This window comes from Candidatus Harpocratesius sp., assembly GCF_054039255.1.
Genome location: NZ_JBPLBG010000069.1, coordinates 1 through 57,671, shown reverse-complemented (window position 1 = coordinate 57,671; position 57,671 = coordinate 1). Strand labels below are relative to the sequence as shown.

Genomic DNA, 57,671 nt, shown 5'->3' with positions numbered 1-57,671 from the left:
GAGCCCTCATTTGTTCCATGTAATCATTCCACGTTTTTAGTGCGGCGGGGTTGAAACTTTCATAATATTTCTGAAAATAATTATGTGAATTCTTATAGGAAAATTTTAAAATCAGAATCTGTAATATTTACTATATTAAGATTCTGAAGATATTGAAGAAATTCTTTAGCTGCTTTTGTAGGGATTTTCTTTAATTCATCCTCTAAATCTCCTCGTATCTTTGAAAGATATGGAAAGGTTCTGTCGATTGCTGTAGCAGGTTTATTTGCAACCATTTGTTCGAGGAATTTCTTTTTCGTCCATGCTTTGTATTGCTCTTGTGCAAATTTTTCTATATTTATGTCAACGTAATTGTCCCATAATTGTTTTTCTAAATCATCGATATTTTTAATGGATTGATTGTTGTTAACACTACTATTTTTATTATTTCGTTTGTCTAGAAAAGCTTCAACAATTCTGTCTTCCATATATCCATCATCAATATCATCAATCAATCTTAATTTAGGATTACAGATCAATATTTCTGGAAAACGACTCAAATGCTTTGGTTCTATTTGTAAATATTTCAATTTTTGCAGTTGTAGTAATTCTAAAGGAATTTCAGTAATTTGATTTTTATCTACGTTAATAAATTCAAGATCTGAAAACTTATGGATCAATTGAGGAAATTCGGTCAATCCCAAATCACAGAGTGATAATCGGATAATATGATAGTTTTTCACCTCGAAATTGAAATGCGTATTGTAATTTTTAAAGAATTTGGCTTTTTCGGGATTATTCTGCTTAATTTCGGTTACAATAGTTTGAAGATTTTCTCGCTCATCCAGAAATTGCTTTATTAATGATTCATTAGGGTGTTTTTCTTCTTTGAGAATTTTTTCTATATTTTTACGATATTTTAGTAAATCAGGATGAATTAGATCTGTTTCATTAAATTCTTCTTTTTTCTTCAAGCGTTTATAAAAATCTTCAACTTTCCAAGTTTTAATTAGGAATTTCTTATGCATTTTTTTTTGGAAAAAATCAAAATTACGGTAATCATAATCTTCGAGTTCATCTAGAGGATCTTGTTCATATAATTCTAAACTATTTTCATCGAGTGATAATTCTCCCAATACTGCTGGAACTTCTTCATAAGGGTTATATTCAAACCATAATGATTCAAGGTTTTTTAAATCTTTAAGTTCAAAAGGTAAATCTACAAGATTATTACATTGTACACGTAATTCAACTAATTCTGTCAAATTACCAATTGATTTGGGTAATTTATTTAGATTCAATCGATCTAATTTTAGCTCCACAATACGATAATCACCTAGCAAGACATAACGATCTTGTTCATCAGGTTGTAATTTAGGCGGATCCATTCTAAAATACCAATAAAAATCTAAATTGAGTATTTCGATAGAATTTGATGCTTCTTTCAGTATTTCTTTTAAAAAAATGTAATCTTTTTTAACGATATATTCGTTATTAATTATTCCACAGTCCAACAATTCCAATATTGTCTCTGATAAAGAATTCGAGTAATTGCAACATAATTTCCTTACCTGTTCTCTTTTTGCTTGAAATAATAAAGGGGCAAAAAGTGTAATTGTATGTTCATCGATATCTAAATCAGGAAGTTTTTGTTCTTCGCCAAATTCATCATAATCTTGAAAATATTCTCGATTTTCATCCACATCACAATTTTCTGATTCATTTTCTGATTCATTTTCTAATTTATTTTCAGAGTCTTTTTTTTCTTCTTTGGCTGCTCTCTCTGCTTCTTCCAAAATATCTTTCAAATCTTTTAAAGTTAATTTATTCAATCTTTTTACTAAATTGACATATTGAATTGATTCACGTTTTCGGGCTCCATAATATTCTGCGAAATATTTTAAATATTTGAATTCATTTATTTGATTGCCCATTAAATCTAAATCATCTAAATATTGAAACTTTTCTAAGGTTTTGGGCATTATTTTCAACCCCAAACTTCTTAAAACTATTTTTTTTATATGTTCTTCCGCTACTGCATAACAATTTCTATCTTCATTTTGTATTCTGCAACCTGGAAAATTATTTGGAGGTATATAGACAGGAATAAATCGCCCTATCTCATTGGATAATTCCGCCATCAATAGTTTTTCATCACCAGAGACAGGAAATCCATCATAATCATCTATTGTCCAATGAGTTTTACTCTTTTGCTTATTTGCATAAAAACCATAAATTCTATTACTTCCATCTCTCCCCCAATTTTCAACACGGTGTGTTATTCCTTCAAAATGGGATTTATTCTTGTCAAAATTATTGGAATAATAAATGTTGTTTAATATTCCGCACCATGTTTCAAAATCATCAAATTTAAGCAATTCTTCGATCCACGATTCAATATCTTTAAAGGGATCATCTGAATAAGAAAAAGTAAGTTCAAGATCTTGATACATTGAATCAAACCCGAAAGATTCCATATCTGAAAAGCAATATTGATAATGACTGAACAAGAATGCAATGTGTGCTTTCATTCCTTCTGCACCCCAGTGAGATTGGACGCCATCATAATCTAAATAATAACCTTCTTTTTCAGGGTTCCAGTTTTCAGGTATTATTACTCTTTTCATGGAAGTTTCAATAACCTTAGCTAATTGTGCTTTATACTTCTTTGAATGTTCCCATTTTTTTGCTCTTTCATCAAATTTGTCGTTATCCTCAAAATATGTCCAAAAAAATATACTTATTGCATACATAAATTCCTTTACTTCATCATCTAGATGTTCTATTGCTTCTTCTAAATTCTTATATTTCCAGCCGATTATCCCATAATAAAGCAAAACTTCAATAGAATTACTAGTTTGAAGAACTTCACGAATGAAACGCGCTAATGGAACGGTTTTCTTTACAAAATATGCTTTTTTCATTTACTTGTTTCACCTTTTCTTATTTTTCTTATAAAATATTGGTGTTCTATTTTTTAACTTTTATCTTTTTCTATTATTCCTTCCTTTGATAATTGTTATTTCTTGGTTTTTTTACATGAATTCATGTTTTTTAGTAATTTAAATCACGAAAAATGATCATTTATTTCTCATTATCTTTTATTCTATCTATGAGATATTTTGGACTAAAGATTATACTAAATTATTTCTTTGTTTTTTCTCTAAAAATCGTTGATTTTCTCCAAAGATCTATACCAAGTCTTTTTTTTTCCATCTAAATCATAAATACAATTTAAACTTATTCGCACAAAAGCCTCTTAAATCTGCGAAGGTTATAAAATAACCTGAAATCTAAGAGGCAATTATAATAAAAGAAGAAGAGCTAATATTTGCAAGATTAATAAACCATGAAGAGAAAATACCCTAAGTGATAAGAATAGAGAAATATCATTTATCTTATGAATTATTTGATTCATGGGTGTTTCCTTCATAAATAAATATAATTTAATTTACTAAATGCAAATTTAAATTCTACAATTTTTACTAAATTATAAATCTTATCTACAAAGTTAACTGGTTATAAAAATAGTCTGAAAATTAAAATTGAAATCGTTAATTTCGACTTAAAAAAAGACCCTTCTAATTTTTTCATTGCTTTCTGTTTTCACTGCGAATAAGTTTTATACTTTTAAAATTCAGTGCTGGTACAATTGTGATAAAAAAAATAATTGATATTTGTGAGATTTGTGTTGAATAAATGAAGGTCGTATTTTCTTTAACTATATTTGATCAAAGCAGAAAAAAAGGATCAAAGACAATCGAGTATGAACATTATTGAAATGCTTCTTTCAATCGATTTTTATAAAAAAATATTAAAAAGAAATCAAAAAGATGAAACGTTTATAGGTTTGAACAACTATTAATTGAACTTGATAAAAATGAAATTTCTTTGTTTTAAAAAAAAAATTATTATTGGAATTCTGACTTTTTCGATGATTTTAATTTCAACTCATAATGTAATTGCAAATTATAATATCCCTAATGGTCAAGTGTTAATTTGGCGTTTTACTCCTGAAGAAGGAAATGAATTTTATTTGAAGGTTATTGTGAATTCAAATACATATCCGTTAAATCTTTCAGCATATATATATGATCCTTATGCAGATACATTAACTTTAAGTAATGATTTTTCTATCACTGCAATAAATTATATTTATAATGAAAGCACTTTAAACGCTTTAGATTCAATATATACAACTGAAATAGTCAATAGGGTTTATGCAAACCAATCTGTTGAATGTAAAAAAGTTACAGTGGATTCTGACAATATTTTATATGTTGATACTTCAACAGGAGTAGTTTGTGAAGCATCATTAAATTTAGGTGATGTATCTTATGATTTAAAATTAGTTTCATGGAAAAATGAGGATTTGTCTGCTTTATATTCGAAAAAAACAACAATTGGGACCATTGGTATGGTAATTCCTGTGTTTTTGGCTTTTTCAATCATATTTGCAAGATTAAATCAAAAACTGAACAAAAAAAAATGAAAATCTAGTAAAAATAGAAATTCTCAGATAATATATTATTAAATTAGGTACGAATAAGTTTAAATTAGTTTTCTTCGTAAATTTTTTTATTTCTATTACATAATGCCGCAAAAATAACAGAAATTGCACCAATTGTCGAAAATACAAAAACATCTAAATTAAATCCAGGAATACTGAGATTTGACCAGTCAAAATCTGCAAAGGCATTATTTAAAGAATTTGATTTACTCGAATTGTCAGAATCATCTGAATTAGGATTATCAATGACTGTTATTTCTATGCTATATGATCCAGAATCACCATCACTATCTTCAACTAGCAAAAACACAGAATAAGTGCCTGCTTCCATATATATATGTGAGGGATTTTGTTCGTTTGAAAATGAACCATCTCCAAAATTCCAATAATAATCTAATGGTGGATTGCCACTGATAGTTTTATCTATAAAGTAAACAGTTGTTCCAACAATTACAATAGAAGGTGAGTAATCGAATTCAACAATTGGCTGTAAATTTTCATAAATTGTAATTAAGATGGAATTTATTGATGAATCTCCATCATTATCAGTTACTGTAAATTGAACTGTATAAATTCCAGAATATGAATATGAATGCTTTGGATTTTGTTCACTTGATGTTATACCATCACCAAAATCCCAATGAATGGTAAGTGGAGGATCACCTCCTCCGAAATCACTCCAAAACCAAATTACTTCAGAAGGAATTGCATACGTTTTAGACGCACCGATTGAAGCATATGGTTCGCTATTGTTTTCATTTTGTATAACAGTTATCAAAGTAGATGCATTTGAAGAATCACCATCATAATCATAAACAAGATGGAACACACTATATTCACCAGAAACGGAATAAGAATGATTTACGTTTTGCTCTGTGGAAGTAGTGCCATCACCAAAATCCCAAAAATAAGAGTAAGGAGGGTTTCCACCAGAAGTTATATCAGCAAAGTGAATAATTTCACCCACAGCAACTGTAGTTGCTGAATAAGAAAAAGAAGCCATTGGTAATAAATCAGAATCTATAGTAATAGAAATAGAATTACTACAAGAAAAGCCTTCAGAATCAATAATAGTAAAAATCACAGTATAGATTCCAGAATCAGCATAAGAGTGAAGAGGATTTTGATCATTTGAGGTATATCCATCCCCAAATTCCCAGTGATATACATAGGGAGGAATACCGCCATAACAATTGCCATAAAACAGAATATTATAACCAGTAATTAATGAATATGGAGAAAATGAAATATTGGCACAAAGAGCATCAACAATGTAATTATTTTCGAGAGTATTATTTATTCCTATATTAAAAATTGAACCAATTGAGTTTCTAATTATGTAATTTTCTTTTATCAAGTTAAAACTTGATTCAAAAGCTAATTTCACGGCATATTTTTGATTATAAGAAATATTATTTCTTAATAATACGATGTTAATTGCGCCTTCGTTTAATTTTACCCCATTATTTGAGTTATTTAGAATGATATTACTCTCAAAAATGCAACCATTTGAATTATTGATATAAATTCCATCAGAAGTGTGAATTATAGAATTATTTGCAAAAATTGAATTATTGGTTGAAAGAATAAAAATCCCATTTCCTATCGTGTTAGAAATTTCATTCATATTTACTGTACAATTAATGGATGAATTGATAGAAATAACATCAGTTGATGTTGAATGATTTATAAAAATGTTATTTGAAATTGCACAATTTATCGATTTTTCAAGATACAAATCTACTTTTGAATTATTATTTACTTCATTATTAGAAATTGAACAGTTAATAGAATATTGTATCCATATACCTTTTTCAAGATTACTTAGAATCCTATTATCTTCTAAGACAGAATCAGATGAATTTGATAAGATAATTCCATATGCATTTCCATCTGTAATATTATTACCGAGAATAATACAATCTGAACAATAATTTGCCCATATTCCAGTATATTCATTATTGTTTATTGTGTTATTATCAATTGTGCAATTCAATGAGTTTTGCATGTATATAGCAGAATTACTGCAATTACTAATTATTGTATATTGAATTAGACAATTAGAAGTATTATAGAGAGAAATACCATTATAAGCATTCACTATAATACAATTTATTATTTTTGCGCTCACATTTGAATTTTGGATCAATATTCCTGTGGATCCTGTAGCATCTATAGTAATATTAGAAATAACAAAAGGGTCATTGGAAGTTCCAGAGCCTGAGACAACATCACAATTTAACCAATCAGAATTATTTAAAATTTGAATAGGAGAATGAACTCCGCTACTATTAGGAAAAAGAAATAATACCTTTTCATTTGAAGTTTCTATTCTATCGTTGTTTTTTTTACTGTTGTTTATTCTATTATCAAATGTTAATGCAATAATGAATGAAAATGAAAAGAAGCTCAATAAGCACAAAACAATAGCCTTAATTTTAATAGATTTAGATTTATGTGTTAATAATTTTCCAATAATCATCCTTTATACACTAATTTGTTTGATAGTTACATTTTTATAAATTTTAGATATAAAAATTTTTCTTTAAAAGTGATATTATTTACGAAAAGAATTCATATTTTATATACAAATGATAGTGCGAAAAAGAAAATATCAGTTTAAAGCTGATCTAAAGATATTATTCTCAATAACTTTCATTATCCTATTCTTTTGGTATAGTATTGTTGAAAATAATCCAATTAATGGTGAAAAAGAAGGCTTTTCTAAGGAAACATCAAATATTTTTGCAAACAATACATATAAAATTAATAATATAAATCATTGTTCATCAAATACTAATCTTTTAAACCAATCACACTATTTATTCTCAAATTTTTCAAATGAAACACAGCACATAGATTCATTTTTTTTTCAAAATACCTTTCCAAAAACGTCTCAAAATTCTGATAATTTCGCTTCTTCATATACATCTCAATATTTTTCACAATATTTTTCACAAATAATCCCAGATCTGATGGATAAGCAAAAAATTCCAGGAGGAATTGTTTCAATAGTCAATCAATCAGACACAATTTACAGAAATGGGTGGGGATTTGCAGATGTTTACCATAATAAAAGTATGTCTCCGGAAAATATTGAATTTTCGATGGGCGAACTTTCTGCTATTGTTTCTTGGATTTTATTCATGCAATTTTGGGAGCAAGGAAAAATTAATTTATCCGCTCGAGTTAATACATACTTAAAAAAAGGGGAATTCTCGATTCCAGAGATATTTCCAACTCCAATATTGGTTACTCATTTAATTAGTCATACAGCAGGGTTTGAAGATACAATAATAGGGACCGAAGCTAAAGATATAAACAGCACAATTTCATTAAATACATATATTAAGGAGTACATGCCTTTACGAGTTAGAAAACCAGGGCATCTATCGGTTTATTCCAATTATGATGTAGCTTTAGGTGCGTATCTTTTAGAATTACTGTCAGGACAAGCTTTTCTCACACTTTTCCAAAATCAAATCGCTATTCCATTAGAACTAAATGATACAGATTTTACTAAATCAATTATCTCAGATATTTCTTCATCAACATCTTCATCTTCAGCTGGATCTTCAGCCTTACCTAATTCAACTTATTGCATAGGTTATCAATATAAAGAACGATTAAAACAATTTACTGAAATACCCCAAACTATTGTTAATGATGTCCCTGCACGAGGGATGAAATCAACAACGTATGATTTTGAAAAGATATTACAAATGCTTTTAAATAACGGAACTTATCGTGATAAACAAATTCTTGACTCAAATACTGTTCAATTTATGCAAACACCACTTTTTAAAATAGATTCCAGATTACCAGGAGTTTGTATAGGATTTCAAGAACAAAATTATAATGGAATACGTTTATTAAGTCAATATAGTGAATTTAATGGCATCAGTAGCGCGGCAATTTTAATTCCTGAAAAGAATTTAGGAATATTTTTAGTATTCAATGCTGTCACTGGAATGGAGGCTATTAAAAACCTAATTAAAGATTTCTGTATTTCTGCACTAAATGGAAGTGAAGAAGTTAATCTCAATATTACAGAAGATTTCAATAAACGAGCAAATCAATATATTGGAGCATTTCGAACAGTTGAGCGCCCATATACAACCGTCAAAAAAATTTATGGTTTGCTTACAGAAGAAATAATCATTACAAATCCTGGAGGTAATACTTTACGGATGAATTCCAAGCAAATACTAATAGAAATAGGAAAAGATTTATTTTTAAACAACCAAACTAAAGAAAAAGTCTTTTTTTTAAGAGATGAATCAGGTGAAATTCATTATCTTATATTTGAAAATTCTCCAATGACAGCTTTTGAAAAATCTAGTGTGCTTGATATTCCAATCATTCATAAAATAATCCCAATTACAGCATTAACCACTTTTTTATCTACGATTATTTTAGGTTTTATATTGTTTATTCATAATATGAGAAAGAAATATAAATCAAAATTCAACCAAAAGCAAGAATTATTGATGGCATATCAGCATTATTTCGGAAGAAAAGAGCGAAAATCTTCAAAACATCTAAAAGCCAAAGAACATGCCAATAATCAAGAAAAAAAAAATAACCTAAAGGAAAAATTTAAGAAAGAATTGAATCAAAAAGTAAAGAAAGATGTAGAGCCCCCTTTTAATAATTCTAAAAATGAAATTGAAGAAAAATCAAAAGAACAACATCAACTTACAAATTTAGAAGCATTTCAAATAATTTATAACAGAAGAATGCAAAAACTCGCAATTATTTCCTTAATAACAATGTCATCATTTTACTTACTTTTCGCTGGTATTTATTATTGGTATGATACCACAGTGCCTTGGTTTCAAACCGGATACAGCCAAACACCTATGATCTTAATATTTATTCTTCCATTAGTTGCAAGGTTAATAAATTTATCAACTTTAGTATTTTGGCTTAATGTATGGCGCGATAAATATTGGACACGTTGGCGTCGAATTCATTACGGTTTTGTATGTACGATAGGTTTACTCTCTATTTGGTGGTTATATTATTGGAATTACTTTGGCTTTAATTTTTGAACGAAAATTTAAAGAAATCTGCACCATTACAAGCCATAAGGAGTTTTAAAAATTATGGCTGAAAAGTTGGATGATGCTGCAACAAAAATTCTAATGTTGATGTCACATCGGGGATTTATATGGGGACCTTCTCCAGAAATCTATAACCCAGTCAAAGGATCATATGAATTTGGTCCTTTAGGGAAATTAATGAAAAATAATCTAGAAAATTATATGCGTAAAAAATTCCGAAAATATCAATTTTGGGAAGTTCAATGCCCGTTAATTGGTTCTGATATGATTTGGAAAGCTTCAGGACATGCAGAACGGTTTTTTGATTTTATTGTTCAATGTACTAATCCTAAGTGCCAACGCGTTCATCGAGCTGATACACTTTTAGAATCATTGGGGTATAATTTAACATCTTTCAATGCAGATGATTTTCAAAGAATTATTTCAGAAGATAAAATTCTTTGTCCTGATTGTCAAGGAGAATTAGGCAGTGTAACGACACAGAATTTAATGGTAACCTCACAATTGGGATTTCCAGCAAGTGAATATATCTTACGGCCTGAAACTGCCACTACAACATATTTGCTTTTTCCCCGTTTAATTCAATTTTTCCGTACAAAAATCCCGATTTTTGTGTTTCAGATGGGTTATGCATTCAGAAATGAAATATCACCCCGTAAAATGCTCTTGAGAACTCGAGAATTTGAACAATGTGAAGGACAAATATTCATTACACCAGAACAAGAAATGAAATTTGAATTATTCAGCCAAGCTGCACAAGAAAAATTACCTCTTTGGTCCGCCAAACAACAAATTGCTGGAGAAAAAGATATTCAATTCATTTCTTTACAAGATGCTCTGGATCAAAAAGTATTACAGAAACCAGCATATGCATGGCTGTTATTTTTAGCATATGATATAGTAAAAGGATTAGACATACCCCTTGAAAATATACGATTACGCCAGCATAAAGATGATGAAAAAGCCCATTATGCACATGATGCTTGGGATTTGGAGATTAATTCTAAAATTTATGGATGGACTGAAGTATGTGGAATTCACGACAGGGGAGATTATGATTTAGCTCGTCATTATAAATTTTCAAAAAAGAAGCGACTCCAAGTTCCAGGTCAAAATAAGGGTGAAAAAATAATCCCACATATTTTAGAGATTGCATTTGGATTAGGAAGATTATTTTTCTTCTGCTTGGAACAAGCTTTTAATTTTGAAGAAGAACGAAACGTATTGGATCTTCCAATCCAAATTACTCCGATTCCATTTGCAGTATTTCCTTTAATGAAAAAACCTGAAGAATTGAGTAAAATTGCTATGGAAATATATCAACAATTAATAGATAACGATTTGGGAGCAATTTATGATGAAACAGGATCAATCGGCAAAAGATACCGAAGAACTGAAGAAGTTGGTGTCCGTTATGCCTTTACAATTGATCATCAGACTTTAGAAGATGATACATTAACAATAAGAAATATTGAAGATATGTCTCAAAAACGCATTCAGCAATCAAATATTATTCCAATTGCGACAAAATTATTGCGCGGATCTATTACTTACGCAGAAATCGAAGATCTTTCGTTAAAAGATTAAAGAAAATAAAAAAGATTAGTTATTGATTTTCTTGTTTTTTTTCTTTTTGTCGGAATGCTAAAGATATTAATACTGCGGAAGAACTCCAAATTGCATGCCCTAAAAACAAGAAAATTAAAATTAATGTATTTGATGCTTCCATTCCAGAAAAAATAACTCCTGTAATACCCCAGTAATATAACCCAGATGTAAAAGAAATAATTCCCCATCCTAAAAATCGGGCTCTTCGTTTGTAGTCTTCCTCCATGGGTCGAGTTCTTAGAAAATTTAATTGCTGAACCATCAAAATTGTTGCAAATGTAAAGAAAAGGACCAATGAGAGTGAATTGACAATACCCCACTTTGATGTTACATGTACTTCTCCCAATTCTATTACATGTACTTCAATTTGATCCAGATAGATAATTAGTATAATAAAAAGTACTGCTAATATGGGGTATACTTGTTTTTTTTGAATTTTAATTTTATAATGAGGAGGAAATATAGGATCTTCTGAAAATAAAAAATCTTCATTAAGATTTATACCTCTACTAATTTGCACTGCTGCGGCACAATAATTCCATGCCATAAATAATGCTCCAGGGATTGCACAGTCCCTCAGAATATTTGCCCATAATAAGGAAGGAAATTCAACCATATATCCATAATAAACTGTATTTACTGGTGTTGAACTCGGAATAGATAATGGAGCAATAACATATATAATTGAATCAAAGAACATATATACTATCCAACCGCCTAATCCTGTGATAAAGAATCGATGAAGAGAAGGCCGGTCAGAAAATTTCACACCGATGTACTTCTTATTAAGTGCATATACTGCATAACTGTATAAAGCTAACTCGATAATCTTTGCAATTAGCAAATAAACTTGGTTTGTTTCTATCATAGTTCCTCATCTTGGAAAGAATATTGAGGTAATAAATATTTATATCATTCTTGAACTTCAAAAACTTTTTGCTATATTTGAGAGTAATAAGAAAAATGTATCCAATTTTAAGTTAAAAGATAAATCTGTGATTTTGAAAATAAATTTATCTTGATTATTCTGCATTTTTAACTTTATTTTACTAATGCATTTATTTCTAAAAAGCCAATTTTTGAAAGGATATTCTAAAATTGATTAAAAAAACTTATTCGCACTGAAATGCAATATAATTTACTTGATATAAATTCTCAAAAGCATCCAAATATCATTATATTTCTGTATTTTCAATCACTACTTTATCAATTTGCATGCAATTATTGTCAATTGCTCTAATGATCAAGCGATTTTCTTCAACCTTGATATGAAGATAATTGAATGTTGTGATGTGTAATTTTAATCCAGTAGGAGTGAAATGTTTATCAGTTAGGTGGGCACCTCCACCTGCTGATACTAAATAAGTTATTCCATCTATGTATAATCGCTCATAACTATGAAAATGAGAACCAATGGATAGTTGAACACCATACTTTTTAAATAGAGGAATCAGTTGATCGATTAATTTAATTCTTACACCACCAACAGCACCGCTATAAAGAGGTTTATGAAGAATTACGATTTTCCACTTGATATTTTTTATACTATTCGCTTTTTCTAATGTTTGTTTAATATATTCAACTTGACTTTTTTTAAGATGATTTGCGTTATCATCAATAAAAATTATCAACACATCATCATATATAAGAGAGTAATCAAGCGATTCCATGTTAAATAGGCGTTTAAAGTACAAAGGATTATCATGATTCCCCCTAACAGGAAAAAGCCGTGTATTTAATCCTACAATGCGAAGATCTTTAAAAAAAGAGGGCCAACCAAAATCCCAAAAAACAAAATCTCCTACATGGATAATAAAATCTTTATTTTCTTTCTTTATTAATTTGAGAATCTGCCGATGTATTTGATTAGTCTTAAATCCAAAGTTTCTGTTATCACTATAAACGATAAATTCCTTATTTTTAGGATTTGATGGATTTAAGAAATTTTCTTTTAATATTTTTGGTGCTAAATATCTTTTAATATGTTTTTTAATTTTCTTCTTTTGAGTATCATTTTCTCTATTTTCTTTATTTTCTTTATTGTGCATCAGAGTCATCAATAGATCATCAGAATATTATAGTTTATTTACATTATCATCATGATCTGGTCTTATCTTTCTCAATTCCTAAATTCTCGAAATATTTTTTAAAGATTTTTTCTTTAAATTCAGTTGTTTTCTGATAATTAAAAAAAATTAGAGAATTTTATTTTTCTGTGAACCTTTTATCCAATTCTCAATATTTGAAATTACAATATCAGCCCTTTTTGAAAATGCTTCAAACGTTGCGAAAGCAATATGTGGAAGTGCAATAACATTTTTAGCATTCAATATTGATAACGAAGGATCTAAAGGTGGCTCAGATTCATAAACATCCACAGCCGCTCCTGCAATTTGATTAGCATTCAGTAGTTGTGCTAAAAAATCATAGTCAACGATAGGCCCCCTGGCACAATTTACTAAATATGCAGATCGTTTCATTAGTCTTAGAAGATTATCATCAATTAAATTGCGAGTCTCTTCAGTTAATGGAAGATGAATGGAAATAATATCAGATTTTTTCATTAAACTTTGTAAATCGGTATAATTTCCACCCAGTTTTTTAAATTCTGATTTTTCACTACGATTATAACCAAGAATTGTGCACTGAAAAGGTTGAAGCAATTCTGTTACTCGAATTCCAATGGCTCCAGTTCCGATTATTCCAATAGTTTTCTGGCTTAGTTCATTGCCTATTAAACCAACTCGTGTTTTTTCTTCGCGCGTTGCTTTATCACATGAAATTATTTTACGATTGCATGTAATCATTAAACCTACGGTTAATTCTGCCACAGACTGAGTAGAATATCCAGCAGCATTAGAAACAGCGATATTTTTTTCTCTACAAGTATCAAGATCAATATGGTCTATCCCTGTAAATGCCACTGAAATAAATTTTAATTTTGAAAGTTTTTCAATAACGGATCTAGGAAATTTAGTATTAGTAATAACAATAATTTCGGCATCTTTACAACGGTTAACAAGCTCGTCATCAGATTGCACTCTATTTTCATAAATAATGATATCATGACCTTGATTTCGAAGCGTTGATAATTTTGAATACAGTAACTCGTTAGAAATTCCTAATGGATCTGAAATTACAATTTTCAATTTACTCGAGTATGTAAATTTGAAAATGCAAATAAACTTATTCGCACTATTCCAAACATAGTTAATTTTGAGAACTGGGATTATTTTCAACAATTTTCTACTGATTGTTTACCTTGGATAATTTGTAAAATAAAATGAGAGAAAAAATAAAGTAAAAATTATCAAAGTAAAACATTTTTGATGGTTTAAGGATAAATTCCACGCATTTCAATCGCTTTAGCAACTCGATGAACAGCAACAAAATATGCAGCAATACGGTAGGTAACGTTTTTCTCTTTGACTAATTCATGAACACTGTCAAAAGCCCGAAGCATAATTTTATCCAATTCTTCATTCACGCGATCTAAGTCCCAGAACAATGCCATACGATCTTGAACCCATTCAAAATATGAGCAAGTAACACCACCTGCGTTAGCTAAAATATCTGGAACTATATCAATACCTTGTTTATTTAAAATCTCATCCGCTTTTGGAGTTGTAGGTCCGTTTGCACCTTCAACAATCACTTTACATTTGATTTTGTCGGCATTACTCTCTGTTATTTGATTTTCTAAAGCACATGGAGCCAAAATAGTGCACTCTAATGTCAAAAGTTCTTCATTTGTGATTTTTTGCGCTTTTGTATATCCTTCTAGAGTCCGATGGGCAGGATCGGAGATGTAAGCAAACATTTCATCGATGTCTAACCCGTCAGGATTGTAATAACCGCCAGAAATGTCAGAAACAGCGATTACTTTATATCCATATTGTTTTGCGGTCAAAGCGGTATACTGTCCAACGTTTCCAAAACCTTGAATCACCAAAGTGCACTCTTCTGGTTTCCATCCATGTCGTTTTGCATATTCATGAGCAATAAAGGCAACACCGTGACCAGTTGCTTGAATACGACCCAAAGAACCTCCAATTTCGACCGGTTTTCCAGTACAGACACCATGAACAACATGACCTTTTTGCATTGAGTAAGTATCCATTATCCAACCCATTTCGCGGGGTCCAGTATTCATATCAGGTGCAGGAATATCAGTTTCTGGGCCGATTACGTTAATAATATTGGCAGTGAATCGTCGTGTTAAGCGTTCTAATTCAGCTTGAGACAATTTTCGAGGATCCACACGGACACCTCCTTTTGCACCACCGTATGGAATTCCAACACAAGCACATTTCCAAGTCATCCACATTGCGAGTGCTTTTACTTCATCCATATCTACATTTGGTGCATATCGGATACCACCTTTACCAGGTCCACGAGCAGAATTATGAAGGACACGAAAGCCTTCAAAGACTTTAAGTTGGCCGTTATCCATTTTTACAGGAACGGCGACTTGAACCATCCGAGTAGGATGAGAAAGATAAGTATAAATATCTTCATTAATACCCATTGCATCGCAGGCGAGTCGCAATTGCTTAAGCGCGTTTTGAAAGGGATTGGTTTCGGTTGACATAATATTCATTTCCTAAATATTGATGAGTGATCATAATTGACTGAATGATCATGATGATCATGATGATCTTGATGATCATATAAAGATATGTATAAGAGATATTTACATGTGATCAAAGTGGGAAGCAAAATGTCGTAAAAGTGAAAAACAGTGCAAGAAAAGGGAAATGAGTGGGTAAGTTGATGCCAGATTTGAGTGTAAGGAGTGCTGATAAATTAAAAAAAACATGAAGTTTCACGATAATCTTTCTCCCTCATCTAGCACTCTGACATAATATCACTCATTTAGATGGTGAAGATTAATGTGAAAGGTCATGAAAAAAAAAAATAAAAAAATAATGACTAATCTGCAGTCGATTCACATTGAAATTATAACTCTTCCATTCCGATTTGCTGAGCATTTGCATATTGTGCGTTTGGATCTGCTCTAAATTCAGAAACATAGTAAACTGTGCCAAATATTTTAGTATTTACTCCTAAATAGACTCTTTCAGCACGTACATCGCCATCTACAATTGTATCTTCAATATCTATCTCATTAACAGCAATAATTGATCCGTGAATTTTCGATACTTTTCCAGGACGGTGAAATTTAAAGCCAATGACACGCACACCGATGAAAACTTTTCTTGCTTCAATATTTTCCATCACTTCAATTTTTCCTGTTATTTCAATTGCATTATTAGAAAGAAGAACTTTTCCAATTGAAGCATTACTTGAAAATTTTGCACCAGCATCAGCAACTACTTTCCCTCCAGCAGTAAAATTACTGGATGCATGTAGATAACCGCTAACCAAGACATTTTCATTAATCGAAGCAGAACTGCTAAACTTTGCATCTTCATCAACTTGAACAGAACCACGACAATTAAAGGAACTTGATGCTTTTAATCCACCGCCAATAACACAATCACCTTCAATATGAGCAGAACTGCTAAATTTAGCATCACCATCTGAAGTTAACAATCCTCCAGTTAAAAAGGAGGAGCTTACATGAAGCTCTCCCACAATTACTTCTTCGCCAACTTTTGCAGAACTGGAGAAATGTGCCTCTTCTTCAACTGACAACCGTCCTTTACATTGAAAAGAACTTGAAGATTTTAAGCTTTCTCCAACAATCATATTTCCACCCACTTTTACACTGGATGAAAATTTGGCATCTTCTTCACTTTGAACTGTTCCATCAACTTTAAATGACCCAGAAGAAGAAATACCTTCTAAAGCAATTAAATTCCCACCGATATGCACACTTCCACTAGCTTTAAAGAAATGACATTCGATATCACCATCTGAACGGCAGCTACCGCTTACTTTAATATCCCGATTATATCGACCAGGAGGGATATTTACTCCTCCACTGACTTTCATGGGAGGTTCTTTTTGAATTAATTCTTCGTTATATTCATCATGCATGATTATCACATCCGATCTATTAACCGATGAAATGTTTCAATCACTTCTTCGGGTTTACTTTTGTATTTAAAAACATCTGATTCTAGTTTTCCATCAATTCCTTCTGCTACAAGTTCATAGATTAAATTTTCTGCGTCTTCTGGAGTTTGTTTAAGTGCTTGGGCCAATTTATCAATGGGAATACCATTTTGAATTCGAATTAATCCAGTAATTCGTTTCTTTAAGCGTTCTTTTTCTTGAATTGAAAGTCTTCCATCAGAATAAGTTTTTTCAGTTGAAGATCGCCTTGATTGTCCAGGAGAAGACATGTTTGCATTATAATTAGAAGATTTTGGATCATTTACTGCGAAATTTGATTCAGAACGCCTAGTTGTAGAAGAATATGGATAAGAGTTTTGAATTTGTTCTTCAACAAATTTTGACATTTTTTTCCCGAATTTGCCTAATTTTTTACCCATTTTTCCTAGGTCTTTATCCAATCCTTCTAAAGACTTCATACCTTGCTTAAATTCTTCCATAGCATCCCTTATCATTTCAGAAACAGAAATCCCTAATTCATCAGCTAATTGCTTCCAATCATCTTTCATATTTTCAGGAAGGGTGAAATTAATGCGTACTTTTTTATTTCGCTCTCGTTCTTGTTGCGTACGGGCTTTGATCTGGGCGATATTCAATCGAGTAGTGGTTTTTTCCACTGCAATTTTCAATTTTCCCATCATAGAACCCATTTTATCCAATTTGTTATCTAATTTTTTCCTGGCATTTTCAGCAATTGAACGAGCCCGTAAGGCTTCTTTCTGGATAACTGCATCTTGAGTTGCTGTCGCTTTATCATATAGATTGGCGGCAATAGCGGCTTTATCTAAAAACTTAGCAAGATATTCACGAACTTCATCTTGAAATTCAACAGTTTCTTCATGAAGATCAATGGCATCTTCTAATTTATCAAGTACATCTTCAGCAACATCAGGAGAAACTTTTTTAATTTCTTTGGAATCTTCTCTAATAGAATATAAAAGTTCTTCCAGCTGGGCAAGTTCTTCTGAAAATTGTTCAAATAAGGATTCTTCTTCAAACATAAGACATCACAAATGGTTTATTAGGTGACTTTGAAAATGCGATTATTTTGGAAGTTTAATGATTGAAATATTTCGATGTAAATATTGGAATAATAATATGGATTTTGCTTATATAGTATGAATAATAAATTAATAGCGCAAACCTTTCTGAAAACAATCGTGTTCATAATAGTATTTTTCATTAGGATACTTCTTTATTTTTTTAAACATAATAATCACATTTTCAGTGTGTATTAATTAATATATAGTGTGTATTGAATTTAAATCTTTGGTAGAATTTAAATTGTAATGATGTTTTTGTCGTGTTTTTTTTTTTATTTTATTTGTTTTTGATTTCCTTTGATGTGTATTGTTCTGATGTATTAAATACGATAATCCGTTCCTGGCGAAAATTAGTAGTTTTCTTCACAAATTTTTGCGATTTTCTCAAGATAATCACATATTATGACCTACATCCGCCATAGTCGATAAGATTGACCCAATAACCAAATTGCCTAAATAGCCTAATTGACAAAATAATCTAATTAGCAAAATAACCTAACTGACAAAATAATCTAATTAGCAAAATAATCTAATTGATAAAATAATCTAATTGAAAAAAAACTGTAATGAGTGAATTGACCTATTTATTATTTATCTAAATTAACCAGATTAACCAAAGTAGCCAAGTGTTCAAAATCTTACCATTGAAATATTTTACTATTATCTTATACATTTAATATCTATTATCCAAATAAACAAATAAAAAAGTGGTCTTTCATATTATGTAAAAACGTATAAAAGTGGTCTTTCGTATTATGTAAAAATCATATAAAAGTGGTCTTCCATAGAAGGATAAATTTAATTACTTTTAATCGATCCTATTTATAATGGAAAAAGAAACAGCCTTTAAGTACATTATATTGGAATTTCAAAATCAGAAACTTCCGTTAATTCATGAAAGATCCTATGATCTTCCAAATACAGATAAAATAGTTACAATTATTGGTATTCGACGCTCAGGAAAAACCTTTTTTCTCTACCAACAAATAAAAAAAATACTCCAACAAAAAATACCTAAAGAGAGAATTGTTTATATTAATTTTGAAGACGATAGATTATTTCCAATTAAACTAAATGATATGAACTTATTTTTAGATGCATATTTTAGCCTCTATCCTAATAACAAAAATAGAAAGAAATATTTCTTTTTTGATGAAATACAGGTTGTTCCTCATTGGGAACTATTTATACGGAGATTATATGATAAAGAAAATGTAAATATATATATAACAGGATCTACTTCAAAGATTTCACTAAAGGAAATTTCTACCGAACTTCGTGGTAGAACAATCCCTATTACATTTTATCCTTTAAATTTTAAAGAATTTCTTCATTTTCGTGATGTTAAGGTAAATAACAATTTAAAATATAGTGAACAAAGACATCAAGTGAAAAAATTATTTGAAAAATATCTTTATGAAGGGGGTTTTCCTGAAGTTGTTCTTTCAAATCAATTAAAATCGAAAATATTGCATACGTATTATGAAATGATTGTATACAAGGATTTAGTTGAAAGATATTCGGTTAGAAACACAATGGCATTAAAATTCTTAATCAAATATCTTCTTACAAATATAGGAAATATTTTCAGTATAAACAAATATTATCACAAACTTCATCAACAAATAAAAATCAGCAAGGATACACTTATTGAATACACCAATTATTTGGTTGAGACAAATTTTATCTTTTTATTATCATTTTTCAGTTATTCTGTAAAGCAACAGCAAGTTAATTCCCCTAAAGTCTACTGCATTGATAATGGTTTACGTAATACAGTTGCATTTAGTTTTTCAAAGGATGAAGGCAGATTAGCTGAAAATCTCGTCTTTATTCATCTTTATAAGAAATACGAGAATATTTTCTATTGGAAAGGGAAAAATGAAGTTGATTTTGTTGTTTTATTACCTGATAATAATATTAAATTAATCAATGTCTCTTATTCTGATGATGAACTTGACCAACGGGAATATAAAGGTTTTGAAGAATTTGAAAAGAAATTTCCAAAAAAAAAGTATGAAAAATGGATTATAACAAAAAATCAAGCAGGATACCAAAATCAAGTAAAATTAATGCCGCTTTGGGAATGGTTAATCGAAAATTAGAAAATAAAAGAAAATTAATGAATTTTTCCTTTAATTTTAAATTTCATCGATTTATATGTTATTTTCTAATATATTATTATTTTAATATTGTTGGTCATAAATTTTCTAAAAAGAATTAAATTTAACTAATCGTTCTATACTTGTTTTATTTTCAAAGATTCGATAAAACTTATTGTATTTTTAATTGTTAAATAAATTCCAACTATATTTTACAATTTAATAAATAAGTAATTCTACTTTGATTTAGCTATAGGCAATTAGTTGAAAAAAGTAAGCAAGTTATGTATATCAACATTGAATTTAGAAGAAAAATTATTTTTTAATCTTGCACATTTAACTATGATTCTCTTGCCTTTCTATAATAGTGATCTCCACCTCCATTCACCTTATTCAATTGCAGTCTCCAAAAATATTTCATTAGAAACATTAAATCAGACAGCTCAAATTAAAGGTATCGATATTTTGGGGACTGGAGATATCACACAACCTAATTGGCGCAATTATATGCGGGAGAATTTGAAAAAAACAGATGGAGCATGGAGATTTAAAAAAACAGCATTTATTCTTCAAACAGAATTAGAGGATAGTGAATCAATACATCATCTAATTTTACTTCCAGATTTCTCTTCAGTTGACGTATTAATAGAAAAAATTAGACCATATGTAAAAAATATTGATGGAAGATGGGCAGGTAGGCCACATGTACACCGCACACCTCAAGAATTAGTTGAAATTGTTTCAGATGTGAACGGTTTAATTGGTCCCGCTCATGCTTTCACACCCTTTAAATCTATTTTTAGACAGGGAAAATTCAATTCGCTAAAAAAAGCTTATGGGACAGCGGTGAAAAAACTTGCATTTTTAGAACTGGGATTATCAGCAGATACATATCTAGCCGATAGGATGGAAGAACTTCAAAATATTACCTTTCTCAGCAATAGTGATGCACATTCCGAAGGATTAGATGCAGTAGGCAGAGAATTAAATAGGTTTTCCATTGAAGAACCCACATTTAATGAACTTGAGAAAGCACTATTACGAAAAGGAAATCGTAAAATAATTTTAAATTTAGGATTAGATCCCCGTTTAGGAAAATACTACCAAATGTTTTGCTCAAAATGTCGTAGAAGAGTCTTAAGATCAATTCAGAATAAAATAAAAAACAAGAAGATCATAGATAATAAACAAGAAATATCAAAATACTTGAATATTTTTGGATTTCCTTTGAAATCTTGGGATGATACATTCTTATATTACGAATTTCCAACTAAACAGAGAGAACAACAATTTCTAAAGTTAGTAGCAAAGAAGAAGATCGAATGTGAAGCTTGTCGCAAAATCATTCTTAAAGATCCTAAACGCAAGAAAAATAGCAAAATTCCACATCTTCAACTCGGTGTAAGTGAGCGAATAAATGATTTAGCCACTTGGGATAGTCCTCATCATCCTGATCACCGTCCACCTTATCTTCGTATGATTCCATTAATTGAACTATTAGCAAAAATATTTAAAATAAAAACCCTAAAATCTAAAACCCTCAATCAACATTACCAAACTCTCGTTTCTAAATATGGAAATGAATTTCATATCGTTGTTGATTTAGATTTAGAAAATGTTAAAAAAAACCTTAATACGAGCAAATATGAACAGATGTTTAACACGATTCAAGCATTTCGCAATAATAATATCACCATAACTCCTGGTGGAGGGGGAAAATTTGGTGAAATCAAATTGTAGTCAATTTTTTATGATATTTACAGTCTTAAATCGGATGCAATAGATCTTTAGGATGATTGCCAATAAAAATTTGGAGAAAAGCATAGTTTCTTGGAAAAGAGCATATTATTAACTCAAGAGTCCCCCTAATTCGTACCTTTTCTAATAATCGAACATTTTCGGTAAATCGCCCTCTTAGTGTAAATATTTGCCGAATTTGTTCTATGTTAATCCCAAAGTTATCGAGAATTTTCTGTTTTTCATGATTTAATACAGGATATTGAATGATTTGAATATTTCCCAATTCTACCTTGCAAGGTGTAATCCACCAATATTCATCTCCTATTACTTGTGCTTCAACTTCAATTTTTCCAAAAGTTTGAATTTTCTGATTTTCAAATTGATTAATTTTTGCATATGATTCACGATTTTCAAATTCAAAATAACGAATAAAGAATTCTCGATTTTTAAAAAAACCTTGATGTAATTTTCTAAGTTCCATATGAGTAAATGTGTGAAAAGGAATATGATGAGCAGGAACCCTCATTTTATATAGTTTTTGTAATTGTTCTACAGAATAAGCTCTTATTTTTGATTTATGAGCGCCCTTCTCCTCTCGAAAAAGGTTTGAAAGATACTGTCTCACTCGCAAACTTGCATCAAAACCAAAAATAATCAGATCAATATCTGAATTCTCATCATCCATTCCTATTAGGCAAGATCCAGTAATTCCAAAATGGTTTTGGTCTAATCCCGTACCTTCACATAATTCATGGATAAAATCTGATGCATCTTCAATAACAACACTGTTTTTAATATTTCTAAATGATTCAAATTCATTTTTTTTGTTTATCGAATTAATTTCTTCAGTGATGATTTTTTTTTGATCTTTTTGTATATTTGTAAATTCTATAGATTCGGGATAGAAATGATTTTTAATTAAAGAATATGGAACAAGTGGAATTAAAAAATCACGATTCTTATGAGAAAGAGGAATATTTGGAAATATTAATTTTAGAATTTCAAATTTAGCAGCTAAAGATTTTACTTTAAAAAATGTTTTAGAAGATTTAATTCTAGGTTTTTGATGAAAAAGGTTAACAATTTTTGTTTGATTGATATTATTTATACGACTTTGAGGAATATAACGGGGAAGCGCCACCACAGCACCTTTGGGATGCTGAAAACCCTTCACTTCAAAAAAACTTCCATCAATTAACTCAATAAAGTCTCCTTCCAGAAATATGCTCATTTTTTTCCTTAATTTTATTTGGAATCAAACATTTATCAAAATAATGAAAATGGAAAATCTTATCCGAGAAATGCTTATACAATTAGGAGAAGATCCAGAAAGAGAAGGATTATTGAAAACTCCAGAGCGAACCGCCAAAGCAATGAAATTCTTAACACAAGGATATACACAAGATATTCAAGAAGTAATTAATGGTGCTCTATTTGAAAGTGAATCTGATGAGATGATTATTGTTAAAAATATTGAAGTCTATTCAATGTGCGAACACCATATGCTTCCATTTATTGGAAAATGTCATTTAGGATACATCCCAAATGGTAAAATTATTGGTTTATCAAAAATTGCTCGAATAGTTGATGTATTTGCTCGACGATTGCAAATCCAGGAAAGGCTTACTAAGCAAATTGCAGATGCAGTTATGAAATATACAGGTGCAATGGGAGTAGGTGTTGTAATCGAAGCACAACACTTGTGCATGATGATGCGAGGTGTTGAAAAGCAGAATTCAGTAATGACCACGTCATCAATGACAGGGGTTTTCCGGAAAGATCCAAAAACTCGAACGGAATTTCTGAGTTTAATTCAAAAAAGTTGATTATTCATTAATTAAAACAATTTAATTGCAAGAAATCAAATATGAAGACAGAATAATTTGACAATAAAAAAAAATACTTCCCTCGTTATTCTCTTATTTGTCTAATTTTTCTTTCTTTTTTCATTTATGATGACGATTTTTTATCCATTTTAATGTATGGTCAATAAATTCCGTTAAATGTTCACCTTGAAACTCGTGAGTAGCACCTTTTACTTCAATATACTTCTGCTCTGCTTTATTTGGAAGAAATGAATAAGCTTTACGCGTCCATTTAGGTAAAACACCATTATCTGCATCTCCTTGTATGATTAAACAAGATTCAGTAAAATTCTGTAACCTTTCTTCAATATTTATCGCCCAAATAGTATCTAAAAAAGATTTTTCAATTATTAATGGTTCATTATTAGCAGAAGGAACACTTATTGGTTTTCGACTGAATATAGCTGCAATTCTCATGAAAAAACCTTTCTTTCCAATGATCTTTCGCATATAAAAGGCAGGTGCCCAAAAGACGGTCGTAATTCGTTCAGGAATATTGGCTAACAAAGATGTTAGACCTCCAAAACTTAAACCAATAATGCTTATTTTATTAAAACCTTGATTCTTACTCCATGAAAATACAGATTCGAGATCTTTTACTTGTTGAGTGATTGTTACAGGTATTCTTGGGTTTTTTCCTGAACCCGAAAAATCAAAAGTAAGTGCAGCAAAACCGATCTCAGTAAACTTCTCTGCTGTAGCTGGAAAACGTCCCCATTCATTCTGATCACCAGTAAAACCATGGCATAGAATTACAAGATCACTTGGGGAAGAATTATCTTCAGGTAAATATAGAATTCCACCTAAAGTTTGCTGATTGCTTGTTGGAATTTGAAGTTCTCTTTGATTCATAAGATCATATCCTTCAATTTAAAATTGAATTAACTTATATTTGAAAATTATTTTTGTTTATTCGATCAATCAATTAATCAGATAAAAAAGCATGAACAGACTAATTTTGCTCAAATGCAGTTCCAAATTTTAAGGCTAGCTCTGCTCGGTAAAGTTCTTTTCCCAAATAAGCCGCATGATCTAATCGACTAACAAGATTTTTCTTAAAAATATTTTTATAGAGTGATTCAGCATTATTACCAATAAAAATTCGTGGTTTTTCATTATAATTAGTGTAATGTACAGCAACTATCTGATTTTTGTCAAGATCGACATATATTTTAAAAAATCCTGAGGGATCCATCTTTGCTTCTGTGATATTGGGTGAAATTGTGTAAATTTCTGCTTTTTGCTTATTTTTCCCCTCTTGATTTTGAAATAACATAGTAGGAACAGGAGTGTATTCCCTCTTGGATTTGAAAGAAAAGGCATTCATTCCCAAATTTATTGGAGGTGCTTTATTTACTTTCGCTAAAAACATTAAATTAGAACTTTTTTGAAATTCTGATATAACCATATGGCATTTTTTAGAATGTTCTGTTAAAAGAACACCTGAAATCTGCAGTTCTGTAAACAATGAAGAAAGCAAGGCAGTAATTCCTGGAGAATCTGCATCCATCAATTCGATTACATTACTTGCGCCTGCAAATAATTGGGGAATTGGAAGATTGTTAAAATGATAAAAACTTGATTTCTTCTTTTCGATCTTTAATTGTATTTGATTTAATTTATTTAAATTTGAATGATTTTGATTTGAATCATTAAGATTTATTTGTTCCGAATTCGGATCATCTTGATTTTGAAGAGTGTTAATTAAATGCCGAAGAATCCAATATCGTTGGAGGGAATTAACCAAACCAGGGCAAATCGGCGTGCTTAACAAAGGATCTAAAAGGATTTTCTTAAATCCATAAGAACTGACTTTATAATAAAAATCAACTAATATTTTCAAATACGAGGATTCTAATGGGCCAAACTGTTTAAATTTAAATAGAAAAGGCAAATGAGAATTATCATAATAGAATTTATAATCAGAAGGAGAGAATTCTGGCGGAATAAGACAAACTACAGTGATATCTTTAGGTATATCTTTCAATTGATCAAAATTATTCGGTGTTAAACTTAAAACCATAGATGCCCCATATTTTACTGCAGTGCGTATTTCTGAGGCATTTCCACTGTCAATTGAAAAAGGAACGGCATATTTTTTTCTTAATTTGGGAAGAATCTCTTGAATTCTCGCGCAATGTTCCTCATAAGACACACAACCTAAATCAATTATATCAGCGCCATGTTCAATAAGTAATTCAATTTTTTTAAAGAGAAGGTCGTTTGAAAGAAGAGGAAAATCAACAATTTCACCTAAAACAACTGGTGGAAGATGGGGACTAAAAATAACATCAGGAAATTCAGATGAGAGTGAAAAGGAAGGACTAAGGGAGCCATTTTTTAGTGATTTGAGAACTTTTTTTATATGTTTATTAAAATTCTCTCGACCTAAACTATAAGGTGTGAATTCTGCGAGTTTTAATGATTTTAGATCATTAATTGATGTCTGTTTTAATAATTCGGTAATTTGAGATGCAAATTTTGGCCCTTTAATAATTGGAATATGAATTGTTTTTTCTATCTTATTTGGATTCCATGGTATCAGCCCTGAAATCATTATCAGATCATATTTTTCTAAAGAAATTTTCTGCAAACAGTTCAGAATAGATTGCGGTGAACTAAGCGAAATGACAGATACAGGACATTGATGGACAAAAAGTTGAAATCGATTATCCACAAATTGTTCATGTAAAGATTCTAATTGTGAAAACGCTTCTTTTCCTGTTACTAAAAGAATCTTAGTTATACTCATATTAAAACCTTAATTTAATGGAAAATTTTCTTGAACTGCTTTACATAAATTTAGAGGGTTCTCAAATAAAGAAACTGTAGGAAATTTTCGTAAAGATCGCGCGTTTTGGCTGTTAAAATTATCTACAGTAATTTGGATTGTTTCGCCATTTGGTGTAATGGTTGAGATAATACCTGGTTTTAAATCACAAGGAACTGCGTAAATTGGGCCATTTCCTTTAATCATTTGTGAAAAGATATTTGTTATTAATGAATCTGCAATTCCAACATTCATTTTTCCAACAGAATTAGCAGAAAGTGGACTGAGAATTAATAAATTATATGCATGAAGATTAAATTTAGCACAAATAGGAAATCCAGGTGGTTGATCTTTTTCACGATATATATGTTTAATCTCCTGCGGATGCAAAGACTGCAAATTTTTTAAACTGTCATATAATCTATAAGTGTTTAATACAGTCTCAGCAGCTGCAGATAGAAAAATATCAATTTTCCATCCTTTTTCAACTAAAACTGTGAAACAATCAATACTTTCTTTTAAGAGATGACCAGAACCAGTAATACCCCATGCTATTTTTTCATGTCCCATGATGAAATTTTACTGTACATTGATTTAAATATTTAGCTTTTTTTGGATTTGTGTTAATTAAAAAGAGATAAAGTGATAAAAAAGAAATGAGATTTGCGAAAAAGATGTGAAAGATTAATTAAAATATTCGCGCGCTTTTTGTTGCTGCTGAAAAAATTTGACAAATTCACTGCAAGAATACTTCTCATAATAATAGCTTTCTTTCTGTTGATATTCACTGAAATAATAATATCCATTTTTATAAGCAAAAAATGCAGAATATTTTTGAATCACCATTATATTTTTCCTTCAAATTTTACGTTTAAAAGAATTTCCTTGACAGCAATCAAAATAAATTTATTTTACAGCCGTCAAACAAATCTTTTTATTATGGCAATTAAAAAAACAATATATGACAGAAATTAAGTCAAATGTGTATAGATTAGTTTGAAGCGGGGCGAATTTATTCTGGATTTAACCCCAATGTCAAAGATTTTTTCCTTTAAAACGTTGGAACTCGCTAATCGATATTATTTAGCATGTTTTTTTTTAGGACAGGGAAAAAATGGCAAAGAATTGTTGATTTGGATGAGCGAAGTGAAGTTAGAAGGAACTATGAACACTGTGACAGTGCGAATAAGTTTATTTAAATTCTTCAAAGGGAAAATAGATATCGTCGAGAATTGTTCCTTTTGTTTCAAATAATCCCAAATGATCTAGGAGGTCTTGAATTTGCCCTCCCAGAATTCCTTCTGCAATAAGACAAGCACCTTGAGCCGCAGTTTTCGCTTGTTTTGAGTAAGATTTTAAATAATCAAATTCAAATAAAGGGTTTTCACCTAATTTAAATAATTGAAGTCGTTTTTGAAGTTTATTTTTCAACCATTGAAGATCGATCCCTGAGCCAGTCAACAGAACTATAATTTGATAATTTGAAGAAGAACGATAAGAAGAATGGATTTTTGTAAAGTAAAATGAGCTTGCAAGTTGGAGAAGGGCTTTTGCTATTTGTTCGATCAGCATTAATTTGATGGGAGAATTTTCAGCTAATTGTTTAAACCTTTTATATCCAAGTTGATTCTTTTTTATATTGTCATAATTAATATTGTCATCTATACTCTTATTGTTTGAAATCCTAAGATCAAAAGACGATAATATTGAATCAATTCCACCTTGATAAATAGACTTTTTAGATTCAATGTGATCTTTAGCTAAGTAAACGAGTTCAGAATCCATTCTTCCCATTGACTTAAATCCAATTAGATTGCTTCCACCAATACCATCAATAATTTTGCCCTTTTCTACAGCAACAGCTGCAGAAAATCCACGTCCTATTTCTAGCATTATATAATTAATTTCTTGAAATTTAAGATCTCTTTCATTCGATATTTGGTTAATTCCTTGAACCACATTGCATACTTTATCTGCTGTTCCCATATCTATTATATTTATTTTTCGATGACGTGGCACAGTTGAAAAATGCTTCACTCCAGGGATAATATAAATTGGTATTGAAAGGTCAATAGACACTTCTTTCAAAAGATAAAGAACTTGGCTTAAACCCATTATTGCTTGTTCCTTAGATGAATGTAGCGTAATTAGAGAAATTTCATGTTGTGAAATATTAGAAATATCCCTAAATGGCAGACCAAATCCACTAGGCGCGGCAATTGCATCCAATGGAAGCTGTTCTTTAATTAAATTCACCACTAATTCAGGATTTGCTTTTATTAAAGAAGAAGAAAGAGTAAAATCGAAAAATGTGACTCGTGAATCACCCTCAATCTCACATCCATAAAAATCCCATGAAACACTCCCTGGATCAACGCCCAACACCCGCATGAAAATCAATATAGTTAGGATTTAGAGATTTTTCAACTTTCCCGAAAATTCTTTTAGTTCAACAACATATACTAAATAAACATGAATGAATTCTCTTCAGATAGAATATATGATGATTTACTCACTTTCAAGCCATTTATTAATTATGAATCAATTGTTTGTGTATTTTTTCCCAATACAGAAAAAAAAATTAATGCTGCATGCATTGGTGTTCATTTTACACCAACAAACGAAGTTTATATTCATGCATATGAAGATACACATACAAAAGAATTGTTAAATGTCGGAACTCGCTTTTCTATCAATTTTTCAGAGAATTTTTATGAATACGTTGTGGCGGCTTTAAGACGGAAAGATCATGATGAACCCATAGATGAATTGCCCAGATCAGCTTTTTTATTAACTGATTCTGTACCAATTCTAAAAAGCTCATGGGCAGCAGTTGAATGTGAAGTTTTAGATTTACCTTCATCATTACTTGAAAGACCAGTATGTAAACGGAGAGAACTTCCAAATATTCGTGCTCGAATTATTAAAAAGGAGGTTTTCCGACTACCTATATTATTCAATAATAGATCTATGAATCTATCAATTGAAGCACTAATATTAGTTACCAGAATTCCTATTTATGAAAAATACTCAAAAGAATTTAATGATGCATTAAAAACATATAATATTATCAAACGAAAGATCATTAGTTGGCGAGATATGGAAAGATTTCATCAATCTTATGAATTAATGGATAATTATCTGATTGAAAATGGAGTAAAACCCCAAGATGTATCATTTTTTTAACGATCTATATCTTTTTATAAATTCTTCCCCAAAAATTGGAATTCCATGATCTAAGGCATCTAAAATATGTTTTCTCTTTAATTTCATCATTGATTCAAATTCTTCAACAGAATAGCAAAATAAGTCAACTGCAACATCAGTTGGTAAATGCTGAACCATTTTTTTCGTTCTTTGCATATAATCAGTATCGAAATTCCCGATAATTAAAAGATCATAATCTGAATAAAAAAGAGCTTCATTGCGGGATTGTGAGCCAAATAAAATAAATGCATGAACATCATAATTATTTTTGATATAAAAGATAAAATTGTGGAATTTACTTAATATCTCCTGCTTTATTTTCTTTTTAGATTTTTGGATGATCATAGTAAAATACTCACTTTTTAGATTTTTGAATAATAGAATAAAGATAATTTAATATTTCTAAAGCTTTATGCATTACATCTTCTGCCGCATTTTGGTCATAAACATCTTTGGGAGTCAATCCAGGCAAAACATCAGGATATCTTGAAGTTGTATAATGTCGATCGAGCTCCATTGCATAGCTTTTAATGTACGCGGGAATGTCATTTAAATTAACTTCTATTTCTTGGAATAATTTTGTGATAGAATGCCCCCATGGTTGAGAATTAAATTGAAAATGTAAAGCTTTCACCATTTTTTCAGCCGCTTGTTGAGCATGGAAAACCGCTCCATTGAATTTTGATGCTGCAATCAGTATTTTTGCCATTTCATAATCATTCCAAGCTTCTTCTGCCCAAATATAGCATTGCTTGCGAACCATAATTCTCTACTTTATTTATGAAATATAAATACTTAAAACCTTTGAAATTTTCAGCCTAAATCGAGGCAAAATTCATCATATTCTCTTTTTTCCCGCCTATTTGTATAAATTCGAGTAGAAATCTTGGAATTAACTTGAAAGAAAATGGTATTGTAAGTAAGATGTGTACCTTTGTTAGGAATTTGAGTGGGTGTTATGAAGATCTGATCATCCCAAAGAATATTTAATGCACCATCAAGGGATTTCTCGGTATTTGGAAGCAGAATTTTGCTGCGATCCCATCGTCTTTTAGTTGTTGAAACAGAACTGTCAGGAACGCTAATATCTGCAAATTTAGGAGCAATGTAATGATTAGGATGAAAAAAACGATCTTCAATTTCTGTTACCGCAAAATCATTTCCTGTAATTTCAACATTTACTGCTCGATATTCCTTAAGACTGGCAATGTTATAACTTACCCCACCAGTTCGGGGAGAAAACCCATGAGCTCGTTCTACAGCCTGCTCAATTGATTTTGATTCGAGCATCCACCTACCTAAAACAGTGCGAGGAATTCCTACAGCACCTATTGGATCAGGAACATAATTGCAGGTAATAACGATTCCATTGGAATTCATTCCATGCGAATAACCGGGAATACAGCCAGGGTATGTATGACAAAATATAGTTAAATCTTCACTTAATTTCATCTGCAAATAATAAGAATTTTCACACATCACTTTGTTATGATCTTCGTTATGAACCAACAGTATTTCTTTTTGAACACCGTTTTGAACGACTTTTTTTGTTTTAAAAATAACTGTGGAACAATTTTCATGTTCAAATAAGTGGAATAAATTAATTAGCAAAATTTTTTGATAATCAATACCCGAACCATCTGAAATCCCGTGAATTTCCTCTAAATACTGCGGAAAATGATTTTTGATTAATTTTTCTGCAGTTTTTACTTTTTGAGGGTTTCTATGATCATACTTTTCTAAATTTTGTATTCGAATACTTTTTTGAAGCACATTATTTATTTGATTTCGAAAATTCTGTCCAACTTTAAATCCAATTTCATAATTAGAACCTTCCACTGTAAGAAATGGAAAATACTTGAAAGATTGCTCAACCATTAAAATAAATAACATAACTCTGAATTTGAAAGTTGACATTTAGCTTATTTTTCATTAAATAAATGTGAATAAACAAAAAAAAAAGAAGATCTAGCATTATAATTGGGTTATATTTTTAATAAACATCATAGGATAATTTAAATCTGACATCCATTGGACTCGACCAACAACTTTCCAGTTTCTATAGACTACTTCTACTTCTGCTTGAAGATTCTTACCAGAAACGTATGTATAATCATATTCATTAGATTTGACATAATGATGACTCATTCCTTCTTTTAAATCAGCAATTTCCACTTTAACAGACTTAACAAAAGGTTGACATTCAATTGAGGCTTTAATACCAGCAGCGATATGTTTCTTTGTCTCTTCATCATTTTTAATAGGTGCACCAAAAACCAGATGAAATAATGCAGCTAATTTAATCCCTAATTCAAATATTGCGATTTCTCTATCTGATACATCAGAAGAATGATAATCACGAGCAAGGTCTTCCATATTTAGTATTATTTATTATGAGTTATAAAAGCCCCGCGATTATCTGGTAATGTTTCAAAGATTTCAAATATAGGAGCATTTTGAAAATCTTGTAGAAAAGATTGAATATGCTTCTTAAAACTCTCTAATTCAAATGATTTTTCTACAATTGTATAAAGAACTGGGCCAAAAGATGAAAGTCCTATTGGTATTTGATAAGAATTATAAATATTTGTAAGTAAGGAAGGTATTATTGAATGTTGAAGAGATAATTCAATTTTCTTAAAACCCATATTATTAATAGCCCAAATGCCATCAGCTAATACGGTCAAATTTTGCTGTAGAATTCCAGGAATTACTTGAAATAAAAGTCGATGAGCAATTTTTTCAACATCAGATTGCAGTATCGGAGTATAAACAGAAAAGATTGAAACTTCTTTTTTATTTGCGATTTCTTGAGACACTTGAGGAAGAAGTAAAATTATCTTCCACTTTTCTGGAAAATCAAAGTGGAAAAAAGGTAGAGCAGGAAATGCATTTGTGGCAGAAGAGGGTAAGAAATTCTGTTTTTCGGCTTGTGGTCCAAAAGTATGCCCCAAATCAAGGTGAAATCCTCCTTTTTCGAAAACTTGGTAACCAATTCCAGAAGTGCCACCGCGTTGAACTAATTTTGTCAATTTTGAAACTGAAAAAGAAAGTTTGTAAATTTCACATATTCCACGCGCAAGAGAAAGAAGGATTTGAGTCTTAGAGCCAAAACCCTTATGACTTGGGATAACTTGATTGATTCTCACAAAAAATGAGCGCGGAGATAAGGAATATTCTCTCTCTAATTGCTTTAAGACAAAGAATAACAAATCTTTTTGTTCATCATTACCTAAAAAATACACTTTACTGTCTTTAAATTCAATTAACTTAAATTTATTAAAAGATGACTCTGGAAATTTATCCCAAAACTCAATTTCTAAGTGTGGGTTTTGAATTCCAAAACCAAATCCTCCATCAATCCGACCCAAACTTCCATTTAGGTCAATTAAGGACATATGAATACGAGCAGGAGCATGAATCAAAAAATGCATTACACTGAATGTAATTAATGCAAAGTTTGATAAATTCATTTGCTTTTTTTTCAATAATTAGTGCGAATAAGTTTAATTTATTAGAATTAGTTGACAAAACATGACCAATTTAGAGGGTATTGCGCGGAATTTACTTAGACAACAAAAATCACGTGAAGAAATAATCGAACATCTTATTTCAGAATATAAAATCTTTAAAACCACTTCTTCAGAATATATACGTCAATTTGCTGAGGCGATTATTGATGAAGTCCAAATATCTGAAAAAATAATCAAAGATGCAGAAAACCGAAAGAAAATCTCTCAATCAGAAATATATGATGAAATTATATCTCCAATCCAGACTGGTATCAGCATGGGTGAAGGAGGCGTAGGGTGTCGTGGAGAAGGTGATAATATTATTCATCACTATTTATCAACAATTAGTCGAACTACAAATACACCTTATATTTCACCACTTTCTTTAGACGATGCAGGAGCAGTAAAAATAAAAATTAATTTAACCAATTTTAAGGATTTAGATAATTCAGAAGGTTATGATTTTTCAGAAATTTCAATAAATAAAGATATAGAAAAGAGAAAAAAAGCAAAAAAATCCTTTGAGCAATCTTCAAATAATACGATAATTGTTGTTTCAAAAATGGAAGGAATGCACAGTCGTCTCAGTGATTTCCCTTTCTTAGCAGGATTTCATGTTACCCGCGCTATGCTTCGTGATCTTTATGTAAAAGGAGCCCAACCGATTTCGATTATGGTTGATGTTCATCTTGCTGATGATGGGGATATAGGAAAACTTCTAGATTTTCAAGCAGGAATCGCTACTGTTGCTGAACTTGTAAATGTACCTATCACTGCTGGTTCAACTTTAAGAATTGGGGGAGATATGGTAATAGGAGATCGTCTTACAGGTGGAATCGCAGGTATTGGGATAATGAAATGCTCCTATTTTAGAAAAAATATTCAAGCAGGAGACACTATGATAATGACTATGGGTTCAGGTGGTGGAACTATATGTACTACAGCTTTATACCACGGACATCCTGAAATTGTCAAGGAAACATTAAATATATCCTTCATTGAAGCAGTTAAGACGATCTATCAGAATTCTGAAATATGTAATCGTGTCCATGCTATGATAGATATAACTAATGGAGGCTTACGAAACGATTTGTTAGAAATTCATACCGTAACTTCTCTGGGATTTGATGTTAATCTGGAAAATGTACGCCAAATGGTTAATCCTAAAATACTAACCTTACTTGCAGATGCTTCTGTGGATTATTTAGGTGTTTCATTAGATAGCTTGTTAATTTTCTGCGAAGATTCAGTTAAATTGACAATAATACAAAAACTTCATGAAAAAGGGATAGAAGCGAAAGAAATAGGCAGAGTCCAAGAAAGTGATAAAATAATTTTCCATCAAAGGAATAAACGAGAGATAATTAAACCAAATTTTCGGGAGTCTGCATATACATCTGTAAAAAAAGTAATAGAAAAGAACGGAAATGAGCCAAAAAATTATACTAATTTAGTTGAAAAGGCATATCAGCGTGCTCAAGAAAAAAAGAAGGCAGTAATTAACCATATCCGCAATAATATCTAAAGTAAATTAAGAACATTTAAAAAAATCAAGAACAACTAAGACTAATCAAGATTCTGCGTGAGCTCTTAGATATTCTAATTTTTTTATCATGATTAGAAGATATTTCGCAATTTGATCCATTAAAGATTTGTAATCCTTATAATTATTATATAGTGCTGGATCAGGCAGCTCAACCACTTTATTTTCTGCAGCTTCAGATAATAGAATGCATTTTTCCCTATATTTTGAAGGTAGTAGAACATCTCGATGATCTTTTGTCATAACAATCAACGCTGTTGCATTTCGCAAATCTTCCTTATTTTTTCTCATATGTCGAGGGATATGTTCTTTAATGCGTTCATCTGAAACATGATAATCTAATAAAGCTTTTGCGGTAAATGGATGAATGATTACATCTTTTTGCAAAATAAATCCTCCACTTTGGATTTTAAAAGTGGAAATATCCAAAATAGGGCTTTCTTTAATCATTTTTTCAAATAATATTGCAGCAAATGGAGAACGGCATATATTACCAGCACAAAGAAAAATTAAATAAATTTTTGACAACTCTTGCATCTTCTTCCAAAATGTCTCATAATTCATAGATCTTTCAGCCGTATAATTTTGAAAATAATTGCTTGAAGATATTAAATCATTTCTTACTAAAAATTTCGTTAGGAACTCATAAAAAATTAAAGATATTCAATAAAATAGTAGCAAAGAAAAAATAAGAATTTGATTTATAATTTAAATCAAAATTACTTATAATAGGTAAAAGTCTTAATTTACTCAGTAGAAGCAGGAATTCGGCTTATTTTTGATTCAAATTCTTCTGGAGATATTTCGATATCTTCATCTTTTGCAATTTTTCCGCGTTCTCGCATAATTTGACGAGCTAATAACCATAACATTTTAGAAAGACTTTTTCGACCACGATTATTACTTGGAATTGCCAAATCTATGTTATAAAGATAATCATCAGTATCAATAAATGAAACAACTGGAATTCGAGCAAGTTGTGCTTCTGCTAATGCTTGTTTGTCTGCATGTGGATCAATCATCAATAGCACATCGGCTTCTTTGAATTGATCAATCAGAGGATTAGTTAATGTTCCTGGAATGAATCGATCTGCTAATGCTTTTGCCCCTGTAACTTTACAAAAAGCGCGCACTGGAGCACGTCCATATCTACGAACAGAACAAACCATAATTTTTTCTGGATCAAAAGAAGCAAGAAATTTCGCTGCTACTCGTACCCGTTCATCAGTAGCAAGTAAATCAATCACATACAAGCCATAAGAAGTTGTTCGATAAATCCACTTTTCACTATGAATTGTTTTTAATTTAGTTCCAATATGAACTCCCGAGCTTAAATAATCATTTCGTGGGATAAGTAAATTATCTTCCTTTTCTTCTTGTAAAACTACTGTTTCATCATCGAGGACGATTTCTTCAAGTTCATCTTCGCCTTCATCGACTTTATCTTTCTTTTTTTTATCAACCATGAATTTTCACCTAATATATCGCATCATTGAAGGATTTCATCAATCTAGATTTTTCCTTCTCACGAACGTCCAGAAACTTTTTTTCCAATGATAGAATTCACTATCATCTGCTGAACGATTTAAGTAAAAAAGAGGTTTATTTAATATGAATTTTTTCGTTTTAGTAAAAAATAAAGATATCAAATTATATTGATGTTATTCAAAAATGCGAGAAGAATGATAAAGTGATAAAGTTTACAAATTCAAAATGTATAAATTATTTAGCAGGTAGGTTATTTCATGCCAATTAACAATATCAAACTTCGGTATACTATCGCGATTATTTGGAGTCTAGTGCTGGCAATATTTGGAGTGTTTATTTACAGCAATTTCACATATCGTGGAATGCGTTTACAAAATGATATTTTTCCAAATTTTGTAGCGGGTTCATTTAATAGAATTACTACGGGTTTATATCTTTTAGTTGGTTCTGGATTTTCTGCTGATCTTTTTACTTTATTTTCTTTACAAAACTTACAAACTTATGGATTTTTTGGAGTATTATTTGGCGAAACTTTATGGCCTACAATTTTAACTTGGGGATCAATTGGATTAATATTTGGTATGTTTGTTAAAGGAATAAAACATACTGTTATAACTGCTCTTACCTTTTATGCTGGAATATGTGTTATTTATTTTGTTTTTGCCCTTCTTGCGGGAGTAAATCTCGCAGGAGGAAATTTCTTAGCAACATTGGGAGAACTTTTAACTGGTTTTATCTTTATATCTCTTTCAAGCATATTGGCAGGCTTCATTAATGGTCCTCACTGAAATTAAAGTTAATCAAATTGAAATTTCTGATTTTTTTTGGAATAGTGTATTACATCGAAATCAAGAAATTTCAATTATCCATCAATGGAAAATGCTTGAGTTATTTGGTAGTATTGATAATTTTCGGATTGTTGCTGGATTAAAAAATAAATACGGTGCAGGATTTCGAAGGGGGTATTTCTATACTGATTCTGATGTTTACAAATGGGCAGAAGCTGCATCTTGGTTGATACTTTTAAATCCAAACAATTTTCAGTTAAAAGGATATTTAGATGAGTTAATCGAAATTATTAATCAAGCTCAAGAAAAAGATGGATATTTATTCACTTACAATCAATTCCATTTTCCAAATCAGCGCTGGAAAAATTTATCTATTGAACATGAACTTTACTGTTTAGGTCATTTGATTGAAGCAGGTATTGCACATCATCATGTAGATTCCCTTTCTATTCTTTTTGTTTGTGCCCAAAAAAGTGCAGATTTGTTGGTTCATGATTTTCTTCATTCTTCTTTCTTTGAAACTCCAGGACATCCAGAGATTGAATTTGCTCTTTTGAAGCTCTATGAAATTACGCAAAAGCATGATTATTTTGATTTAGCTCAAAAATTTATCGAATTTCGGGGAAAAAATCGATTTTTTGGCTTAAAATTGCTAAAAGAGAATTTTAATCATATAAAAAGAGAAAAAAGAATAAAGAGACAAAAAAAGAAATTTGAAAAAAAAAATAAGAATAATAACAATAAAAGTCTACAGAATTCTCAAATCAAAAAATTAATCCAAAAGGACTTTGGATTCATGGAAACAATGATACCAGGCGAAAAAAGAAAATTTTTAATGCGTTCACTTCATCAGTTTTTTTCAGGTATTTATTTTCAAGAAAATAAACCTTTTCGGCAAAGAATACATCCAGAAGGACATGCTGTTCGGTTTGGTTATTTCCAGGCTGCTGTTACACGTTATGCTCAAGAATTAGATGAAAAGACAATTTTATCTAATATTATAGAATGTTGGGAAAATATGGTTAAAAAATATATGTACATTACAGGGGGTTTGGGATCATTACCAATTGTTGAAGGTTTTGCTCATGCATATGAATTACCTAATGAAACAGCATATTGCGAAACTTGTGCAGCAATTGCGAGTATATTATGGACATGGCAGCTTTTTTTAATAACAAAACGGCCTGAAATGCTTGATATTATTGAATTACAGCTATATAATGCAATGTTGGTTGGCATGGGAATTGAGGGTGATACATTTTTATATCGAAATATCTTGGAAAGTGAAGGAAATGTTCAAAGGAACCATTGGTTCCTAACACCTTGCTGTCCTTCTAATATTTCACGAATTTTGGGACAATTAGGTAAGTATTGTTATACAGTTGAAGCTAATAATTTATTCATCAATCAATATATTGGAAATACAGCAAAAGTTGTTCTTCCTTTAGATAATTGTGAATCATTAGGTGGAAAAAAAGTAATTACAATATCAATACAAATGATTGCAGATATTGTACAAGAAGGAAGGATAAAATTGAGTTTTAAAATCCAAAAACCAACAAAATTCACAATTTTGCTACGTATCCCTTACTGGGCATCCGATTATAATATTGAAATCAATGGAATTATATTTCAAATGAATATATCAGAAAATCAACCAATTTATACCAAAATGCAACGATTAAATAGTAAGTCTCAAATTCAATCAAAATGGATTCCAATAACGCGGACTTGGAAGCAAAATAATCAAATATCAATCCATTTTCCACTCTTTATTAGGAAATTGTCTTCACATCCAAAAGTGAAATCAAATAGAGGAAAAGTGGCGTTAGCAAGAGGGCCACTTATTTATTGCTCTGAATCAGTTGATAATCCTCAGATGAAAATAGGTCCTTTAATTTTAAATGAAAATTCAAAAATTATGTTTGAATACAACCGAGAATTGTTAAAAGGGATTCCAACACTCTTAACTACTGATATTAATGGAGATCAAATCAGGTTTATCCCATATTTTGCATGGGCTAATCGCGCTCCCTCAAAGATGATTGTTTGGATCCCTCAGCAACAAAGCCATCCTTTGAAAGAGAAACCTTAAAATATTTAAATAATTACTCTCATTGGAGAGAATCTTATGCGACGAAAGGGTTTAACTATTTTCTGGCCCCAATATTTTGATCATAATCGATCCATTCGACTAGGGCGGCGAATTCCAAGAGATTTGGCAATATCACGCCCAACTTCTTTGGATTTATATGAAGCAGCCCAACATTTAAAATATTATGTCGAACATGATAAAACAGCTCGATATCCTCGCACTTCTTCTGATCATCCAGGTAGGGTTCTAATCGATACAATGGGTCAAAAAAAAACATTTGTATTGCATAAATTGGCCCCTGAAATCAAGAAAGTTAAGCAAAAACGCAAGGATGCTGCCCAATTAGCCAAAAGGAAGAAAAAACATCGATCAAACAAAGAAATTCTTCAAGAAAAACTTCGCAAAAAGCAATATGCAAAGAAAAAAAAAAACAATTAAGGAAATACAATTTAATAGAAATAAATTCAAAGAAATATATTGATCACAATGATTCTAAAAAGAAAATTGGGTGAAAAAGGGAGATTCAAATGATTGTTATATGTCCAATTGCTGGAGTCGGTTCTTATTTACAACCTTTTGTGGTTTCAAAACCTAAGGCACTAATTAAAGTCGCAGGAAAACCAATTATTGCTCATACATTAGAAAGGATTCAACAAGTTGTTCCCAAAGGAACCACTATAGTTTTTATTGTAGGATATAAAAAACGATTATTAATCGAATATATTAACAAACTTAATGAAAACATGGACAATTACTTTCAATTAGAATTTGTTGAACAAGAATCATGCGGAATGAATAACGATAAGCCATTTTTCTCAGGAATAGGAGATGCAATTGCTTTAGCGAAACCATTTGCAGATAATAAAGATTGTTTTATCTTTTTCAGCGATCGTCTTCCAGTAAACAACTATACAACTTTATTACAGCAATGTGAAAGTAATAACTATGATGGAATAATAAATGTGCAAGAAGTTGATGATCCCGAAAATTACGGAGTATGTGTTTTGGACGAACATCAAATCGTTCAAAAAATCTATGAAAAACCCGTATCATTTATATCTAAACTCTCAATACAAGGTGCGTTTTTAATTAAAAAATCTATTTCAAAAAGATTTATGGATTATTTAATAGAACAAGCGAACACTCCACTAATTCCAGGGGAAACACACAGTTACGTTCCAATTATTCAAAGATTGATAAATGAAGGTGCAAAAATTGGTATTAATAAAATGGAACAAAAAATGCTTGATTTTGGCTCATTAGATAAATTTTTAGAGGGAAATAGAGAATTATTAGAATTTGATAAATCATCACAAAATAAAATAAATAAATTACGTCAAGAGGGTAAAATTGTCGAATCTACAATAATATCGCCTGTTTTCATTGGAGATGAAGTCTGTATTTCTTCTTCTATAATTGGTCCAAACACTTCCATAGGAAATAAGACCAAAATTAATCGGTGTATTTTATCAAATACAGTAATTGGAGATAATTGTGATTTAAATAATTTTTGCACGGATTCTTCAATTATTGGCGATTTTGTTTCTTTAGAAAATATGATCAAAAATCGACTCTCGATTGGTGACGATTCATCAATTATTTCCTCAAAAAATATATAGAAAACTTATTCACACAACGAATATTAAGAAAAATTTAGTGCAAAAAAATAAGAATTTTTCAGCTTTTTACCCTTCTGTAATTATAATTACATGATTATGTATCAATCTATTCGATCTTCAATTCTATTGTAACTTTCAAATCTAATCTAAAAATTAAATAAAAATAGTATTAAAAAAAGGTAGATTATTCTTCTTTCAACAAAATACCATTAATTTGCCCTGTTTGACCTGGACGGCTTGTTATTCTAACTTTTCCTAATTCAGTTTCAACAATTGCACCTTTAGTTATGATATTTCTACGCTGATAATCAACAGATGCAGTATTTTTATCTAATCGGGTAATTTTTGTGCGTGTTGTAATTTTTGTATCAGGATCAGAGACATTAACAAGATTGGAAGAGTATGCTTTTATTTTAATATTTCCACCGCGGGTTCGGACAATTTTCTTTCGCTCATCTGCTATATGGGTTTCAATCGGATTACGACCCATACGAGCTTTACGTTTTTTATGAGCAGTTTTAACTTTTGCGCCCGAAGGTTTTCGCTTGGATCTTTCTTGATAATTAACCACGATATATCACTAAGAACTTCAACGTAGGATTTAATTAAAATTTTTCTCTTTCCATACACGATCGCAGAATCCTATAAAGTTAGGCTTGTGATTTTATCTGTTTTAAAATTTACGTTCCATATTTTAGGAACTATAATTAGAAAAAAGACATATTTTTCATTTTATGTATCTACAAGAGTGAATTGTCAAAATCAGAAATAAATGAAGTCTTGAATTTTTCTTCAATTGTTTGAAAAATTTCCAGAATAATTTTTTCTATTTTTTCACCAAATCTAATACATTTTGTTTCTGTTAATGATAATTTACCCCATTTATAGTACTCAAACTGATTTGTAAGGTGAATAAATTGTCCGGGAAACCGTGGCATAGTTTTTAAGGATTTATGAAAAATCTTGCTAAGAGAAAGATTATAATGAATTAAATAATGATAAAACAAATTAAATAAATAATTTGGATCTAATTGAGATGAATTCGATTTTTTGATATTGTTTGATTTTCTATTGAAAAAATGACACTTTTTTCTATAAGGAGAATATAAGAATGGTTTATCATTAGCAAGATCTAAGAAAATAAAGAATGTTTCTCGATATTGAAGATAATCTTGAAATATATTTTGGAAAATAAGATTATTTTTCAGCTCTTGATGATCAATACCAGAGAAAACAACAAATTCAATATCTATCCAATCAAATGGGGCATAAACTGAATTGATTTGATGTATAATCGATAATATTAATGAATTCTGAAACAAATTGGCATTTTCTACCATTTCTTTTTGATGCAAAGTATTTTTTTTTAAAGGAAATTGCATAAATAAATTACTTATGATTAATAATAAAGAACAGAAAAGAAAATACATCAAAGACGGGAATTGAAGAAAAAAAGATGAAAATATTGAAAATAAGCGCAATGTATAACCAACTATTAATACAATTGTTAAAAAAACTGAAGAAAAAGGAATAATTCTAATTAAAAAGAGTAGTTTTAGAGGTAGGAATTTTCTTGAATTTTGATCAAAAGGAGATATAATGAATATTTTTGCTAATTTCATGTCAAATTCTTTATGTTTATTTGAAATAAAATCAAAATTAAAACTTCTTCCCGTTTGAAGTTCTGATTTAGAAAAGTGAAGGTGTTTCCAGAAATGAAATACATGATCACTTATTAATGATAATAAAAGTAAACTTATAGTAAAAATTGAAATAATCGATGAATTACTTAATGGAGCAAAAAGGAGAAAAGTTGAAGATAAAACCCACCATATTAAAGGAATTAAATTATTAAAGAAAGAATAGGAAGAATAGGAAAAAGATTTAATCTTATATGAGTAATTATTTTTCTTGCTCCATTCAAGAAAAAAAATTGGCCATTTATCTTTTTTATGCATATTTTTTTTTGAGAAATCTTGAAGTATGTGATAAATTTGTGAGAAAGAGCATTTATCTTGAATAGAATCTATTTTCTTCATCCCTAACATTCATTTAGCATGGAATCTTTATAAGCATGATCATGAAAACCTTGTGGGGAATCGTCGGATTACCTGGAAGTGGGAAATCTCAAGCAATTTCTTTTGGTAAACAATTTGCACCAGTAATTGTTATGGGAGATATAATTCGGGAGGAAACACTTCGAAGAGGATTGGAGATAAATCCCGGAAATTTAGGTAAAATTGCAAGAGAACTTAGAAAAAATGAAGGAAAAACAGCAATTGCGCTTCGATGTGCGGAAAAGATCGCACAAATCCAGAGTTCGATCATAATTATTGATGGAATTCGCTCAATGTATGAAGTTGATTTTTTTAGAGAACGTTATACTTTAATATTGATTGCATTAAGTGTTTCTGAAAAAATAAGATATGAACGCTTGAGATCCAGAAATAGAGCCGATGATTCTCAAGAAATGCAAATTATACGCCAACGAGATGAACGTGAATTATCATTTGGACTTAGAGATGTAATTGATAATGCATATTATATTATAGATAATAATGGAAGTTTACTTGATTTGGAGCGTAATTGCATTGCACTTTTTCAGAAATTAAGAAAAAATTCAAAAGAAGGGAAATAGAAATTTGATAACATTAACATTATTCACTAAAATATATCCGTCAGAAGATCCAAACATTATCGAGCAAATTTTAGCACAATTTGGAACATCAGAAAAGATAGAGATAAAAGATTCTTCAGAATCACATGTAAAAGAAATTCAGATGGTATTTCATGGAAGAGAGAATACTAACTTTATATTTTCACAAATAAGAAAAAACCGGACTGTAGAAGCTTTTCGACAATTTTTACTTGCAAAATTAGAACATGAAACTCATTCCATTACTTTCATGATCAATAAACAAGTATTGACTAAAGGAAAAATAGTACTTTGTAAAACACCTTCTGAATCTCCTTTGGGTCCTGTTTGGGTAACCTTAGAATCGACAAATTTACCGATATTGATTGATTATCTTTTTCCACCAACTGAAAAAGGAAAAGTAATTGAAGCAAAAATAATACCTGTTGAATAATGAGATAAAAAGAAATTAAGTAAAATTATCAAAAAGTACCTTTTTTTGATCTTAACGCCAACAATTCTTTTTCAAATTCATCTGCTCTGCGTTTTTCTTCTTCAGCTTTGCGATCTGCTTCTTTAGCTCTACGATCAGCATCTTTAGCTCTAAGATCTGCTTCTTTAGCTTTACGATCTGCATCTTCAGCTCTTTTTCTTTCTTTTTCAAACTTCGATAATAATATTTCATTTTTTCCTTTTTTTAGTAAAACTAAGCGGGATCGGGGTTTTGCGCCTAAATAAGTTCGATCAAGCTTTTTTAAAGCAAGATCAAATGGAATTTTGGCAGGTAAATCTATTCTCGCATGCTCATCAATTATTTTATCTTCAATTATCATATAATCATTTAAATCAATAGAACCATACGACCCTTTTTCATTTAATATATATACACGTAAAAAGGGATGATTAAGCACCTTTCGAGCAATTGGATAAGGAAGAAAAATGACATAAATTGAAATCTTTAGTCTTCGACACGTTTCCAATATTTCTGAAAGATCTTTTCTCCAAGTACTTTTTGAAAGAATATTAATCGCTAAATCAGGAATACGATTTTCAAAATCAGAAGCATTATATGATGGAAGATCTTCAGGTATTTTAAAATTCAAAAAGAAAGAAATGTCAAATTGAATATCTACCCTTTCACCTTCAATTGAAAAATAATGATGCAAATCCCAAATCGATCGATGTTCAGGAAAATTAGAACATAACACATCGAACAGATATGAAACTTCTGCAGAATGGGGTTCACTTTCTCTTCGACCAATTCTTGGTGGTTCTCTTTCTGCTTCTTCTCTCAATTCCTTTTCATATTCAGCATCCATACGAGCATGTCTTGTAGAAAAAAAATCCGGTCTTTCACTATGTTGTGTCATGAGGAAGTTCACACTTTTTTATTCAAAATAATAATATAAGATGAATTTTATTAATATTACCTATAAATAAATAAAGGGAGCAGATTTTTTAGAATCCATCCATTTCTACAAAAGGAAAAGCCAACGATTATTTCTCTATTTGTTTGTTTCCTTAAATGATAAAAAAGTAGTGTTAGCTAGTTCAAAATAATGATATCAAAGAAAACATTAAAAAAGTTTCTAAAAAAAGAATTTAAACAATTATTTACAGATAAAGAAAAATTCTTCTCTAACTATGATTTTTAATAGCTTTTGCAATAGTTTCAGCTAAAGATGCTTGCATTGCAATTGAATCTAAGGCATCGGTACCAATAATTTCAGTTGTTCCTGCAGAGATCAATTTTACAACTGCATTCCCAATAAGTAATGGGTGAGTTCCTACAGCATAAATAGTTGTAGCACCCCCTTTTTTTGCAATTTGGATTGCACGAGCCATGGTTCCTCCAGTAGCAATTATGTCATCAGCAATTATTACTTCTCTACCTTGAACGTCAATCTCACCTTCCATAGTAATTTGCCCTGTTTTTACATCTCGCTTTTTTTCAAATTGAACTACAGGGATTTTTTCACCTAAATGACGTGCAAATGCTCTCGATCTTTCAAATGCACCCTTATCGGGACAAATAACAACCGGATCAGATAATCCTCGATTTTTACATGTTTGAGCTAAAATCTCCATGGGATCCAAATTAAAGGCAGGAATGCTTAATACTTCAAAGACTTTAGGTGCATGCACATCTACTGTATAAAATTCCGTGGCTCCAGCTTGTTCAACCCATTTTAACAACTCTTCAACAAAAATTGCTTCACCAGATCGAAAAACTTTATCTTGACGTGAATAAGCTAAATAAGGAACTACTACACGAATATGAGCAGGATTTAAGCGTTTTACAGCACTTATCATCATAATAAGTTCCATAAATCGCTGATTCTGATCAGCTACAGCAGATGCTCCTGTAGTTTGGACTATAATAATATCTTGCTTAAAAAAATTGGATTCATCATCAATATCGAGACGCAAATAGCATTCTCCATCAGGAAATTTCTTATATTCAGTTGAGATCACGATTGCATTCAGCAATTCAGCCAATTTAACCGCTAAAAATTGAGAAGCAGGTCCTGCTACAACATATTGTTTCATAATTCTCATCAAATATTTCTTTAAGAAATTAAATTCTTGTATAATGTAAATAACTTTAAAATTGAGAAAAACCTTTTGAAAATTTATGTCACAATCAGAATTAGAAATTACATTAACATTTATAGGAACACCATATGTTTTAAAAGGAAAACTTATTCGATTCCATGCTCCCTTAACAATCCAAGCATTAATGGATAAAACATTGGAAAAAGGATCATTTACATGTCGTAGTCGAGGAAATATCGGATTACCTAAAGCATATTGGATGCTTTTAGTCGAATTAAAGCGCGGCGCGGAAAAACATGAATATAAAGATGTGAAAATTGGTGATATTGTATATTGTCCTCGTCAAGATGCTATTTATCTTATTTATGATCAACCGAAAATATCTCTACCCATCTATTATTTGGGAGAATTGACTGAAGGTATTGAATTTTTAAAAGAGATGCGGAATGGCACGATGGTTAAAATCAAAATTAAATAAACAGAAGAGCTTTTTTGTTTTTTTTTATTGAAAAGTCGAATATAATAAAAAAAATTCGAACTTTATTGAAAAAAGTTATCAATTTCTTTTGAAAGGAATACTTTTTTTAGAAAAAATTACCTTTCAATAATTAATATGATCAAAACAGTTTCTGTTAATCATAAAGGAATGATTACGATCCCGGCAAATATTCGTAAAAAATACCATATTAAAGAAAATTCTAAACTAGTTATTTTAGATCTCGATGGAAAACTTGAAATCGTGCCGATTTATGATGATTTTTCCGAAATTCAGCAAAAATTATCTTCCCGAGAAAAATTTAAGCAGAGTTATGAAGAATCAATTAAAATTGAATTGGAGTTAGAAGGGGATAAATGAAAGAAATTTGCCTAGATACTGGTGTTTTGGGAATATTTTTTTCGAATAATCCGACTTCTCAAGTGAAGCAGCTCATGAAAGAGATTCAAAATAAAAGGATTAATGCATATCTTCCAAAACCTGTATTAATCGAATCTTTTCTTCATATCTGCAAGAATGATGGTAAAGAAAGTGCAAAAATAACTCTTCTAAATTTTCTAAATAAATATCCTGTCAATTTGGTAGAATTTGACTATAATTTAATCATTCAAGCAGGTCAAATTAAATGTCAACATCGTAAAACTCTTTCTTATATAGATTGTATGGGAATTGCCATCGCGTTAAATAAAAGAATCGAGTTCCACACCACCGAGATAAATTTGAAGAAAATTCCTAGTAATATACTCAATAAATTAAAAGTAGTAAAATACTCATTTTAGTAATATACTAAATTTGTAAAAAAAAATGGTAAAAAACTTATTTACACATTTCATATTAATTTTGATATTGTTATTCGATACTTCTTTTTAAAAGAAGATGTTCTTCTTTCTTGCATAAACTCGAACTAATTCAAAAGCAATTGTGCTGGGTAAACAAAGCAAAATACATATCACCCAATCTGAAAAACTTAATGCTGTAAAGTAAAATGTGATACCCAGCGTTTCACCCATAAATTGCTGAAGGGGTAAACTGTAAATTCCTATAACGAAAATTATTAATGAAGGTAAATAGAAAAGAAATTCTAGCCAACCCAAATCTTTTAAGGACTCTAAAAGAGAATAATTAATACGTCGAATTTGTAATGGCATTATTACTGATTCTGTGATAAATAATACTAAAAATCCCATAGTACGAGCTTTAATAATTTGAGGGCTTACTAACATTTCAATTTCCTTTTGAGATAAATTTGGATATGGAGAATCAATTGAACCTGGATATCCTATATTTGCTAAATTTACATCATTGACGTGAATTATATCAAACATGCAAAAATAGTAAGCAATAGCAATCGCTCCACCCATAAGAACAAGTTGAACAGCGAGTATTTTAAGAATATTTGGTGTTATGATTTCAGCAGAATCTCGTGGCGGTTCTTCCATAACTGTACGTGCATTTTTCCCAAAAGTAAAACCAAATGATGGAAAAAAATGAGCTGTTAGATAAATCAAATTAAGTTGCCAATAATACCACATCTGAAAATCAGGATTGGCTGGATTTAACGTGCTAGTAAAAAGTATTATGGCTTCCATAACTGATACTAATACAAAAAAGTAAATTATAGAACGAATCTTCATAAACAATCCACGTCCTTCCCGAATTCCTGTAACAATAGTGCTGAATGAATCATCGGTAATTATCATATCTGCTGCTTCTTTTGCAACTTCAGTACCTTGAATTCCCATAGCCAATCCACAATCAGCCATGGATAGTGCTAAAGCATCATTTACACCATCCCCGCTCATTGATACGATTTTATCCATTGCTTGAAAGCGCGAAACAATAATTTGTTTATGTTCAGGTGAAACACGACCATAAACAGTAGTACGTTTAAAATTTTCATCGGAGAGTTTTTCGATTTGATTACCTTCCATAGCCAAATCATTATCGGGATCAAAAAGACCTATTTTTTCAGCAATGGCTTTTCCTGTAGAAATACTGTCTCCTGTGATCATGATAACGTCAATATTAGCATGTTTGCATTCTTCTACGGCAGAATATACATCTTCACGGGGAGGGTCTAGAATTACCACAAAACCTAAATATGTCAAATCTCGTTCATAATATTCACGTGCATTATCTGATTCAAAATCCATGGTCAAAATAGATTTTGTTAAACGACGATAGGTTAAAGAAAGAATACGATACCCTTCTGCGGCAAACGCCTTCATTTTATTAAGAATTCTATTTTGCATCTCTTCATTCATATCATATTCTTCTTCTCCCAAACGATATTTTGAACATAATGGCAAAATCCACTCAGTTGCTCCTTTACAAAACAATAAATTCGTGTTTTCTGGAGTTCTAAAGATTTTACTCATCCTTTTGATAGAAGAATCAAAATTAAACTCGTATAAAAACTGGTAATTAGAAAACAATGCATTAATATCAGGATGATATTTTTTTGCCAATACTTTCAAAGCAGCTTCAGTCGGCAAGCCCATTATATCCCAAGTTAACTTTTCTTTTTGATCTTTTCGTAATGTTTTTACAACACGTTGTTGAATTTGACAATTATTATTCAAATAACCCGATTCGATTAATAAAGATAGATGTGTATCATGGGAATTTATGTTTATAACTTTATTATCATCTTGTTTGATTATTTTTCCTTCATAAGAATATCCTTCACCGTTTACTTTATAATCTGTATCAGGAGTCCAAATATGAATAACAGTCATTTCATTTTTTGTTAATGTTCCTGTTTTATCAGTACAGACGACAGAAACGCGCCCTAAACTTTCAGTACGTGAGATTTCTCTAACAATAACACCCTTTTGCGCCATTGTTAAAACACCTGTGAGAAGAACGATTGTGGTTAACAATGGAAGATTTATTGGCATTATTTTCATTCCTAAATCAATAGAATCAATAATACCCATCCTAATGGTTGGTTCCCAAACAAATTCATCGTGAAGCCAATAAATATAAAGTTTATATATAATAGAAGTAATAAGCAAGAAAACTACACCAATTCCTAAGTATATAGCAATATGGTTCATTTTTTTGCGTAAAGGAATATCACCAGTAGTGGTCTCTTCCAATTTGGTACTGATTTTTCCAATTTCAGTTTCAGAACCGACCCTAACAACAATCGCAGTACATTCACCAGAAGCAACAAAAGTTCCCAAAAATAGCATATTCTTTTGATCTTGTAAAGAAATATCAACTCCATCTATTCCACGAGCAACAACGGATTTTTTAACAGGTTCAGACTCACCAGTTAAGCTGGCTTCATCTATTGATAAATTGCGCGCGTCAATAATACGACAATCTGCCGGAATCTTATCACCAGGACGTAATCGGACAATATCTCCAACAGTAATTTTATTTGTAGGTAATTCTATGTAATCTCCATTACGAAGTACATATGTGGTTGCTTCACTTAGCTGTTTCAATGCTTGTAACTGCTTTTCTGCTCTTAATTGCTGGACAATTGCAACAATTGCATTTGCTCCAAGAATAATAAAAGTTGGAACAGTACGTTGAATTTCTCCTAAAATCCACATTAAAAAAGCACTAACAAGATATATAATAATTAGTAAATTGATAATTGGGGCAATGACTACCTTATAAAAGGAACGTTTCACTTTTTTTAATTCATTTAGCCCATATTTTGTGAGATTTTGTTCAACTTGGGATGGAGAAAGACCATTTTTAGGATCTGCATTATAAAGCTTAATAATTTCAGATAATTCCATTGAATAAAATGGAGTAATAGGTCGTGCTAACATTTCTTCTTCTATAGTAGCCATATACTTCAACCGTAGAAAATTTCAGTATAGATATAAAATTAAATATATAATTAGTTGTTCAGATTTTCGTAAAAAGACTTACATTTCCTAAAAATTAAAATTAATATTAATAAAAATTACGCATCTTTTTTCTTTATTGAAGATTCAGAATCAGATTGTAAATATAAATCAATTATCCTTTTTTTTATTGCACTTGAACTATTAAGGATATATTTGGTATAAAGCTTTTCTAATCGACGAACTTCTATGTGTCCAGCATTATTTTTAGATAAAAGTTCTTTTAATTTAGAAACACTAATTTTTTGGTTGGGTCCTAAAAGTATGATATCTGGATTTAAACTTAGTGCTTTAGCAAGATAATTGTTATTTTCATTACCCAATGTTGCATATGCAACATATCTTATAGATTGAATAATTTCTAAACGTTGCTGTTCACAAATAATAGGAGGTTGCTTTTTCCACTTCATAATTGTGGAATCACGTGCAAGAATTACATATACTTCTCCCAATTTTGCAGCTTCTTGAAAAAGAAACAAATGACCAGGATGTAATATATCAAAACATCCAGTAACTAGCACCCGCATAATTTTTCCAGATCAATCATTTTTATTGATATTTCTTAAATTATTTTAATGAAGTGGAGGTTCTATTTGATTTTTTCGTTCCCTAAAATTCGTGAATTAGCATCAATCTCAATTTCCTATTGAAATAAAGCTAAATGAGCTTTAGTCCATTCAATAACATTATGAATACCTATTTTTGGTGAAATTTGCGGTTTCCAATCTAAAACCCTTGAAACTTTAGATATATCTGAGATATACACTTTTTGATCTCCGTCACGAGTGCTGTCATAATCAATGTGTAGTGGTTCGTTTAAGTCTCGACTTATTATATCCAAAACTTCCCGTAAAGAAACGGAATTAGATAATCCGCCTCCGACATTGAAAATCAAAGGTTTTATGGAAAAATTTGATCGAAATTGAGAATAATTGGATTTAACATGGTTGATGAAGTGTTCTACTAATGAAATTAAATCAGAAATGTAAAGGATATCCCGTACCTGCTTTCCGTTTCCAAAAATAGTAATTGGCTTATTCAATAATGCTTGAATAACCAAATGAGAAATCCATCCTTGACCTTCAAATCCAAACTGCTGAGGTCCATAAATACAAGACATTCGAAAAATTCCAGCGCGAATATTATATGTTCGACAATATTCTTGTATGTATAAATCTCCAGCAAGTTTTGACACACCATAAGGTGTATGTTTTGTCTGATCAATACCAAAATCTTCAGAAAAACCATTCGGAGGATCTATCAAAGTATAGCGATTCTGATCTTCTTCAATTAAACTTTGATTGATTTTTGTCCCGTAAACTTTGTTTGTGGAAAGAAATAGAAAAATCGGAGGATGAGAACATTGACGCACCGCTTCTAGTACATTTATCAAACCAACAACGTTATCTTGAAAATCATTAAGAGGATTTACTATTGAATCAATTGCAGATGTCTGACCTGCAGCATGAATAATTATAGTAGGTCTTTCAGAAGTAATGATTCGCTTGATTTCCATAGAATTACATAGATTTTCTAAATAAATTTTAACTTGAGGATAATTCTGACTTAAAAAGCGGAGATTAAAAGGAATTTCAGAGGAATCAACATTGTTTATGTTGAAAACACTCCCATTTCGGATAAGATTTTGAAGGGATTCAATAAAATTTGGTCCAGGACGGGAGAGATTATCAATGCAAATTACACAATTACCTTTATCAGCAAAATATTGAGCCAGATTTGAACCGATAAAGCCTAAACCTCCCGTTATCAAGATTCTTTCCATATAAATATAACCACATCTCTTATATGTTCTTTTTATTATCCTTTAAATCAATTTTCTATTCATTTTTACCGATTACTCATTTTTACCAATTACTCATTTTTACCGATTACTCAATTTTACGAATCATAGAATCCGATTTATCATTTTTACTTATTCAACCTTATCTAGTTGATTAAGATTTTGTTTCAATTTGTGCATCTGCAAAGAAAGAGTGACATCTGCTTCAGTCCGAGCCAATATTCCCCGCGCAGCATCAATTTTCTTACGTAATCCAGGTATTAATCCATTTGGGTAATCTAAAGTAAATAAATAATTGTAAAACTCAGACATTTCCTCTAATAAAACAGATGCTTGAGCATAGTTTTCTTCTCTTAAACATCTTAAAATATAACGTCTTAATTCTCCCACTACATCAGCACAAGCATATGCATAATCTTCTACTTCAATATGACAATCTTCAGGTTCTGGAAGGAAATCATGAACAATTAATTCATAGAAGATAATGGCTTCACCAGTTTCTTGCTTTACGATCTGAAGATAATCTTTTGGAAAAGTCCCAGGAGCCTGTGAAATTAGAACATTCATTTTTGATAAATTTTCTTTTAGGTAAACTATTTTTTCAGGAATACTTTCATGTTCATGACGATGCACATTCTTTATGATTTCGCTACACATTCTAACGGTTTGCCGCTGTAAAGGCAATATTTTCTCCCGAATTTCATCCATTCCATCGTAATATGCTCTTATACGAGTAAAAATACGATCAAGTTGCTCTTTCATTTTAAATTCCTACATATAACAAAATAATCATTCATTATTCAATTCTTCTCACATTCTATTTTGCTCTTAAATGTACTAAATTAAAGAAAGCAGATCTGATATTGCATCCTTCATTGGTTTATCTTCATGTAGTATTTTGAAAATTTGGGTAGTTAGGGGCAAATTAATTCCATTTTGTTGGGCAAACTGATGAACTGATTTAGCTGCCCAAACCCCTTCTGCAACCATTCCGTGCATCTCTTTTCGTATTTGAGCAAATGTCTTACCTTCAGCTAATTTTTGCCCATAAAAACGATTACGGGACAATTTTGAAGAACAGGTTGCAATCAAATCACCCACACCTGCAATTCCAAAAAAGGTTTTTCTTGCACATCCAAAATGTTTTCCAATTCGATTCATTTCTGTAAGCCCTAAAGTAATAATACTTCCCTTAGAATTATCGCCAAGATTTAGACCATCACAAATTCCTACCGCAATTGCAGTAATATTCTTAATAGCACCACAAATTTCTATACCTCGTTCATCTGTTAGAGCATAAGGTTTAAATGTTTTTGTTTGAAACAATGAAACAAGACCAGGAAGAATTTCTTCGTGGATTGAAGCAATAACAGTCGCTGTGGGTTGACCCATTGCTACTTCTTTAGATAAATTGGGCCCAGAAAGAGCCGCAATCTTTACATTTTTTGGAAGGATCTCCCGTAAAACCTCAGACATGAGCTTAAATGTATCATATTCTAAACCTTTAGAAACCGAAACTAATTTATATTCCTTCGTAGAAAGGAATAATGGAGCAATTTTCAGAGCCATACTTCTCACAAATGCGGAAGGAACTGCAAAAATAATTACATCAGAGTTTGGAACTACAGATTCTAATTTTGAATAAGCTTTTAAATTAGGGGAAAGCGCAATATTTGGCAAATACTGAGGATTTTCATGCAAATTATTAATGTGATCAACAGTTTCTGACTCATAACTCCATATTTTGACAGATATTCCCTTTGCGGCTAAAAGATTACCTAGAGTAGTCCCCCAGCCACCTGCTCCAATTACTGAGATTTTTGTTTTCATATCTGAAATTTATACTTAATTTTTTATCAATCTTTTTCGTAATGCAATATCTTGAAATTTAATTATATCGCAATGAATTTCTTGAAATGCTATTATGAAAAAAAAGTTCTCCATTTAGCTTTTATCGGTTTTTAAAAGAAGAATCCTTTCAAAATTTGATTGATAATTAAAAAAACAAAGAAAAAATCAAAAATCCTGCACTAAAATTGTTGCTTTTCCTTCTGTTACAATTATACCATTTTGATTTTTAACTATAGTCTCTAAAATTAATAACTTCATAGGAGCTTTTCCTTCACGCTCTTTAATCTTCTTCTCGATTACTGTAGCGATCGCGGTTAATTCATCACCAATATAAACAGGTTTTCGAAATTTGCAATATTGATCCAAATAAAGTGCTCCAGGTCCAGGTAATTTCATACCGATTACTGCACTGATAAGTCCTGAAGAAAATGCTCCATGAACTAAACGTTTCTTAAAAATCGTTTTTGCAGCAAATTCGTCATTAAAATGCAGCGGATTATAATCAGTGGTCAATTTCCCAAATTGTTCTACTGTTTCATTGGAGGTTTTTACTGTTATTTGTGCTGTATCTCCAACGCTAAATTCATCAAATGATTTTACATTAATTTCTTGTGTCATAAATAAATCCCTATTATTTCATAAGCTGGGAAAATTCTTAATAATTTCTTCTAAATTCCAATATATTTACATTCTGTTTGCTAAAAGGTTGAATAACAATCTTAAGAATTTAGAAATAGAAGAAATCAAGATTTACATGGACAAGAATTACTGATTTTTCAAGATAAATAAAAGAATAAAAGATTAGAAAAATAAACTTATTCGCACTAGTTTAAAAAGAAATTTTAAATAACAATTAACTTCTGTAAAGAGTGTGAATAAAGTTCTCTTAGAATATATGAAAGAATAGTAATATCACTCACTTTCAATCTTTATCGAAATACTTTTATTTTAGGTTTCTTATCCATATATAGTGACCAACTGGTCATTTGAAATTTTAGTTAAAAGTTGATTTTCATGGAATTATTCAAACGACTCCCATTAGAAAAGCAAAAGCGAATCTGTTTAGCAGGTATCAAAGAAATTGTATTACATGGAATAGAATCAGCATCTACAAATAGAATCGTCAAAAACGCCAAAATCTCTAAAGGAAGCTTATTTAAATATTTCCAAAACAAAGAAAAATTTATTCAATACTTAATCGAATATTCAAGTAATCTACTTTTATCAGAAATTGCTAAATATAACTTTTCAAGCAAACAAGATTTGCTCGAACGAATTGTTTTGTTAGCAGAATTCGAATTTCTATTCTATGCTAAATATCCGAATTTATATCACTTTTTCCAATTAATCATTCAAAACCCAGTTTATTTGAAATATATTCAAGATGAATATACCAAACAAGCAGTCAATATTTTGAATAATTGTTTAGCAGAGTCTACCTTAAATGGAAGAGTTATCCCCAGTTATCTTTTATCATCAATTCAAGAACTTCTTTATTATACTCTTGCAGGTATTAATCAAAAGTGGTTTATTCTTCCTAATCAATATAATGGAACACTTAACCAAAAAAATATAGATAAAAAGACGGCTCTAAATAATTTAAAAGAACAATACATGGAAGATCTGATATCAAAATTGAATATTATGTTTGAAGGAATAAACAATATCGTAAAAAATATGAAAAGCTTAAATTAGTGCGAATAAGTTTAAATTAGTTTTTAGAAAATACAGGTGATTAAAATCGAAATTACTAGTTTTGATAAGAAAAAGATAAAGTATTTTGTTTACGGAAATCCCATGGACCCTCCCATAGTTTTTATCCATGGACATGGTGCCGATGCAGAAATGTGGAATCTTCAAATTCCTTTTTTTAATGAACACGGATTTTTTTGCATTATTCCAGAAATGCGAGGACATGGTGCATCCGATCCAGTTGAAAAGTTCTCAATCGATAACTGTGCTCGAGATATTTCAATTATTTTAGAACATCTTTCGATAACAAAATGTCATTGTGTGGGTGTGAGTATGGGCGGTTTGATCACACAAGCATTTATAACTGAATATCCTGAAAAATGCCTTTCAGCAGTAATTTGTGATTCATTTTCTGAAATCGCAAATATCAAAGAATACTTGAATGCGAAACTTGCTGTATGGGGCTTTAAACTCTTGAAACATTTACCAAATAAATGGTTTGTTGCCCAATTAGAAAAATCATATAATCATCCAAATGATAAACTTGCCTTGATGTATTTAACGCAAAAATTCGAAAATCCGAATTATAATCAATTATTAATATCCAGAAAAGGAATAAATAAATTCAAACTCCAGAAAGAACTAATCCATTTGAAAATACCGATTTTAGTTTTAGCAGGTGATGGCTTTAATGGATTTCTTGTTAAAACATCAAAAAAAATAGTATCCAAGTTTAAAAGTGCCAAATTAATAATATTAACCGATTCTAAAGATCCTTCCAATTTAATTGTTCCAAATATGTTCAATAAAATTGTTCTCGATTTTTTGAAGAAATACTCCTGTTAAAAACAACTTTTTCTATTTCCTTTTTTCCTTTATTTATATTGAAGGAGAATATAGAATTAACCAGTAGTAATTCTGGTTGATTAAGTTAGATTAGAAAAAAAAATCACTTATTTTAAATTTGCCAATTCACGTTCAATTGCCAACGCTTGTTCATAACATTTACGCGCAACTTGCATGAACATCTCCTCAACATTCGTCCCATCCTTAGCAGAAGTCTCTAAGTGAATCGCGTTCAACCGATCTGCTAAATCTAAGGCATCTTCACGTGATACACGACGATTCTCATCTGCTAAATCAACTTTGTTACCTATCAGCACTAATGGAATATCTCCTGCAGCTTTTTTAAGGGTACTTATCCAACCTGGAAGACGTAATAAGGATTCAGGGGTTGTGATATCATATACGCCAATAGCGGCTTGGGAACCCTTAAAATATATGTTTCTCATCGTTGAAAATTGAGCTTGCCCTCCAATATCCCAGAGCATTAATCGAATATCATTTTCATCAATTTCTACGTCTTTGATAAGGAAATTGGTTCCGATTGTTTGTTTAAGGTCACTTGAGAAAGTTTGTTTAATGAATCTAAAGATCAAGCTAGTTTTTCCAACATTTTGGCTACCAAATAGTGGTACTTTAAATTTATATTGTTTTCGTGGAGTCGACATAATTTATGCCTCGATCAAGAACGAAGTCGATCAATTTGTGCTTGTTTATAGTATTTTTTTTTCTCCTTATAATGCTAGACTTTTTTAGAAATAATCAAGGTAGATATAATAAATCAGATTCTATTTATAAATAATATTTGTAAGACCTAAGTTTTTTGATCATCGCACTTATGTGTTATAATCGAATCATTTAAATCTCCTCGAATCTTTGCTTTCTTATGTGGATATGGAGCATTCTTATTCT

General features: G+C 30.5%; 51 protein-coding genes. 19 read left to right on the top strand and 32 right to left on the bottom strand.

What is annotated here, in order from left to right:
* Nucleotides 1-92: 92 nt before the first annotated feature.
* Complete coding sequence (locus ACXLDF_RS15070; protein WP_457559374.1) at nt 93-2,903, bottom strand: hypothetical protein; 2,811 nt, start codon at nt 2,901-2,903, stop codon at nt 93-95.
* A 1,010-nt stretch (nt 2,904-3,913) separates the two neighbouring features.
* Here ACXLDF_RS15070 and ACXLDF_RS15065 point away from each other — a divergent pair.
* Nucleotides 3,914-4,471, top strand: a complete 558-nt coding sequence (locus tag ACXLDF_RS15065) for a hypothetical protein (protein ID WP_457559373.1) — start codon at nt 3,914-3,916, stop codon at nt 4,469-4,471.
* Nucleotides 4,472-4,535: 64 nt separating this feature from the next.
* Here the strand turns inward: ACXLDF_RS15065 and ACXLDF_RS15060 are convergent, their stop codons facing one another.
* Entirely contained in the window at nt 4,536-6,971 is a 2,436-nt protein-coding gene (locus ACXLDF_RS15060) for a PKD domain-containing protein (RefSeq protein ID WP_457559372.1), read from the bottom strand.
* A 109-nt stretch (nt 6,972-7,080) separates the two neighbouring features.
* Between ACXLDF_RS15060 and ACXLDF_RS15055 the strand changes: the two genes are divergently transcribed.
* Together ACXLDF_RS15055 and glyS are read left to right on the top strand one after the other, a co-directional pair.
* On the top strand, nt 7,081-9,543 hold the full coding sequence (locus ACXLDF_RS15055) for a serine hydrolase (protein WP_457559371.1): 2,463 nt from the start codon (nt 7,081-7,083) through the stop codon (nt 9,541-9,543).
* 54 nt (nt 9,544-9,597) lie between these two features.
* Nucleotides 9,598-11,142: a glycine--tRNA ligase gene (gene glyS / locus ACXLDF_RS15050; protein WP_457559370.1), complete on the top strand. Its 1,545-nt coding sequence runs from the start codon at nt 9,598-9,600 to the stop codon at nt 11,140-11,142.
* 19 nt (nt 11,143-11,161) lie between these two features.
* Here the strand turns inward: glyS and ACXLDF_RS15045 are convergent, their stop codons facing one another.
* The 6 genes from ACXLDF_RS15045 to ACXLDF_RS15020 all read right to left on the bottom strand — a co-directional run bounded on the left by ACXLDF_RS15045 (nt 11,162) and on the right by ACXLDF_RS15020 (nt 18,245).
* A complete protein-coding gene (locus ACXLDF_RS15045; protein ID WP_457559369.1) occupies nt 11,162-12,031 on the bottom strand; it encodes a hypothetical protein in 870 nt (289 codons plus the stop codon).
* Between the two features lie 307 nt (nt 12,032-12,338).
* Complete coding sequence (locus tag ACXLDF_RS15040) at nt 12,339-13,220, bottom strand: metallophosphoesterase family protein (RefSeq protein ID WP_457559368.1); 882 nt, start codon at nt 13,218-13,220, stop codon at nt 12,339-12,341.
* A gap of 138 nt (nt 13,221-13,358) precedes the next feature.
* Complete coding sequence (locus ACXLDF_RS15035; protein WP_457559367.1) at nt 13,359-14,312, bottom strand: NAD(P)-dependent oxidoreductase; 954 nt, start codon at nt 14,310-14,312, stop codon at nt 13,359-13,361.
* A 185-nt stretch (nt 14,313-14,497) separates the two neighbouring features.
* A complete protein-coding gene (locus tag ACXLDF_RS15030) occupies nt 14,498-15,754 on the bottom strand; it encodes a Glu/Leu/Phe/Val family dehydrogenase (RefSeq protein WP_457559366.1) in 1,257 nt (418 codons plus the stop codon).
* A 368-nt stretch (nt 15,755-16,122) separates the two neighbouring features.
* Complete coding sequence (locus tag ACXLDF_RS15025) at nt 16,123-17,166, bottom strand: hypothetical protein (protein WP_457559365.1); 1,044 nt, start codon at nt 17,164-17,166, stop codon at nt 16,123-16,125.
* Between the two features lie 5 nt (nt 17,167-17,171).
* A complete protein-coding gene (locus ACXLDF_RS15020; protein ID WP_457559364.1) occupies nt 17,172-18,245 on the bottom strand; it encodes a ribbon-helix-helix protein, CopG family in 1,074 nt (357 codons plus the stop codon).
* A gap of 869 nt (nt 18,246-19,114) precedes the next feature.
* On the opposite strand from ACXLDF_RS15020, the gene ACXLDF_RS15015 reads away from it, so the two are divergent.
* Both ACXLDF_RS15015 and ACXLDF_RS15010 read left to right on the top strand, forming a co-directional pair.
* A complete protein-coding gene (locus tag ACXLDF_RS15015; protein WP_457559363.1) occupies nt 19,115-20,392 on the top strand; it encodes an ATP-binding protein in 1,278 nt (425 codons plus the stop codon).
* A 339-nt stretch (nt 20,393-20,731) separates the two neighbouring features.
* Nucleotides 20,732-22,129 carry an endonuclease Q family protein gene (locus ACXLDF_RS15010; protein WP_457559362.1) on the top strand — a complete coding sequence of 466 codons (1,398 nt, stop codon included), beginning with the start codon at nt 20,732-20,734 and terminating at the stop codon, nt 22,127-22,129.
* Between the two features lie 25 nt (nt 22,130-22,154).
* On the opposite strand, the gene ACXLDF_RS15005 is transcribed toward ACXLDF_RS15010, so the two are convergent.
* Entirely contained in the window at nt 22,155-23,360 is a 1,206-nt protein-coding gene (locus ACXLDF_RS15005) for a hypothetical protein (RefSeq protein ID WP_457559361.1), read from the bottom strand.
* A gap of 49 nt (nt 23,361-23,409) precedes the next feature.
* Between ACXLDF_RS15005 and folE the strand changes: the two genes are divergently transcribed.
* Entirely contained in the window at nt 23,410-23,955 is a 546-nt protein-coding gene (gene folE / locus ACXLDF_RS15000; protein ID WP_457559360.1) for a GTP cyclohydrolase I FolE, read from the top strand.
* A 120-nt stretch (nt 23,956-24,075) separates the two neighbouring features.
* On the opposite strand, the gene ACXLDF_RS14995 is transcribed toward folE, so the two are convergent.
* The 5 genes from ACXLDF_RS14995 to ACXLDF_RS14975 form a co-directional block, all read right to left on the bottom strand.
* Nucleotides 24,076-24,846, bottom strand: a complete 771-nt coding sequence (locus tag ACXLDF_RS14995) for an alpha/beta hydrolase (protein WP_457559359.1) — start codon at nt 24,844-24,846, stop codon at nt 24,076-24,078.
* A gap of 100 nt (nt 24,847-24,946) precedes the next feature.
* Nucleotides 24,947-26,746 carry a DUF4346 domain-containing protein gene (locus tag ACXLDF_RS14990; RefSeq protein ID WP_457559358.1) on the bottom strand — a complete coding sequence of 600 codons (1,800 nt, stop codon included), beginning with the start codon at nt 26,744-26,746 and terminating at the stop codon, nt 24,947-24,949.
* A gap of 9 nt (nt 26,747-26,755) precedes the next feature.
* Nucleotides 26,756-27,334 (bottom strand): flavoprotein, encoded by a 579-nt coding sequence (locus ACXLDF_RS14985; protein WP_457559357.1) that lies wholly within the window; start codon nt 27,332-27,334, stop codon nt 26,756-26,758.
* Nucleotides 27,335-27,448: 114 nt separating this feature from the next.
* Nucleotides 27,449-27,610 (bottom strand): hypothetical protein, encoded by a 162-nt coding sequence (locus ACXLDF_RS14980; protein WP_457559356.1) that lies wholly within the window; start codon nt 27,608-27,610, stop codon nt 27,449-27,451.
* A gap of 345 nt (nt 27,611-27,955) precedes the next feature.
* Nucleotides 27,956-29,155: a DUF1464 family protein gene (locus tag ACXLDF_RS14975; RefSeq protein ID WP_457559355.1), complete on the bottom strand. Its 1,200-nt coding sequence runs from the start codon at nt 29,153-29,155 to the stop codon at nt 27,956-27,958.
* Nucleotides 29,156-29,236: 81 nt separating this feature from the next.
* Here ACXLDF_RS14975 and ACXLDF_RS14970 point away from each other — a divergent pair, with 81 nt between their 5' ends.
* Entirely contained in the window at nt 29,237-29,950 is a 714-nt protein-coding gene (locus ACXLDF_RS14970; RefSeq protein ID WP_457559354.1) for a DUF447 domain-containing protein, read from the top strand.
* On the opposite strand, the gene ACXLDF_RS14965 is transcribed toward ACXLDF_RS14970, so the two are convergent.
* The 5 genes from ACXLDF_RS14965 to ACXLDF_RS14945 form a co-directional block, all read right to left on the bottom strand.
* Complete coding sequence (locus ACXLDF_RS14965) at nt 29,939-30,316, bottom strand: nucleotidyltransferase domain-containing protein (protein WP_457559353.1); 378 nt, start codon at nt 30,314-30,316, stop codon at nt 29,939-29,941. The two genes, ACXLDF_RS14970 and ACXLDF_RS14965, sit on opposite strands and share 12 nt — an antisense overlap.
* 10 nt (nt 30,317-30,326) lie before the next feature.
* Complete coding sequence (locus tag ACXLDF_RS14960) at nt 30,327-30,734, bottom strand: HEPN domain-containing protein (protein WP_457559352.1); 408 nt, start codon at nt 30,732-30,734, stop codon at nt 30,327-30,329.
* Nucleotides 30,735-30,784: 50 nt separating this feature from the next.
* Nucleotides 30,785-31,849, bottom strand: coding sequence for a C45 family autoproteolytic acyltransferase/hydrolase (locus ACXLDF_RS14955; protein WP_457559351.1), 1,065 nt, complete (start codon nt 31,847-31,849; stop codon nt 30,785-30,787).
* A 96-nt stretch (nt 31,850-31,945) separates the two neighbouring features.
* Nucleotides 31,946-32,347: a dihydroneopterin aldolase family protein gene (locus tag ACXLDF_RS14950; RefSeq protein WP_457559350.1), complete on the bottom strand. Its 402-nt coding sequence runs from the start codon at nt 32,345-32,347 to the stop codon at nt 31,946-31,948.
* 8 nt (nt 32,348-32,355) lie between these two features.
* A complete protein-coding gene (locus tag ACXLDF_RS14945; RefSeq protein WP_457559349.1) occupies nt 32,356-33,444 on the bottom strand; it encodes a beta-ribofuranosylaminobenzene 5'-phosphate synthase family protein in 1,089 nt (362 codons plus the stop codon).
* Between the two features lie 61 nt (nt 33,445-33,505).
* Between ACXLDF_RS14945 and ACXLDF_RS14940 the strand changes: the two genes are divergently transcribed.
* Nucleotides 33,506-35,008, top strand: coding sequence for an AIR synthase-related protein (locus ACXLDF_RS14940; RefSeq protein WP_457559348.1), 1,503 nt, complete (start codon nt 33,506-33,508; stop codon nt 35,006-35,008).
* A 45-nt stretch (nt 35,009-35,053) separates the two neighbouring features.
* Here the strand turns inward: ACXLDF_RS14940 and ACXLDF_RS14935 are convergent, their stop codons facing one another.
* Together ACXLDF_RS14935 and rpsB are read right to left on the bottom strand one after the other, a co-directional pair.
* On the bottom strand, nt 35,054-35,590 hold the full coding sequence (locus tag ACXLDF_RS14935; RefSeq protein ID WP_457559347.1) for an arsenate-mycothiol transferase ArsC: 537 nt from the start codon (nt 35,588-35,590) through the stop codon (nt 35,054-35,056).
* A gap of 182 nt (nt 35,591-35,772) precedes the next feature.
* Nucleotides 35,773-36,492, bottom strand: coding sequence for a 30S ribosomal protein S2 (gene rpsB, locus ACXLDF_RS14930; RefSeq protein ID WP_457559346.1), 720 nt, complete (start codon nt 36,490-36,492; stop codon nt 35,773-35,775).
* A 279-nt stretch (nt 36,493-36,771) separates the two neighbouring features.
* Here rpsB and ACXLDF_RS14925 point away from each other — a divergent pair, with 279 nt between their 5' ends.
* The 4 genes from ACXLDF_RS14925 to ACXLDF_RS14910 all read left to right on the top strand — a co-directional run bounded on the left by ACXLDF_RS14925 (nt 36,772) and on the right by ACXLDF_RS14910 (nt 41,016).
* A complete protein-coding gene (locus ACXLDF_RS14925; RefSeq protein ID WP_457559345.1) occupies nt 36,772-37,302 on the top strand; it encodes a hypothetical protein in 531 nt (176 codons plus the stop codon).
* Complete coding sequence (locus ACXLDF_RS14920) at nt 37,289-39,397, top strand: glycoside hydrolase family 127 protein (RefSeq protein WP_457559344.1); 2,109 nt, start codon at nt 37,289-37,291, stop codon at nt 39,395-39,397. The genes ACXLDF_RS14925 and ACXLDF_RS14920 overlap by 14 nt, the downstream gene beginning before the upstream one ends.
* 36 nt (nt 39,398-39,433) lie before the next feature.
* The gene (locus ACXLDF_RS14915) at nt 39,434-39,835 is read left to right on the top strand and encodes a signal recognition particle subunit SRP19/SEC65 family protein (protein ID WP_457559343.1); all 402 of its coding nucleotides are present in this window, start codon (nt 39,434-39,436) and stop codon (nt 39,833-39,835) included.
* A gap of 89 nt (nt 39,836-39,924) precedes the next feature.
* Nucleotides 39,925-41,016, top strand: coding sequence for a sugar phosphate nucleotidyltransferase (locus ACXLDF_RS14910; RefSeq protein ID WP_457559342.1), 1,092 nt, complete (start codon nt 39,925-39,927; stop codon nt 41,014-41,016).
* Nucleotides 41,017-41,200: 184 nt separating this feature from the next.
* Here ACXLDF_RS14910 and ACXLDF_RS14905 read toward each other — a convergent pair whose 3' ends face one another.
* Both ACXLDF_RS14905 and ACXLDF_RS14900 read right to left on the bottom strand, forming a co-directional pair.
* Entirely contained in the window at nt 41,201-41,587 is a 387-nt protein-coding gene (locus ACXLDF_RS14905) for a 30S ribosomal protein S8e (RefSeq protein WP_457559341.1), read from the bottom strand.
* Between the two features lie 169 nt (nt 41,588-41,756).
* Entirely contained in the window at nt 41,757-42,356 is a 600-nt protein-coding gene (locus ACXLDF_RS14900; protein ID WP_457559340.1) for a hypothetical protein, read from the bottom strand.
* 740 nt (nt 42,357-43,096) lie between these two features.
* Here ACXLDF_RS14900 and ACXLDF_RS14895 point away from each other — a divergent pair.
* On the top strand, nt 43,097-43,654 hold the full coding sequence (locus tag ACXLDF_RS14895) for an AAA family ATPase (protein WP_457559339.1): 558 nt from the start codon (nt 43,097-43,099) through the stop codon (nt 43,652-43,654).
* Between the two features lie 4 nt (nt 43,655-43,658).
* Nucleotides 43,659-44,105, top strand: a complete 447-nt coding sequence (locus ACXLDF_RS14890) for a hypothetical protein (protein ID WP_457559338.1) — start codon at nt 43,659-43,661, stop codon at nt 44,103-44,105.
* Between the two features lie 28 nt (nt 44,106-44,133).
* Here the strand turns inward: ACXLDF_RS14890 and ACXLDF_RS14885 are convergent, their stop codons facing one another.
* Nucleotides 44,134-45,021 (bottom strand): hypothetical protein, encoded by an 888-nt coding sequence (locus tag ACXLDF_RS14885; protein WP_457559337.1) that lies wholly within the window; start codon nt 45,019-45,021, stop codon nt 44,134-44,136.
* 268 nt (nt 45,022-45,289) lie between these two features.
* Nucleotides 45,290-46,201, bottom strand: coding sequence for a ribose-phosphate diphosphokinase (prs, locus tag ACXLDF_RS14880; RefSeq protein WP_457559336.1), 912 nt, complete (start codon nt 46,199-46,201; stop codon nt 45,290-45,292).
* An 85-nt stretch (nt 46,202-46,286) separates the two neighbouring features.
* On the opposite strand from prs, the gene ACXLDF_RS14875 reads away from it, so the two are divergent.
* From ACXLDF_RS14875 to ACXLDF_RS14865, 3 genes are all read left to right on the top strand, one after another.
* Nucleotides 46,287-46,685: a hypothetical protein gene (locus ACXLDF_RS14875; protein ID WP_457559335.1), complete on the top strand. Its 399-nt coding sequence runs from the start codon at nt 46,287-46,289 to the stop codon at nt 46,683-46,685.
* Between the two features lie 135 nt (nt 46,686-46,820).
* Nucleotides 46,821-47,063, top strand: coding sequence for an AbrB/MazE/SpoVT family DNA-binding domain-containing protein (locus tag ACXLDF_RS14870; protein WP_457559334.1), 243 nt, complete (start codon nt 46,821-46,823; stop codon nt 47,061-47,063).
* A complete protein-coding gene (locus ACXLDF_RS14865) occupies nt 47,060-47,482 on the top strand; it encodes a PIN domain-containing protein (protein WP_457559333.1) in 423 nt (140 codons plus the stop codon). Before ACXLDF_RS14870 ends, ACXLDF_RS14865 begins: the two co-directional genes overlap by 4 nt.
* An 87-nt stretch (nt 47,483-47,569) precedes the next feature.
* Here ACXLDF_RS14865 and ACXLDF_RS14860 read toward each other — a convergent pair whose 3' ends face one another.
* The 6 genes from ACXLDF_RS14860 to ACXLDF_RS14835 form a co-directional block, all read right to left on the bottom strand.
* Nucleotides 47,570-50,515 (bottom strand): cation-translocating P-type ATPase, encoded by a 2,946-nt coding sequence (locus ACXLDF_RS14860; protein ID WP_457559332.1) that lies wholly within the window; start codon nt 50,513-50,515, stop codon nt 47,570-47,572.
* A 116-nt stretch (nt 50,516-50,631) separates the two neighbouring features.
* Complete coding sequence (locus ACXLDF_RS14855; protein ID WP_457559331.1) at nt 50,632-51,099, bottom strand: FAD synthase family protein; 468 nt, start codon at nt 51,097-51,099, stop codon at nt 50,632-50,634.
* A gap of 116 nt (nt 51,100-51,215) precedes the next feature.
* Nucleotides 51,216-52,355 carry an NAD-dependent epimerase/dehydratase family protein gene (locus ACXLDF_RS14850; RefSeq protein WP_457559330.1) on the bottom strand — a complete coding sequence of 380 codons (1,140 nt, stop codon included), beginning with the start codon at nt 52,353-52,355 and terminating at the stop codon, nt 51,216-51,218.
* 150 nt (nt 52,356-52,505) lie between these two features.
* Nucleotides 52,506-53,135, bottom strand: a complete 630-nt coding sequence (locus ACXLDF_RS14845; RefSeq protein ID WP_457559329.1) for a hypothetical protein — start codon at nt 53,133-53,135, stop codon at nt 52,506-52,508.
* Nucleotides 53,136-53,210: 75 nt separating this feature from the next.
* Complete coding sequence (locus ACXLDF_RS14840; RefSeq protein WP_457559328.1) at nt 53,211-54,203, bottom strand: NAD(P)H-dependent glycerol-3-phosphate dehydrogenase; 993 nt, start codon at nt 54,201-54,203, stop codon at nt 53,211-53,213.
* A 186-nt stretch (nt 54,204-54,389) separates the two neighbouring features.
* Nucleotides 54,390-54,842, bottom strand: coding sequence for a MaoC family dehydratase (locus ACXLDF_RS14835; protein ID WP_457559327.1), 453 nt, complete (start codon nt 54,840-54,842; stop codon nt 54,390-54,392).
* Between the two features lie 396 nt (nt 54,843-55,238).
* Here ACXLDF_RS14835 and ACXLDF_RS14830 point away from each other — a divergent pair, with 396 nt between their 5' ends.
* Complete coding sequence (locus ACXLDF_RS14830) at nt 55,239-55,919, top strand: TetR/AcrR family transcriptional regulator (RefSeq protein WP_457559326.1); 681 nt, start codon at nt 55,239-55,241, stop codon at nt 55,917-55,919.
* 36 nt (nt 55,920-55,955) lie between these two features.
* A complete protein-coding gene (locus ACXLDF_RS14825; protein WP_457559325.1) occupies nt 55,956-56,762 on the top strand; it encodes an alpha/beta fold hydrolase in 807 nt (268 codons plus the stop codon).
* 107 nt (nt 56,763-56,869) lie between these two features.
* Here ACXLDF_RS14825 and ACXLDF_RS14820 read toward each other — a convergent pair whose 3' ends face one another.
* Nucleotides 56,870-57,427 (bottom strand): Rab family GTPase, encoded by a 558-nt coding sequence (locus ACXLDF_RS14820; protein WP_457559324.1) that lies wholly within the window; start codon nt 57,425-57,427, stop codon nt 56,870-56,872.
* Nucleotides 57,428-57,671: the final 244 nt, after the last annotated feature.

Excerpts from the sequence above, each read along its gene's own strand:
- glyS (WP_457559370.1), top strand. The coding sequence starts at position 9,598 with ATGGCTGAAAAGTTGGATGATGCTGCAACAAAAATTCTAATGTTGATG.
- ACXLDF_RS14850 (WP_457559330.1), bottom strand. The coding sequence starts at position 52,355 with ATGGAAAGAATCTTGATAACGGGAGGTTTAGGCTTTATCGGTTCAAAT.
- ACXLDF_RS15065 (WP_457559373.1), top strand. The coding sequence starts at position 3,914 with ATGATTTTAATTTCAACTCATAATGTAATTGCAAATTATAATATCCCT.
- ACXLDF_RS14980 (WP_457559356.1), bottom strand. The coding sequence starts at position 27,610 with ATGGTGATTCAAAAATATTCTGCATTTTTTGCTTATAAAAATGGATAT.
- ACXLDF_RS14865 (WP_457559333.1), top strand. The coding sequence starts at position 47,060 with ATGAAAGAAATTTGCCTAGATACTGGTGTTTTGGGAATATTTTTTTCG.
- ACXLDF_RS14855 (WP_457559331.1), bottom strand. The coding sequence starts at position 51,099 with ATGCGGGTGCTAGTTACTGGATGTTTTGATATATTACATCCTGGTCAT.
- ACXLDF_RS14955 (WP_457559351.1), bottom strand. The coding sequence starts at position 31,849 with ATGGTTGAGCAATCTTTCAAGTATTTTCCATTTCTTACAGTGGAAGGT.
- ACXLDF_RS14995 (WP_457559359.1), bottom strand. The coding sequence starts at position 24,846 with ATGAATCAAAGAGAACTTCAAATTCCAACAAGCAATCAGCAAACTTTA.
- ACXLDF_RS15060 (WP_457559372.1), bottom strand. The coding sequence starts at position 6,971 with ATGATTATTGGAAAATTATTAACACATAAATCTAAATCTATTAAAATT.
- ACXLDF_RS14935 (WP_457559347.1), bottom strand. The coding sequence starts at position 35,590 with ATGAATTATGAGACATTTTGGAAGAAGATGCAAGAGTTGTCAAAAATT.
- ACXLDF_RS14945 (WP_457559349.1), bottom strand. The coding sequence starts at position 33,444 with ATGAATTTATCAAACTTTGCATTAATTACATTCAGTGTAATGCATTTT.
- ACXLDF_RS15020 (WP_457559364.1), bottom strand. The coding sequence starts at position 18,245 with ATGTTTGAAGAAGAATCCTTATTTGAACAATTTTCAGAAGAACTTGCC.
- ACXLDF_RS14895 (WP_457559339.1), top strand. The coding sequence starts at position 43,097 with ATGAAAACCTTGTGGGGAATCGTCGGATTACCTGGAAGTGGGAAATCT.
- ACXLDF_RS14965 (WP_457559353.1), bottom strand. The coding sequence starts at position 30,316 with ATGATCATCCAAAAATCTAAAAAGAAAATAAAGCAGGAGATATTAAGT.
- ACXLDF_RS14845 (WP_457559329.1), bottom strand. The coding sequence starts at position 53,135 with ATGAAAGAGCAACTTGATCGTATTTTTACTCGTATAAGAGCATATTAC.
- ACXLDF_RS14875 (WP_457559335.1), top strand. The coding sequence starts at position 46,287 with ATGTCACAATCAGAATTAGAAATTACATTAACATTTATAGGAACACCA.
- ACXLDF_RS14920 (WP_457559344.1), top strand. The coding sequence starts at position 37,289 with ATGGTCCTCACTGAAATTAAAGTTAATCAAATTGAAATTTCTGATTTT.
- ACXLDF_RS14860 (WP_457559332.1), bottom strand. The coding sequence starts at position 50,515 with ATGGCTACTATAGAAGAAGAAATGTTAGCACGACCTATTACTCCATTT.
- ACXLDF_RS15025 (WP_457559365.1), bottom strand. The coding sequence starts at position 17,166 with ATGCATGATGAATATAACGAAGAATTAATTCAAAAAGAACCTCCCATG.
- ACXLDF_RS14990 (WP_457559358.1), bottom strand. The coding sequence starts at position 26,746 with ATGAGTATAACTAAGATTCTTTTAGTAACAGGAAAAGAAGCGTTTTCA.
- ACXLDF_RS14835 (WP_457559327.1), bottom strand. The coding sequence starts at position 54,842 with ATGACACAAGAAATTAATGTAAAATCATTTGATGAATTTAGCGTTGGA.
- ACXLDF_RS15015 (WP_457559363.1), top strand. The coding sequence starts at position 19,115 with ATGGAAAAAGAAACAGCCTTTAAGTACATTATATTGGAATTTCAAAAT.
- ACXLDF_RS15040 (WP_457559368.1), bottom strand. The coding sequence starts at position 13,220 with ATGACTCTGATGCACAATAAAGAAAATAAAGAAAATAGAGAAAATGAT.
- ACXLDF_RS14900 (WP_457559340.1), bottom strand. The coding sequence starts at position 42,356 with ATGGTAGAAAATGCCAATTTGTTTCAGAATTCATTAATATTATCGATT.
- ACXLDF_RS14915 (WP_457559343.1), top strand. The coding sequence starts at position 39,434 with ATGCGACGAAAGGGTTTAACTATTTTCTGGCCCCAATATTTTGATCAT.
- prs (WP_457559336.1), bottom strand. The coding sequence starts at position 46,201 with ATGAAACAATATGTTGTAGCAGGACCTGCTTCTCAATTTTTAGCGGTT.
- rpsB (WP_457559346.1), bottom strand. The coding sequence starts at position 36,492 with ATGGTTGATAAAAAAAAGAAAGATAAAGTCGATGAAGGCGAAGATGAA.
- ACXLDF_RS15010 (WP_457559362.1), top strand. The coding sequence starts at position 20,732 with ATGATTCTCTTGCCTTTCTATAATAGTGATCTCCACCTCCATTCACCT.
- ACXLDF_RS14960 (WP_457559352.1), bottom strand. The coding sequence starts at position 30,734 with ATGGTTCGCAAGCAATGCTATATTTGGGCAGAAGAAGCTTGGAATGAT.
- ACXLDF_RS14870 (WP_457559334.1), top strand. The coding sequence starts at position 46,821 with ATGATCAAAACAGTTTCTGTTAATCATAAAGGAATGATTACGATCCCG.
- ACXLDF_RS14940 (WP_457559348.1), top strand. The coding sequence starts at position 33,506 with ATGACCAATTTAGAGGGTATTGCGCGGAATTTACTTAGACAACAAAAA.
- ACXLDF_RS15045 (WP_457559369.1), bottom strand. The coding sequence starts at position 12,031 with ATGATAGAAACAAACCAAGTTTATTTGCTAATTGCAAAGATTATCGAG.
- ACXLDF_RS14910 (WP_457559342.1), top strand. The coding sequence starts at position 39,925 with ATGATTGTTATATGTCCAATTGCTGGAGTCGGTTCTTATTTACAACCT.
- ACXLDF_RS15005 (WP_457559361.1), bottom strand. The coding sequence starts at position 23,360 with ATGAGCATATTTCTGGAAGGAGACTTTATTGAGTTAATTGATGGAAGT.
- ACXLDF_RS14985 (WP_457559357.1), bottom strand. The coding sequence starts at position 27,334 with ATGGGACATGAAAAAATAGCATGGGGTATTACTGGTTCTGGTCATCTC.
- ACXLDF_RS14925 (WP_457559345.1), top strand. The coding sequence starts at position 36,772 with ATGCCAATTAACAATATCAAACTTCGGTATACTATCGCGATTATTTGG.
- folE (WP_457559360.1), top strand. The coding sequence starts at position 23,410 with ATGGAAAATCTTATCCGAGAAATGCTTATACAATTAGGAGAAGATCCA.
- ACXLDF_RS14950 (WP_457559350.1), bottom strand. The coding sequence starts at position 32,347 with ATGGAAGACCTTGCTCGTGATTATCATTCTTCTGATGTATCAGATAGA.
- ACXLDF_RS14830 (WP_457559326.1), top strand. The coding sequence starts at position 55,239 with ATGGAATTATTCAAACGACTCCCATTAGAAAAGCAAAAGCGAATCTGT.
- ACXLDF_RS14840 (WP_457559328.1), bottom strand. The coding sequence starts at position 54,203 with ATGAAAACAAAAATCTCAGTAATTGGAGCAGGTGGCTGGGGGACTACT.
- ACXLDF_RS15070 (WP_457559374.1), bottom strand. The coding sequence starts at position 2,903 with ATGAAAAAAGCATATTTTGTAAAGAAAACCGTTCCATTAGCGCGTTTC.
- ACXLDF_RS14820 (WP_457559324.1), bottom strand. The coding sequence starts at position 57,427 with ATGTCGACTCCACGAAAACAATATAAATTTAAAGTACCACTATTTGGT.
- ACXLDF_RS14970 (WP_457559354.1), top strand. The coding sequence starts at position 29,237 with ATGAATGAATTCTCTTCAGATAGAATATATGATGATTTACTCACTTTC.
- ACXLDF_RS15030 (WP_457559366.1), bottom strand. The coding sequence starts at position 15,754 with ATGTCAACCGAAACCAATCCCTTTCAAAACGCGCTTAAGCAATTGCGA.
- ACXLDF_RS14975 (WP_457559355.1), bottom strand. The coding sequence starts at position 29,155 with ATGCGGGTGTTGGGCGTTGATCCAGGGAGTGTTTCATGGGATTTTTAT.
- ACXLDF_RS15055 (WP_457559371.1), top strand. The coding sequence starts at position 7,081 with ATGATAGTGCGAAAAAGAAAATATCAGTTTAAAGCTGATCTAAAGATA.
- ACXLDF_RS14885 (WP_457559337.1), bottom strand. The coding sequence starts at position 45,021 with ATGACACAACATAGTGAAAGACCGGATTTTTTTTCTACAAGACATGCT.